This is a genomic window from Micromonospora sp. WMMD1128, assembly GCF_027497235.1.
Lineage (GTDB): Bacteria > Actinomycetota > Actinomycetes > Mycobacteriales > Micromonosporaceae > Micromonospora.
Window position 1 is genome coordinate 3,810,043 of the sequence record NZ_CP114902.1, and the last position, 54,958, is coordinate 3,865,000.

48 protein-coding genes, 1 tRNA gene, 2 rRNA genes and 1 pseudogene (2 of these 52 running past the window's edge) are annotated in these 54,958 nt (G+C 70.8%); 21 read left to right on the forward strand and 31 right to left on the reverse strand.

Annotated elements, in window-relative coordinates; genetic code table 11:
• Positions 1-1,581, reverse strand: partial view of a hypothetical protein gene (locus O7602_RS16935; protein WP_281583617.1) — the 5' portion only. 1,659 nt of this gene lie to the left of the window's left edge; only the first 1,581 of its 3,240 coding nucleotides appear in the window; it begins with the start codon at positions 1,579-1,581; its stop codon lies beyond the left edge, outside the window.
• Positions 1,582-2,467: 886 nt separating this feature from the next.
• Positions 2,468-3,712 (reverse strand): IS701 family transposase, encoded by a 1,245-nt coding sequence (locus tag O7602_RS16940; protein WP_281590346.1) that lies wholly within the window; start codon positions 3,710-3,712, stop codon positions 2,468-2,470.
• A 496-nt stretch (positions 3,713-4,208) separates the two neighbouring features.
• Here O7602_RS16940 and O7602_RS16945 point away from each other — a divergent pair, with 496 nt between their 5' ends.
• From O7602_RS16945 to O7602_RS16955, 3 genes are all read left to right on the forward strand, one after another.
• Entirely contained in the window at positions 4,209-4,793 is a 585-nt protein-coding gene (locus tag O7602_RS16945) for a hypothetical protein (RefSeq protein ID WP_281583618.1), read from the forward strand.
• A gap of 134 nt (positions 4,794-4,927) precedes the next feature.
• Entirely contained in the window at positions 4,928-5,446 is a 519-nt protein-coding gene (locus O7602_RS16950; RefSeq protein ID WP_281583619.1) for a hypothetical protein, read from the forward strand.
• A complete protein-coding gene (locus O7602_RS16955) occupies positions 5,443-6,459 on the forward strand; it encodes a hypothetical protein (RefSeq protein WP_281583620.1) in 1,017 nt (338 codons plus the stop codon). Before O7602_RS16950 ends, O7602_RS16955 begins: the two co-directional genes overlap by 4 nt.
• Positions 6,460-6,759: 300 nt before the next feature.
• On the opposite strand, the gene O7602_RS16960 is transcribed toward O7602_RS16955, so the two are convergent.
• Entirely contained in the window at positions 6,760-10,188 is a 3,429-nt protein-coding gene (locus O7602_RS16960) for a hypothetical protein (RefSeq protein WP_281583621.1), read from the reverse strand.
• A 141-nt stretch (positions 10,189-10,329) separates the two neighbouring features.
• Here O7602_RS16960 and O7602_RS16965 point away from each other — a divergent pair, with 141 nt between their 5' ends.
• The 5 genes from O7602_RS16965 (at position 10,330) to cutA (ending at position 14,841) form a co-directional block, all read left to right on the forward strand.
• Positions 10,330-11,172 (forward strand): IS5 family transposase, encoded by an 843-nt coding sequence (locus O7602_RS16965; RefSeq protein WP_281583622.1) that lies wholly within the window; start codon positions 10,330-10,332, stop codon positions 11,170-11,172.
• Positions 11,169-11,588, forward strand: a complete 420-nt coding sequence (locus O7602_RS16970) for a hypothetical protein (RefSeq protein ID WP_281583623.1) — start codon at positions 11,169-11,171, stop codon at positions 11,586-11,588. Before O7602_RS16965 ends, O7602_RS16970 begins: the two co-directional genes overlap by 4 nt.
• A gap of 46 nt (positions 11,589-11,634) precedes the next feature.
• Positions 11,635-11,940, forward strand: a complete 306-nt coding sequence (locus O7602_RS16975) for a tyrosine-type recombinase/integrase (protein WP_281590348.1) — start codon at positions 11,635-11,637, stop codon at positions 11,938-11,940.
• 745 nt (positions 11,941-12,685) lie between these two features.
• Positions 12,686-14,008 (forward strand): pentapeptide repeat-containing protein, encoded by a 1,323-nt coding sequence (locus O7602_RS16980; RefSeq protein WP_281583624.1) that lies wholly within the window; start codon positions 12,686-12,688, stop codon positions 14,006-14,008.
• A gap of 485 nt (positions 14,009-14,493) precedes the next feature.
• Positions 14,494-14,841: a divalent-cation tolerance protein CutA gene (gene cutA / locus O7602_RS30975; protein WP_348651334.1), complete on the forward strand. Its 348-nt coding sequence runs from the start codon at positions 14,494-14,496 to the stop codon at positions 14,839-14,841.
• Positions 14,842-14,844: 3 nt separating this feature from the next.
• Here the strand turns inward: cutA and O7602_RS16990 are convergent, their stop codons facing one another.
• A complete protein-coding gene (locus O7602_RS16990) occupies positions 14,845-16,149 on the reverse strand; it encodes an XRE family transcriptional regulator (RefSeq protein ID WP_281583626.1) in 1,305 nt (434 codons plus the stop codon).
• 221 nt (positions 16,150-16,370) lie between these two features.
• Here O7602_RS16990 and O7602_RS16995 point away from each other — a divergent pair, with 221 nt between their 5' ends.
• The 11 genes from O7602_RS16995 (at position 16,371) to O7602_RS17045 (ending at position 24,488) form a co-directional block, all read left to right on the forward strand.
• On the forward strand, positions 16,371-17,225 hold the full coding sequence (locus O7602_RS16995) for a hypothetical protein (protein ID WP_281583627.1): 855 nt from the start codon (positions 16,371-16,373) through the stop codon (positions 17,223-17,225).
• 94 nt (positions 17,226-17,319) lie between these two features.
• On the forward strand, positions 17,320-17,766 hold the full coding sequence (locus O7602_RS17000) for a single-stranded DNA-binding protein (protein WP_281583628.1): 447 nt from the start codon (positions 17,320-17,322) through the stop codon (positions 17,764-17,766).
• Positions 17,767-17,780: 14 nt separating this feature from the next.
• Positions 17,781-18,623, forward strand: a complete 843-nt coding sequence (locus tag O7602_RS17005; protein WP_281583629.1) for an FtsK/SpoIIIE domain-containing protein — start codon at positions 17,781-17,783, stop codon at positions 18,621-18,623.
• Entirely contained in the window at positions 18,620-18,949 is a 330-nt protein-coding gene (locus O7602_RS17010; RefSeq protein ID WP_281583630.1) for a hypothetical protein, read from the forward strand. The genes O7602_RS17005 and O7602_RS17010 overlap by 4 nt, the downstream gene beginning before the upstream one ends.
• Before the next feature lie 90 nt (positions 18,950-19,039).
• The gene (locus O7602_RS17015) at positions 19,040-19,456 is read left to right on the forward strand and encodes a hypothetical protein (protein WP_281583631.1); all 417 of its coding nucleotides are present in this window, start codon (positions 19,040-19,042) and stop codon (positions 19,454-19,456) included.
• Positions 19,453-20,133 (forward strand): hypothetical protein, encoded by a 681-nt coding sequence (locus tag O7602_RS30980; protein WP_348651285.1) that lies wholly within the window; start codon positions 19,453-19,455, stop codon positions 20,131-20,133. Before O7602_RS17015 ends, O7602_RS30980 begins: the two co-directional genes overlap by 4 nt.
• Positions 20,130-20,390 carry a hypothetical protein gene (locus tag O7602_RS17025; protein ID WP_281583632.1) on the forward strand — a complete coding sequence of 87 codons (261 nt, stop codon included), beginning with the start codon at positions 20,130-20,132 and terminating at the stop codon, positions 20,388-20,390. Before O7602_RS30980 ends, O7602_RS17025 begins: the two co-directional genes overlap by 4 nt.
• Positions 20,391-20,431: 41 nt before the next feature.
• The gene (locus tag O7602_RS17030) at positions 20,432-21,442 is read left to right on the forward strand and encodes a hypothetical protein (protein ID WP_281583633.1); all 1,011 of its coding nucleotides are present in this window, start codon (positions 20,432-20,434) and stop codon (positions 21,440-21,442) included.
• Between the two features lie 98 nt (positions 21,443-21,540).
• Complete coding sequence (locus O7602_RS17035) at positions 21,541-23,007, forward strand: replication initiator (protein ID WP_281590350.1); 1,467 nt, start codon at positions 21,541-21,543, stop codon at positions 23,005-23,007.
• A 93-nt stretch (positions 23,008-23,100) separates the two neighbouring features.
• Positions 23,101-23,289, forward strand: coding sequence for a helix-turn-helix domain-containing protein (locus O7602_RS17040; protein ID WP_116510015.1), 189 nt, complete (start codon positions 23,101-23,103; stop codon positions 23,287-23,289).
• 173 nt (positions 23,290-23,462) lie between these two features.
• Positions 23,463-24,488: a site-specific integrase gene (locus O7602_RS17045; protein WP_281590351.1), complete on the forward strand. Its 1,026-nt coding sequence runs from the start codon at positions 23,463-23,465 to the stop codon at positions 24,486-24,488.
• A gap of 26 nt (positions 24,489-24,514) precedes the next feature.
• Here O7602_RS17045 and O7602_RS17050 read toward each other — a convergent pair.
• The 9 genes from O7602_RS17050 to ald form a co-directional block, all read right to left on the reverse strand.
• Positions 24,515-24,588: transfer RNA gene (locus tag O7602_RS17050), tRNA-Pro, on the reverse strand.
• A 165-nt stretch (positions 24,589-24,753) separates the two neighbouring features.
• The gene (der, locus tag O7602_RS17055) at positions 24,754-26,136 is read right to left on the reverse strand and encodes a ribosome biogenesis GTPase Der (RefSeq protein ID WP_281590352.1); all 1,383 of its coding nucleotides are present in this window, start codon (positions 26,134-26,136) and stop codon (positions 24,754-24,756) included.
• Positions 26,137-26,218: 82 nt separating this feature from the next.
• The gene (gene cmk, locus O7602_RS17060) at positions 26,219-26,899 is read right to left on the reverse strand and encodes a (d)CMP kinase (protein ID WP_281583634.1); all 681 of its coding nucleotides are present in this window, start codon (positions 26,897-26,899) and stop codon (positions 26,219-26,221) included.
• Positions 26,900-27,074: 175 nt separating this feature from the next.
• The gene (locus O7602_RS17065; protein ID WP_281583635.1) at positions 27,075-27,845 is read right to left on the reverse strand and encodes a pseudouridine synthase; all 771 of its coding nucleotides are present in this window, start codon (positions 27,843-27,845) and stop codon (positions 27,075-27,077) included.
• Complete coding sequence (scpB, locus tag O7602_RS17070) at positions 27,832-28,812, reverse strand: SMC-Scp complex subunit ScpB (protein ID WP_281583636.1); 981 nt, start codon at positions 28,810-28,812, stop codon at positions 27,832-27,834. Before scpB ends, O7602_RS17065 begins: the two co-directional genes overlap by 14 nt.
• A gap of 4 nt (positions 28,813-28,816) precedes the next feature.
• Complete coding sequence (locus tag O7602_RS17075) at positions 28,817-29,800, reverse strand: ScpA family protein (RefSeq protein WP_281583637.1); 984 nt, start codon at positions 29,798-29,800, stop codon at positions 28,817-28,819.
• 41 nt (positions 29,801-29,841) lie between these two features.
• The gene (locus O7602_RS17080) at positions 29,842-30,765 is read right to left on the reverse strand and encodes an AAA family ATPase (protein ID WP_281583638.1); all 924 of its coding nucleotides are present in this window, start codon (positions 30,763-30,765) and stop codon (positions 29,842-29,844) included.
• Positions 30,766-31,099: 334 nt separating this feature from the next.
• Entirely contained in the window at positions 31,100-32,089 is a 990-nt protein-coding gene (locus tag O7602_RS17085) for a site-specific tyrosine recombinase XerD (protein ID WP_281590354.1), read from the reverse strand.
• Positions 32,090-32,102: 13 nt separating this feature from the next.
• Positions 32,103-33,218 (reverse strand): alanine dehydrogenase, encoded by a 1,116-nt coding sequence (gene ald / locus O7602_RS17090; RefSeq protein ID WP_281583639.1) that lies wholly within the window; start codon positions 33,216-33,218, stop codon positions 32,103-32,105.
• 170 nt (positions 33,219-33,388) lie between these two features.
• Here ald and O7602_RS17095 point away from each other — a divergent pair, with 170 nt between their 5' ends.
• Complete coding sequence (locus tag O7602_RS17095; protein WP_281583640.1) at positions 33,389-33,769, forward strand: TM2 domain-containing protein; 381 nt, start codon at positions 33,389-33,391, stop codon at positions 33,767-33,769.
• Positions 33,770-33,833: 64 nt separating this feature from the next.
• Here the strand turns inward: O7602_RS17095 and O7602_RS17100 are convergent, their stop codons facing one another.
• From O7602_RS17100 to O7602_RS17160, 13 genes are all read right to left on the reverse strand, one after another.
• A complete protein-coding gene (locus tag O7602_RS17100) occupies positions 33,834-34,439 on the reverse strand; it encodes an NUDIX hydrolase (RefSeq protein ID WP_281583641.1) in 606 nt (201 codons plus the stop codon).
• A complete protein-coding gene (locus O7602_RS17105; RefSeq protein ID WP_281583642.1) occupies positions 34,436-36,172 on the reverse strand; it encodes a CTP synthase in 1,737 nt (578 codons plus the stop codon). The genes O7602_RS17100 and O7602_RS17105 overlap by 4 nt, the downstream gene beginning before the upstream one ends.
• Positions 36,070-38,511 (reverse strand): hypothetical protein, encoded by a 2,442-nt coding sequence (locus tag O7602_RS17110; RefSeq protein WP_281583643.1) that lies wholly within the window; start codon positions 38,509-38,511, stop codon positions 36,070-36,072. Before O7602_RS17110 ends, O7602_RS17105 begins: the two co-directional genes overlap by 103 nt.
• On the reverse strand, positions 38,511-39,644 hold the full coding sequence (locus tag O7602_RS17115) for a glycosyltransferase family 4 protein (protein ID WP_281583644.1): 1,134 nt from the start codon (positions 39,642-39,644) through the stop codon (positions 38,511-38,513). Before O7602_RS17115 ends, O7602_RS17110 begins: the two co-directional genes overlap by 1 nt.
• Positions 39,641-41,338 carry a lipid II flippase MurJ gene (locus O7602_RS17120; protein ID WP_281583645.1) on the reverse strand — a complete coding sequence of 566 codons (1,698 nt, stop codon included), beginning with the start codon at positions 41,336-41,338 and terminating at the stop codon, positions 39,641-39,643. The genes O7602_RS17115 and O7602_RS17120 overlap by 4 nt, the downstream gene beginning before the upstream one ends.
• Position 41,339: 1 nt before the next feature.
• On the reverse strand, positions 41,340-42,203 hold the full coding sequence (locus O7602_RS17125) for a hypothetical protein (protein WP_281583646.1): 864 nt from the start codon (positions 42,201-42,203) through the stop codon (positions 41,340-41,342).
• Positions 42,204-42,264: 61 nt separating this feature from the next.
• A complete protein-coding gene (locus tag O7602_RS17130; protein ID WP_281583647.1) occupies positions 42,265-43,206 on the reverse strand; it encodes a copper transporter in 942 nt (313 codons plus the stop codon).
• A 27-nt stretch (positions 43,207-43,233) separates the two neighbouring features.
• Positions 43,234-44,412, reverse strand: coding sequence for a putative cytokinetic ring protein SteA (gene steA / locus O7602_RS17135; protein ID WP_281583648.1), 1,179 nt, complete (start codon positions 44,410-44,412; stop codon positions 43,234-43,236).
• A 118-nt stretch (positions 44,413-44,530) separates the two neighbouring features.
• Positions 44,531-46,288: a DNA repair protein RecN gene (recN, locus tag O7602_RS17140; RefSeq protein ID WP_281583649.1), complete on the reverse strand. Its 1,758-nt coding sequence runs from the start codon at positions 46,286-46,288 to the stop codon at positions 44,531-44,533.
• A 256-nt stretch (positions 46,289-46,544) separates the two neighbouring features.
• Positions 46,545-47,429, reverse strand: coding sequence for an NAD kinase (locus O7602_RS17145; RefSeq protein ID WP_281583650.1), 885 nt, complete (start codon positions 47,427-47,429; stop codon positions 46,545-46,547).
• Entirely contained in the window at positions 47,426-48,274 is an 849-nt protein-coding gene (locus O7602_RS17150) for a TlyA family RNA methyltransferase (RefSeq protein WP_281583651.1), read from the reverse strand. The genes O7602_RS17145 and O7602_RS17150 overlap by 4 nt, the downstream gene beginning before the upstream one ends.
• Positions 48,275-48,299: 25 nt before the next feature.
• The gene (locus tag O7602_RS17155) at positions 48,300-48,530 is read right to left on the reverse strand and encodes a hypothetical protein (RefSeq protein ID WP_281583652.1); all 231 of its coding nucleotides are present in this window, start codon (positions 48,528-48,530) and stop codon (positions 48,300-48,302) included.
• On the reverse strand, positions 48,527-49,126 hold the full coding sequence (locus O7602_RS17160) for a hypothetical protein (protein WP_281583653.1): 600 nt from the start codon (positions 49,124-49,126) through the stop codon (positions 48,527-48,529). The genes O7602_RS17155 and O7602_RS17160 overlap by 4 nt, the downstream gene beginning before the upstream one ends.
• Before the next feature lie 111 nt (positions 49,127-49,237).
• Here O7602_RS17160 and O7602_RS17165 point away from each other — a divergent pair, with 111 nt between their 5' ends.
• On the forward strand, positions 49,238-49,573 hold the full coding sequence (locus O7602_RS17165; protein ID WP_281583654.1) for an SCP2 sterol-binding domain-containing protein: 336 nt from the start codon (positions 49,238-49,240) through the stop codon (positions 49,571-49,573).
• A gap of 9 nt (positions 49,574-49,582) precedes the next feature.
• Here the strand turns inward: O7602_RS17165 and O7602_RS17170 are convergent, their stop codons facing one another.
• The 5 genes and pseudogenes from O7602_RS17170 to O7602_RS17190 all read right to left on the reverse strand — a co-directional run.
• Entirely contained in the window at positions 49,583-50,620 is a 1,038-nt protein-coding gene (locus tag O7602_RS17170; protein WP_281590356.1) for an HAD-IIA family hydrolase, read from the reverse strand.
• A 368-nt stretch (positions 50,621-50,988) separates the two neighbouring features.
• A pseudogene (locus tag O7602_RS17175) lies at positions 50,989-51,717 on the reverse strand (Replicase polyprotein 1ab); the annotation flags it as partial.
• On the reverse strand, positions 51,672-53,276 hold the full coding sequence (locus O7602_RS17180) for a hypothetical protein (RefSeq protein WP_281583655.1): 1,605 nt from the start codon (positions 53,274-53,276) through the stop codon (positions 51,672-51,674). The gene O7602_RS17180 and the pseudogene O7602_RS17175, both read right to left, overlap by 46 nt.
• A 203-nt stretch (positions 53,277-53,479) precedes the next feature.
• Positions 53,480-53,596: ribosomal RNA gene (gene rrf / locus O7602_RS17185) — 5S ribosomal RNA — on the reverse strand.
• A 75-nt stretch (positions 53,597-53,671) separates the two neighbouring features.
• Positions 53,672-54,958, reverse strand: a 23S ribosomal RNA gene (locus tag O7602_RS17190) (it continues 1,823 nt past the right edge of the window).

The window sequence follows — 54,958 nt, forward strand, 5'->3', positions numbered from 1 at the left end:
CAGCGGCTGTTGGGCGATCTCGCCATACGAAAGAATCGTATCTGCGGACGGGATGCATGACTGTCGTTCCAGATTCACCTGATCCCATATACCGAGGCAGGTCCGCACTTGCTCTGGGCGAAAGTTTTCTAACTTGATGACCAAGGACCCGATGGGAATCCGGGCAAGGTCGGCCACCAGGGTCCGTGAAGTAACGACGACCGAGACGGGGTGGCCGGAAATCCGCTCGACGCGCTGAAATTCGACTACGTTGTGCAGATAGTTTGATTCAGAATTTCCCGAGGCTTGCATAAATTCATCCAAGCCATCGATGAGCAGCACTCGGGTTGCGTCGACAGCGGACTCGCTTAGCTCAGTCCATGAGACACGTCCGTTGGTCGTTTTATCGAGAACACCTGAAACCTGTTGATGGATGGGAGCGGTCGGATCGGACACCTGACGCAGTGGCACACGCGCCACCGCGTAAGCGTCACCGCCGGATAAACGCGCTGCACAAACCTTGGTAAACATGCTCTTCCCGGCCCCTGGCAGACCTAAGACCACAAGCGGCCTTTGGTGACTACGAGGCGAGGAGAAATAGGCCGCCAGGAAGGTGTCCAGATCACTGCCCCATTCGGCGGATTCCCACCAGTTGTCGTCTGCGGGTCGACACTTTTCATCCATAACCACCGAACGAAACGCTGGTGTGAGGTAGCCCTCCTGAACCGTCGGGATTCGAAGCTGGGCCAGATCGTCGGCTGAATCGGTGACAACCAATGGCTCCAAAAGCACTGCCCGGTTTACAGCAGCATTTACTTCACGAGTCCGATTCCTAGCGCCTTCGGCGTCACGGGGGAGCGACCTTACTAATTCTTCGAGACGGCTCAAAGCCTCGCTTGAGCGCTTGACTGCGCTCTGAGTTGCATCACTCTCGCCCAACGCCGCCCAGATCCCGAACTCGGGAACCACAGCGGCGAGCGATTTATACTCCGCTTCGTAGCGCCGGACTGCCCGGCTTACAACATCACGAACTAACGGATCGGTAGCTCGCACCGAATCAATCCGATGCCAAACTTCGAAGTTCTGCAAGAAAGCGACGCAGTGCAGGGCCAGATTTTGAAAAAGCGGCTTGATCACCTCGTCGCGGTTGGCTCGAAATCCGCAGCCCGCCCACGGCAGCTCAATAGGAGCGTTCATCAGGCTCCGCTGAAGGCCATCCTTTGCGAGGTCCGGCTGAGCGTCGCCGGTGAGGCGGCGTTTGTCGTCTTCCGTGAGGCCGACCTTCTCGCACACTGGCCCGACGATCTCACGGAATGCGGCGAAAAATGCTCCGTACGCCAAAGCCGTGTGGGTTGCCGCGAGCACGTCGGAGCGGTCGGGAACACGTTTGCCCTTAAGGCGTGCGCGACCCGCTGCGGCGACCTCGCCTAGAGTCTTGATCAGCTCGTTCTTTTGATCAACCCAGCCCCAAGCCGCCAACCCAAAGGGGCCGGTGACCAGTATGCCGACGCCAAGCAAGGTGTCTAGTGCCTTGAGCCACTTGCCGTCCGGTCCGGATAAGATCTCGCGTGCACCGTCAAGTGTGTACGGGGAGCGGGCCACTCCGTCAATGATTAGGGCCTCTCAGTAGATCGTCAAGAGACGCAGGAGCCTGCTGGCCGAGCCATCCTGGTTGTCCGATGTACACCTACGGCCTCACGCCCGCGCCCGCGAAGCACGACACCTTGGGTCACCGGGGGAGCAAGCGCCGTGCTCGGCAACCGCGGCCTCGTCTAGTGCTCCAATGTCACTTGGCCTGTCTGTGCTGGTAGTGGGACCCGGCAGAGGAAGCGAGCGCTGAAGGGTCGAGATGAGGTGGGCTCGGTACCGTGACGAGGTGATGCCGAGCTGTCCCGAATGCCACGCGGCGGGCGTCCCCCTGCTCTTCGGCCTCCCGGCGCCCGAAGCCAGGAAGGCCGCAGCCGCAGGCGAGCTCGCGCTCGGCGGATGCTTCCTCCCCGAAGAAGCGGTACCGAACTGGCAGTGCCCACGGCAACACCGATGGCGCGACGCCGATGAGCGGACATGGGACACGCAATCCCTAGCCGCGCTACTCGCACACGGCTACACCGAGCGGGATGACGACACTTGAGCCGGCAACGGGAGCCGGCGCGGGCACCGGCAGGTGGGGTGCCTCGGCGCCGTTTGTGGCCGGGCGCGAGGGTATCGCGGTCGCGATTATCCCCGGTGCCGTAGGCGCGGACCGGAGCGCCGTGACTCCGGGTACTTCCCGGCAGGAGGTTCAAATCTCCCGCCGGGCCGGTGTACGTGGCGACGAATCTGTCTCGCTCCTACGCCGAGAAGGGTTTTCGATGTTAATTCGCTCTCAGTGCCAGCTCTCACATTGGATTTCGGACTGCAATATCAAGGAGCATGTCGGCCCACTTGACCCGAAGGCTTGAGCCGAAAACCCGCGAGGGCCGGCTAGTACTCCAGCCGGGGATCGTGATCACGGCTCGATGAGGGCTTGTCGGGCGTAGTGGCTGTTCATGGCTCTGGCTTGGTGGCGGCGTCGGCGGATGGACCAGAGCAGCGGGTCGCAGAGTCGGCGGGTGGGTTCGATGATCAGGACGTGGAACAGGTGGCGTAGCTCGTTGACGGTCAGGGGGATCAGCCCGACCGGCTGGTAGTGGTTGCGGTGCTTGGTGGTCGCGGCGGCGAGGAACGCGTGGGCGAGGAACGCGAGGGTGGTCCAGCGGTGCCAGGAGGTCCAGCGGCGGTGTTGGTGCTGGTCGAGGCCGAGGCTGGTCTTCGCGGCTTGGAACGATTCCTCGATCTTCCAGCGGCGGCCGGCGACCGCGACGAGAGTGCCGAGCGCGACGATCTCGGGTGACCAGCAGCGGTAGAAGGCCAGTTCACGGGTGCGGCGGCTGCGGCGGATCAGCAGCCAGTGGTGCCCGCCGTGACCGTCGGTGGCGTGGGGCAGGGCGACGAAGGACCAGTCGTAGTAGCGGTGGCCCTTCGCGCCCCTGCCGGCGGACATGCGCTGCCAGGCGGTGACGGGGAGCTCGGCGGTGAGGGCGTCGACGCGGTAGACGCCGAGGCCGGTGATCACCTGATGTGAGCAGGCCACGGCCAGGACATAGCCCAGTCGCAGCTGACGCAGCCGGGCGGCCAGTCGCGGGTCGTTGCCGTAGGCCTCGTCGCCGGCCGCCCACCGGCACGGCAACCCGCCGGTGACCGCATCCTCGATCATGCGGGTCGCCAGCTGCGGCTTGGTCGCGAAGCGCACCTGCGTAGGAACACCAGCCTCGGCGCGGCGGTCGGGGTCGTCGCACCATGACTTCGGCAGGTAGAGGGCCGTGTCGAGCATCGCGTGCCCAGCCTCGGTGGCATAGACCAAGTGCACCGCGAGCTGACAGTTCTCGATCTTCCCGGCCGTGCCCGAGTACTGCCGCTGTACCCCGACGGTGTGCCGGCCCTTCTTCAGATCACCCGTCTCGTCGATGACCAGCACGGCCTCGACATCACCGAGATGCTCACCGACGAACTCGCGGATATCGGCGCGAACCTCAGCGTCGTCCCACGTCACCCGGGTCAGCAAGTCCTGCATCCCGTCCGGGCTGGCGTCTCCGGCGTGCTCAGCAATCGTCCAGCAGTTCTTCCGCGGTAGCGGCGCCAACAACCCTCGGACGAAGTCACGCACCCGGCGACGCGGCTCGGGCCTGCGGAAACGCTGCCCGACCGTCAACATCAGCTCGTCGAACAACACCCGCCACCGCTGGGCGTCTACCCTGTATCCGGCAGCCACCGCTGCATCATGGTCAGTCCACACAACCGTCCATGATCGACGGTGGCTGCCCTCGTTCCCGCACCGCGTCAAACCGCAGTCCAGCCGAGGTCAACATCCCCGGCTGGAGTACTAACCCCTCCGGCGAGGTGGACTTTTGGCGGCTGGAGCTGACGCTCAACGAGCTGGGTAAGGCGTTCTTGGTGGTAGATACGTTCGGGACGGAGGGCCAGCGGCTGCTGACGTAGAGCCGGAGGTCTCATCGGAGCCACCTTGAGCCTATCCTGGGCATTGCCCCATGTCTGCCTACAGCATCATGGAGATGAGCCGCCATCTGAGGCTTGTCTGCTGTGCAATATGCCGGCACCCTGGGACCCACGGGTGCGCACTTACGGCGGATGACGCGACAGAGGCGATCTGCAACGATGCCACCGTCGACAGTGACGGGAGGGAGCTGCACGTGCTCGCCGCTTCGGTGTGGAACAGCTTGGAGTTCGCCAAGCTCGTCATCGGCGGCATGGTTCCGGTCGCCGTTGCCGTGCTAGCTGCTGTCTTCAGCCGCGCGTTGAGGCGTGCCGAGAACCAGCAGTGGTTCAGCCAAAAGCTGGTCGAAAAGCGCATCGAGCTGCTCACTGCAGCCCTGCCTGACCTCAACGACTTGTTCTGCTACTTCACGTGGGTGGGCAACTGGAAGGAGCTTTCGCCACCCGAGATCCTGCTACGCAAGCGGCGACTCGATCGACTCTTCCATGCCAACAGCCCATTTTTTTCAACCTCGGCAGTAGCGGCGTACGACGCGTTCATCTCCGCCCTGTTCAAGACGTTCGTGGCCCCCGGGTCCAGCGCACAGCTACGTACGGGGCTGACGTCCCAGCACGGAAGCCGGGTGAAGGCATTCACGGAGTACTGGGAGCCCACCTGGGATGCGATGTTCACACAGGAAGCCGAACGGACGTCGCCCGAGGTCATCAAGGAACGGCACCAGGCGTTGACGGCCGCGCTCGGTTCCGAGATCGGCACACAGTCGGCACCGAGGGAAGCTTAAACATGATCGTTCAATGGTGTTGCAAGGGCTTGGCGAAAATCGACAGTGGGGCCGTACAGCAGATACTTACCGACCCGACGGGTCTGCGCTGCCGAGACTGGGAGTCGCATTGGCAACGGGGTGGGGGCTTCCCCGTGGCCGCCGCCATACAGCGCCTAACCGAGGAGAACCTCGACCGCCACGTCAACAATTTCAGCAGCGTGGAGCCAACCACGGGACGCAAGTTCTGCGATGTAACGCCCTTCATCTCACTGTCAGCCGGTTGCGTCGACCGCGACGTGGCGGCCAGGACCAACATCACCCATCGCGCGCTTCGCACCGCTCTGGAGTTCGCCACCACCGACTACGCAGACCCTGCAAAGCCCGCGTGCCCCGGCTGGGTCCTCTATTGCTACGTCCTCGTTGGATCCAACCCAGCCGTCCGGATCCCGACGGTCGCGGAAGAGATCCGGGAGCTGAACCATGGCCGCGCATATTCCGGCTGGTACTGGCAGGGCGAGGTGGCGGCCAAGCTGCACATCCCCTCCGCACAGATCCTCTGCGCAGAGCGGTACGAACCTGCGCCGAGTGGCCGGCTCAGGCTCACCGATCTCCTGCTGAACCTTGACTTCTGTCACCCTGCCGCGCTGCTAGCGGAACGGAGCATGCTGTGACGCTGCCGGAGCGATTGTGGGGGGCACTGCGGCTCGACCCGTCAACGGTCGCGGCTCGAGCACGCTTCTATCGGGCATACGCTGAGTTGGAAGAGCCACCGTTCGACGTGCGCGACTTGGCTGAGTTAATGCGCGATCGCCCTCCTCCCAGAGGCTCTGGCCCGCGCGTCATCAACCTCATAGGTAAGGAGGCAGGGGCCGTCGGTCAAAGCCTGCGGGAAATCCAACGCCCCCGTGCCGGGAAGCCCTGGGTGCGGCTGGCCGAGGCCGCGGATGCCTTGAGAAACGCCGCCGTTGCTGAACTGCTTCTCGACGTACAAACGGGCCGGGGGACTTTGCTAGAGGCCAGCCGCGGCTACAGTGAGCTCGGGTTGCCATTCGGTGACTTCCTTGCCGTCGCTGCAACGGGAGACAGAGAGCGATCGATCTCGGCCGCCGAACTTCTCGGCGTCCTGCTGTCCGATTCCCAGATCACAGACACCGGACGACACGGCTCAGCAGCACTTGCAACGCCTGCGCAGCAGCGCTACCTATTGCTCACGGCGGCCCCCGACGCTACCGACCTGTGGCCGCGGCTGGCTGAGGCGCCGCAGGCGCACCAGACCGCGGCGGTCGGTGCAACATCCCAGCCCTTCTCGACCTGGTGGCGGCTCGGTGGCCTGCTCAGCCGCCTGGACGCCGACGCCGACGCCGACGGGATCAGACGCGAACTGACACGGATCATCGCCGAACTCTCCGAGGCACACGGCCGGCAACTGCAGCTCGCCGCAGCTGATGATCACCACTGGTCGACCGGACGCGCCCAGACGGACTTGATCGATCTCGACTTGGCCGGCGCAGTCGCCATATCCGCGCGGATCTTGCGGCAGCGGGAAATCCGTCCATGGCGGTTCGAGAGCGATTTCCCCAAGCTGTCGCCGCTGGCGAGCATCTCGCTCCAGATCGGCCTTCAGCTCGGCGACGACGCCCCACCATCCGATGACTACCTGGGTGCCCACACGAGCGCCTGGTGAGCCACAGCTGATCGTCGGCCACCGTCGTACGGCGACGGCCGGTCGCCGTATCGAATTGAACCACCGCGAGGCGCGGAGGTAGCGGTCGTCAGCCGTTGTCGGACGTGCTGATGGCGGTCCAGCCGCGGCAGTTTGGGTGGGTGGCGCGATGGCGGCATGCCCAGAGTCGATTCCTGAGCCTGATCGGTAGCTGTATTCATCAGTCATCACCGGTCAGGTAGGTGAACGCTTGCAGGATCTCCTCTCTCCCGCTGGCAGTTCCTTGCCAGAGGCCCGTGGCCGCTTCTGTTACCCAGCGAGCTAATCGCGGTAGGTCAGCACCACTCGCGACGTCGTAGCCTTGTCGGATTCCGACGACAAGGCGACCATCGCCATCATCATCGACATGGCGAACGCGTGTCCGTGGCCGGCGACGAGGTTGCGGTAGACGCTGGTGGCCACTGCCTCGAACGGATCGGTCACCAATCGGCGCCGCGCGATCCCCGCGCGTACACCCCGCAGCACCGCGGGCAGCCGGTCGGCGTTCATCCATGGCTCCGCCATGCACCGACTCAGAAGGACACGCAGGTTGGTACCGGCGCTGCCATCATCGGTGGTGATCCGGACCAGTCCGATCGCGGTGGCGGAGACCCAGCCTTCAACTTGGTCCGGTCCGGCGGTCGCTGCGTGAGCCAGCATGGAGAGCACGAAATCGATTACTGCGGCCGGGTCGGTCCAGGTCGCGGGCCGAGTGAGCGCGAACGCCACCCCGCGCGGTGCTCGGCCGTCCATCGCGGCGGCGAGGTCGAACGTTGCCCGATCGAATCCGAGGTCGGTGAAGTAGTTGGTAAGCAGGATAGCCTCGGCCGCCGCACGGATCTCGCGTGGAATCTGCCCTTGGATCTGCAGGTCACGGATAAGGTCGACCGTGCCGAAGGTCGCGACGCCCATGCCGGCGGCGATTAACCGCAGGCGGTGGTCGTCGCACCAGAACGGGATGTGTTCAGAAGCCGCCATGTCGAGCGACGACATCCACTCGAACTTCCGGTCGGCGTCTGGGAACGTCGTGAACCTGGTCCACGGACGGCGTGCTGCCTGGTGCAGAATCGAGCATACCGTCGTGGCCTGCTCGGCGAGCGAGTCGGCGACGGACTGCTCGATCACCGTGACGGTCGGCCGCCCAGCGTCAGGATCCCATCCCGTGGACATGGTCGAACGCAAGCCGAGGGACTCCTGCCCCCGGACCGCATCGCGGTAAGCCTCATCGGTTGCGCGAAGCTGGGCGAAACCTGAGATGAGCTGCGAACGCAGGTGCGGGTCGAGCAGCGCCAAAGTGTGAGCTGCAGTGACATCGATCACGGTCACCTTGTTCCAGGCCACTGCAGCCGCGGCCCTGCCGTGCATCTCTCCTGCCAGGGCATGGGCATTGACGAAGCCGGCGCCGCGCTTCAGCGACGCCTCTGTGTAGGAGGAATCGAAGGCGGTAGCCAGCATGCCTAATGGCAGGTTCGCCTTGTCGAGTTCCTTAATGACTTCGCCGAGTGACTCGTGACGTGCGCGAAGGTCGGGCGCGAGGGATCCGAGCGGGTCGTCCTCCGAGACCGACATCCGGCGGAACACCCTGCTTTCGGGGAAGCGTTCGGTGTAGTCGAACATGGCCGTATGCAGCGCGGCGATGTCCTCGTCGGTCGTCGAGAGCGCCTGGCGCCGCAGGCCGAAGAAAATCTGGGCGATGAAGACGCCCATCAGCTGCTCGTCGTCCGGCCACCTGGCCATGGTGGACAGTGCGCGAGGCACGAACTGTGTGCTGGTGTCGCGGCGGGCCACCAGGCCAATCCAGGTCATGGCGTCGTGGCGGTCCCGGGGGGCGACCGGATCGCCGTCGGGGGTGAGGGCGTTCCACGCACCGTCGCTATCGCCGCGCCGAACCAACGCGTGCACGAGCGCCCAGCGGGCGTTCGCGGCGTCGGGGTCGAGCGTCACCAGGTTGCGGGCCTGCTCGATCGCCAGGTCCCACGACCCCTCGTCGGTGTGGATTTCGAATATCAACGCCCGCGTATCGAACTGTCCGGCCCACTCGGCTCCGCCCATGGTCAACGCGCGTTCGGCGGCCCGTTTCGCGGCTTCCGGATCCTCGGCGGCCCGCAGATGACGCGCCGAGGTCAGCATCAGGCCGGGGTCGTTCCACCGGCATGCGGCTTCCTTGAGCACCTCGGCGGCCAGCAAGTGCTCCCCGGCCTGCCCGTACCGCTCCGCAAGCAACACCGCAAGTGCAAAGTGGTCCGTGGCGCCGGCCCGCAGAGCCTCAATCGTGCCCCCCTGCGCGCCCATGGCGCGCTGAACAACCCGGATTTCGCGCACCAACTCGGGATGTTCCTGCTCGACCCCGGCAAGATCCGGTAGCTCGCCACCGACCTGGGCCAGCCCTCGAACCGCCACCAGAAAGTCGGCCCTGGACTCCGCGGCGGCCAGCGCGGACTGCCACGCCGCAGCGGCGACCGCGTTTTCGGCGGTGCCGGTCAGCTCCACGGCCTCGATTTCCGCGACAACGAATGGGATGCCCAGTTCGACGGCCAACGCCCGGGCCCGGCCGTACTCGCCGGTGCCGGCAAGCAGTTCTGCCTGCTCTCGCCGCAGCCGGGGGTCAGTGACCTCCTGCGGCCAGGCGTCACCGTCCGGCTGCTGCTCGATGAGCGTCCGCGCCTGCGCCACCTTGCCGCCGAGCACGTACGCCTTGACCGCGACCAGGATCGCCGCGACGCTGTCGCCGTGCCACGACCGACGGACGTTACGGGCCTTGATCGCCAGCGCGGCAGCCCGTTCGGTGTCGGCCAGCCTGTTCACGGTCTCCCCGTACCGCGCCCGGTACAGCAGCAACTCAGCGGCGTACAGCGCTGATCCGCTCGCGCCCTCGATGTCAGCAGCGGCGAGCGCGAACTTCACTCCCCGGTTGATGTCGTCGGCTCGAGCGTAAAGCCGCGCCAGCAGTTGCAGCCGCAACGCCTCATCGGCGTGCGACGATGTCTTCCACGCGGACAAGACATCGATGGCCTGATCCCAGTCCTCGCGGTGGACAAACAGCAGCCCTTGCGCAAGCGTGTGTTCCCAGGCTGCACCGACGAGGATCTCGTTGACGTCAGCGGAGGCGTCCTCCGGCAGGCACATCGCCTGCCGGGCCTTCCAATAGCCGGCCGGGTACGCTCCACCCTCCACGGCCATCCCGAACAGGCGGGCTGCCGTCGGATTCTGGCTGTAGTCCGAGGCGAGTTCAGCCAGCCAGCAGATTACCTCCACGGGTGCATCAGCGAACCAGTCCGGGGGCTGCTCGCACCACTGCCGCAGGACGGCGCCGCGGTCATCGGCCGTGACGATGACCTGTACCAGCTTCTCCACGTCTGGCCAGAACTCGCGGATCTCGATCGCCCGATCGCGGCACCACGGCTGGAGCATGGTGACCTGGTCGCCGAACACGTTGGTGGCCGACATCCGGCTCAGGATAGAGCGGGTGTTGTCCTCCACCACAGCACGGGTAGACGCTGCCGCGGCACGGGTGTGTTCTGCCTGCCACTCGCCGGCGATGGCGGACGCGGTGGCCGGGTCGTGTGCGCGTACGAAAGCGGCCAGAACAAGAACGAGGACCTGCTCGGCGTCGGATCGCCGCTGGTCGCCGCTGTCGCCCAGCAGAGCGGCCAGACGGTCGAGGATCTCGTCGGCCACCTCGGCGCCACCCCGGGCCAGCTGGCTCTGCACCTCCGGCAACACCATCCACTTGTGCAGCTCGCGAGTCTTCAGAGGGTGGTTCGGTAGCTTTCGTCCATTGTGGGTTCGGCCCGGCATGTGAAGGTGAGCCGTGGTCGTAACCGGTGACGTGGTGGCCGCGTTGGGCTGATCATGGGTGAGCGTGCGGCGTATCCGAGTGACCTGACCGATGAGCAGTGGGCGGTGGTCGGGCCGTTCCTGCAGGCGTGGAAGGACCGGCACCCGTCGGTGTCGGGGCATCAGGGCCGTTACGAGTTGCGGGAGATCGTGAACGCGATCTTCTACCAGAACCGGACCGGGTGCCAGTGGGCGTACCTGCCGCACGACCTGCCGCCGAAGTCGGCCACCTACTACTACTTCGCCCTGTGGCGTGATGACGGCACCGACCAGGTGATTCACGATCTGCTGCGCTGCCAGGCACGGGAGAAGGCCGGCCGCCGGGAGGATCCGACCGCGGTGGTGCTGGACACTCAGTCGATTCGGGCGGCCAACCACGTCCCGGCCGCCACGACCGGCAAGGACGCCGCGAAGAAGGTGCCGGGCCGTAAGCGGGGCCTCGCGGTCGACGCCCTCGGGTTGATCATCGCGGTGGTGGTCACCGCCGCGTCGGTCACCGACAACGCGATCGGCGTGAAGCTGCTGGACAACGTCCTCGCGCACACGCCGACGGTGACCAAGGCATGGGTCGACGCCGGGTTCAAAGACGACGTGCAGATCCACGGCGCGGTCCGAGGTGTCGACGTGGAGCAGGTCCTGCGGTCCGACACGACCGCCGGGTTCGTGCCGATCAAGCGGCGGTGGGTGGTCGAGCAGACCAACGGCACGCTGATGCTGCACCGCCGCCTGGTCCGCGAGTACGAAAGCCGACCCGCCTCCGCGGTGTCCCACACCTGGTGGGCCTCGACAGCGAACCTCATCCGCCGGCTGACCGGCACCGCCACCACGTCCTGGCGCGACCCAGGCCACCAGCGGTGACCCAGCCGTCGCTGCTGACCCTGCTCACTGAACGCGAAACCGCCGCCGGCCTCGCCGTCGAACGGCTCCGCGCCCAGATCGCCTCCCTCGACGAGCAGCTCACCGCCGCCGAGACCGAGGTGGCCGAACTCGCCATCACCCGCAAGACGCTGCTGAGCCTGGGCGGCCCACTCGACGCGGTCGCACCTGCTGACCCGACCATCGCCAGCCCCGCCTACCAGCAGATCCTCGCCGTGTTCCACGCCGGGACCGCACCGATGCGCGCCAAGGACATCTGCAAAGCGCTGGGCGCCGGGACCACCGCGAAGGACACCGAGAATCTCCGCGCCAAGCTCAAACGCCTCGTCGCCCGCCAGATCCTCACCGAACCCGACGCCGGACTGTTCACCCTGGCTCCACCGACGACGTCCGCGTAACCCCACCAACCAGGGCCGCTAACGAACCACCAAGTCCGCATCGGACATAGCCTCCCGAACCACCCTCTCACCCAACAATGTTCGCCGTCAGTGGCGCCAGGCACGCGCCGAAGCCGACCTCGACTGGGTCACCCCGCACACCTTCCGAAAGACCGTCGCCACCCTGATCAAGGAGGAGACCAACACCAAGAGCGCGGCGGCGCAGCTCGGGCACTCCAGCGAGGAGGTCACGGACACCTACTACATCGCCAAGCCGGTACAAGCCCCGGACGTGTCCGGCATCCTCGAACGGCTCGGCAGCCACCCGAGCAGCCAAGGATCACCATCAAAAGAGAACGATGCACATCAGTGACGAACTTGGTTGCCGCACCACGTAAACGGGGGGTTTTCGGGGGGCGGTTCAAATCTCCATAGAAGAAAGTCAAAGCCCTGACCAGCATTTCCGCTGGTCAGGGCTTTTTCTTTGGTCGGGACGGCCGGATTCGAACCGACGACCCCTTGACCCCCAGGACGTCGCGGTAGGCGTTGGCGCACGTCAGCAACGGCGCGCCCGTCGGCACGTCGTCGGCGGTTGCGCTGTCCGTGTCCGTCCGGGTTGGACGTGTGGTCCCCCGCTGGTCCCCGGTGCCGCTGTTGGTTTCCGTAGCGCTCCAACGCATTCAACCGTTGGGTGTGGTCGTCCGCAGCACCTGCGGGTGCCGGCTTCCCGTCGCGCAGGCTTCGCCCTGCCGGGCCGGGCCTGCCCGGTCCAGGTGGAGCGCCCCACCGGACGTACGACCTGGACCGGGCAGGCCCGGTCTGGCTGCCTGTGGTGTGCGGCGGGTGGCACCGGATCGGCCGGGCATCCCAGAGCGGCCCGGGTCCAAGGGCGGGTAGCCCTTGCCGCCGGAGGCGCGCTCCGGGTCGTAGGGCCGGAGGCCCTACCCGCCGGAGGCAACGAGTCGATTCGCGAGCATCTGTGCTGGACCGTAGGCACCAGACTGTCCTACGTGCGAGCGAAGCGGAAGCGGTGGATGGCCGGATGGCGGAAGCATGCACTGCGAAGGATGGATCAGCCGCTACGAGCGATGCGCTGGTGGCCCGTGACGCTAGCGGCGGTGGCGTTGGTGCTGGGTGGCGGCATTGCGGCGATGTGGCTGCTGGGTGTGTGGTCGCGGACGCCAACGAGCGTCGCTGACCCAGAGCGGTTGCGCTTGGACCGGATCAAGGTGGCATTGACCGTGGCAGCCGGGATGGCTGCTGGTGTGACGTTGCTTATGACGCTTCGACGGCAGGCGTGGAGCGAGCACGCCCAGCAATTCACGCAGGCCGACGCTGTGGAGCAGCGCATAACGTCGCTGTATGTAGCGGCTGCAGAGCAGCTCGGCAGCGACAAGGCAGCAGTCCGGCTGGCGGGGTTGTACGCGTTGGAGCGATTGGGCCAAGATAACTCGAAGCTGCGCCAGACAGTTGTAGAGGTACTTTGTGCGTATCTGCGCATGCCGTACAGGCTCCCGACCGAGGTGTTGCGATCGAACACTAGCGTTTTATCGCAGATTTTCGCTCCGGACGAGCAGACACCGAAGGTGGAAGAGCAGCAGTCGAGGCGCGAGGAACTTCAAGTACGACTGACGGCACAACGACTGATCGCCAACCACTTATGCAGGCACGCTGGTCCAGATAGTTCAGAGCCAGCCGCATACTGGCGCGGGGCCGCCGGCGAAAAAATGAGCCTCGACCTGATAGGTGCCGCACTTCTCGACATTAACTTCTCCGACCTAAAGGTGGATCGGCTCGACTTATCTGGGGCTCATTTTTACGGAAATGCAAACTTGGCCGGAATGCAGGTTCAAGGAGATGCAAACTTTGCAGGGGCGCATTTCTTCGGAAAATTGAGAATGATTGGGGCAGAGTTCAGGGACGACGCCCACCTGAAGGGAGTTCAGTTCTACGAAGACGCGAACCTTAGCGCGACGCTTTTCCACGGCGCGGCAGACTTCAGCGGAGCACACTTCCATGGGGCAGCGGAGCTTGCCATGGCACAATTTCTGGGAACAGCGGTCTTCAGCAGCACACACTTCCATGGACATGTGGACCTAAAAGCGGCAAAATTTTGCAGATATGCAATTCTTTTGGCGACCCAATTCGACGGACCTGCAGAGCTGGATGCAGCGCACTTTTACATGCATGTGGACTTAGGCGAAGCAAAGCTTTGTAACGCGTTCAATCTAACAGGAACTCAATTCGAATATTTTCCGAATATGCTTGACGCGCGGGCTACCCCGTCTGCTCAGCTCCCCCTAGGGTGGGCGCTCGACACTCACATAGGTGCGGCATCCGACTTGCGGCCGGTCGTTCCAGATCCCAGCGTTGCGGCCTTAAACGATGGCCAGGGTTGGTCGGCACGTGATAGCGGCGAGGCTGGCAGCGAAACCGGCTAGCGCGAATAGTGCCGGAAGCCCCGTAGACCGACTGAAGCTCTACGGGGCGTCGCCGTGCCCGCTGGGGTTGCGCGCAGCCGGGGTCGCCGCGCCGGGAGCGAAGCGGCAAGGCGCGGTGTGCCCCGAGCGGCGCGCAGCGGCCCGCAGGGCCGCCTTGAAGACGTATGGAAACTTCTCACGGGGCCGTACCGGCGACACCGTACCGGCGACAAGCCTCCGAGGAGCTAGGGGGTACGTAGGTGCGCTGAACGTCTAGCGCGGGCAGAATGACGGGCGTGACGAGCCCTGATCCAGACGCGGAGTGGTGGACGACGTCGGAGGTCGCCGAGTACCTCGGCGTCCAGGTCGGCACCGTTAGTTCCTACCGGAACCGCGGGCAGATGCCAGAGCCTGACAAGACGTTCGGCCGGACCCACCTGTGGCGCCCGCGAACGATCACGTCATGGCATGAAGGTCGCCCCCGGCCCGGGAGTCGCGCCGCTGACGTGAGCAACGGCCAGCCTTGGACCGTCCTCCAAGTCTCGACGGCGGTGGAGACGCGGGAGGCGGCCGTCGAGCTGGCGCGCCTCGTCGTTGAGGCGAGACTCGCGGCCGGCGCGCAGATCGTCGGGCCGGTCATCTCGGCCTTCTGGCACCAGGGCGAGTTCGGCACGGGCGAGGAGTGGCAGCTTCTCCTGAAGACGCATGCCCAGCGCTTCGAGGACCTGCGGGCATTTCTCCAGGACAACCACCCTTGGCAGAACCCCGAGATCGCGGCGGTGCCGGTCGTGATGAGTTCGGACGAGTACGCCGCCTGGGTCAGCAAGACGCTCCTGCTCGACGTGGAGCCGTAGCGGCTACGCCCTGGCGCGCTCCAGCACCTCTCGCACTCCCGGCACGGCGGCATGGTCGCTGAGCCGTTGTAGGACCGGGTTGAGTCGTTGGCGTGGTCGCACGGAGGCGACGCCTTCGGAGAGGTCGAGCACGCGGCCGGCGACCCGGGCGGCTTCCTCCGGCTCCCCTGCCGTGGCATATGCGTCCGCCAGCCAGCACGAGTACAGGGCCTTGTCTCGGGCGTGGGCGTCGTCGAAGCCTGCTAGTACGTCCTCCAGGAGCGGAACCGCGCGCAGCGGCCGGCCAAGCTCTGCCCAGCATCGGCCGGTCATGATGGTCACCTCCTGGTCGTCAACCCACGTCGACCAATCGGGTTCCTCGGTCGCGTTGCGACGCTCCAAGGCGGCGCGCGCCGTTGCCAGTGCCGCGTCAGTCTCACGGGCGTTGCCGACGACAGCATGCGCCCACGCTCGACGCTCGTGCAGCAGAGCGGTGACGGTGGCCGGGGAGTCGTCGCCGGCTGCGGCGCAAGACGCCTCCGCGATCGCCACCGCTTCGCGGGGGTCGCCGCCAACTGTCTGATACGCCAGGAACGCCAGAGCGTTTCCGGCCAGGTGAGGCGCGTGCGCTTGATTCGCGATCCCGTGGCTTTCGCCGTATAGCCGCTTCGACAGGTCCAGGTTCCCCGCGTCGAATGCAGCCCATCCAGCTTGCTGCGCCTGTTCCGCAAGAATTGCGAGCAGTCTCTGCTGGACCGTCTCGGTGTAGGTGCCGCCCGCCACGAGTTTCTTGGTCATCTCGTATTCGGATAGATACAGGCGAACGGTGTCGCCTCCTCCGAGGACGTCATCGAGGCGACGGAGCCTCGCAGTCCGACGCGCGAGAACCTTCGGCAGCTCCTCGCCGAGACGTCGGCCGGAGGAGAGGTCAGCGACGTCAACGGCACCGAGCAGGGTGCCGGCACCGACGGCAGACACGCGCAGGAAGTCACGTCGATTCACGGTCTCACCTCGGGCATCTAGGGCCACCGCCTGGCCGGCCTCCCAGCCTCGGGGAGCCAAGCCCAGCATATGCCCCGGAATTTGCATCGCATCTGCAATTAGGCTGATCTTTTCGTATGTTGCGATGCTGCCCTGCCCACGGGCAAGCGCGCCGACCCTTTCGGGCTTTATTGAGCAGGACTCCGCAATTCGCGAATAGCTGATTCCCGCCCATTTCCGAGCCAGCATGAACACTGTTCCGAAGTCATGGCGCGCGAGTGCGGCACGCATGTCCTCGCGCTCCAGGACATGGCGCGGAATAGCTATCCCGCTGACTCGCTGCGACATGCACGCCTCCACCCCGTCGGTAGCTCCTCATCCACATCCGTAAGTGGCCTACCCATCATGGGTACCCCCGCCGGAGGGTCGAAAGAGCACTCCCCAGCCTCGCACTCTTACACCCAGGGATCAACACAGCGCGATGCGTCACTACTTGCCTTGTACCTGCTGAGTCAGTACGCTCGAGTGAGTACTGAGTCGCACCGCTACCCAAACACGGGAGGTTGGGCATGGCGAGGTCAGGGATGTTCGGTGAGCGCCCGGTGGGCGCGGTGACGCTGGTGGAGACGCCGGTGTCGCGGTCGTACGCGCAGAAGGCTCGGGTGGCATTCCTCGTCGTGGCGGCGTCTGTCGCCCTGGTGGTGGCCGCCACCTCGTCGGTGGCGCTGCCGCTGCCGCTGGCGGTGGTGGTCGGGCTGTTGTCCGGCGGGGTGTGCGGCCTGGTGGTCGCGTGCCTGGTTCGGATGTGGCCGGCGCTGCGGGTGCTGTGGTGGTGGGCGTTCGAGATCGTCGCCGCGGTCACCGTGTTCGTGAGCATGGCGTACCTGTCTCGGGCAACGCATCCGGCGGTGCCGCTGGTGCTCCTGGCCGTGGTGCTGGGCGTGGTCTTCGGCGTCGGTCGACTTCGTCGGCGGGTGTCGGCGTGGGTGTGGTGCGTGGTGGTGCGGCACCGGCTGCGGCTCTGCTTCACGGAGTTCATCCGGTCCGCGTCGCGGCTACACCCGGGCCGGTTGCCGCTGATCCTGTGGGCGCGGCCGACGCCGGCCGGGGAGCGGGTGTGGGTGTGGCTGCGGCCGGGCCTGGACCTGACGGACCTGGACGGCAAGGCGGACAAACTCGCGGTGGCCTGCTGGGCGGGTGAGGCGCGGATGGTCCGCGCGTCGGCCCGGCACGCCGCGTTGGTGCGGGTCGACATCACCCGCCGTGACCCGCTGACCGGCCTGGTGGCGTCGCCGCTGTCGGCCTGGGTGGCGTGGATGCGCGACGACGACGCCCCGGTGTCGCCGGCTGTGCCGCCGGTGGGCTTGGACCTGCTGGACGTGCCGGAGCCCGTGCCGCCGCAGCAGCGCAACCCGCGCCGCTGAAACCAAAAACCGCTCGCACAACTTGTGCGGGATCAACACAGGTGCGCCGCGTCTCATGGCTCACCGCAGAGAACCGATCCAGGGAGGATCTGCAATGGCAAACGACACGACCGTGACGGTGGTCGGCAACCTGACCGCCGACCCGGAGCTGCGGTTCACCCCGGCCGGGGTGGCGCTGGTGAAGTTCACCGTGGCGTCCACGCCTCGGGTGTTCGATCGGGCGTCGGGTGAGTACCGCGATGGTGACCCGCTGTTCCTGACCTGCACCGCGTGGCGGGACCTGGCCGAGCACATCGCCGAGTCCCTCGCCAAGGGCACCCGCGTGGTGGTGGCCGGGCGGCTGCGGCTGTCGCGGTGGGAGAACGAGCAGGGCGAGAAGCGCTCCGCGTACGGCCTGGACGTCGACGAGGTCGGCCCGTCGCTGCGGTTCGCGACGGCGACGGTGAAGAAGATGGCCCGCACCCGCAACGGGGACGGGTTCACTCCGGAGACGCCGGCGGATGACCCGTGGTCGACCGCCGCGCCGGCGTCGGTGGCCTGAGCGGGGATGCGCTGATGTCGACGCTGACCGTTCCCGCCGTACCGGGTGGCATGCCCGCCGACCCGCCCGTGTCGATCTTCGACCCGGTGCATGTCGGGGTGGACGAGTTCGGCCACCCGGTGCGGGTCCCGCTGATCTACCGCAACCTGTTGATCGGTGGAGAACCGGGCGGCGGCAAGTCGACCCTGCTCAACCTGATCGTGGCGCACGCCGCTCTGTCGCTCGACTGCCGGCTGTGCCTGCTCGACGGCAAGCAGGTTGAGTTGGGCCAGTGGAAGAGCTGCGCTGACGTGTTCGTCGGCCCGGACATCATGCATGCCCTGGCCACGCTGCGTCGGATGCAGATCGTGATGGACAACCGGTACGCCTACCTGGAAGTGGCGGGCCGCCGGAAGACCCAACGCGATGACGTGTTCAGCCCGATCCTCGTCGCCGTCGATGAGATCGCCTACTTTTCGGCCACCGTCGGGGACAAGAAGACCCGGGAGGACTTCGCGGGTCTGCTGCGCGACCTGGTGGCTCGGGGCCGGGCGGTCGGCATCATCGTCGTCGCGGCGACGCAGCGACCCTCGTCCGACATCATCCCGACGAGCCTGCGGGATCTGTTCGCCTGGCGGTGCGCATTCCGGTGCACCACCAACGCGTCCTCGGACATCGTCCTGGGGCACGGGTGGGCGGAACGCGGCTGGTCTGCCAACACGCTCAGCCCGACCAATCCCGGCGTGGGCCTGCTCATCGCCGAGGGCGGCACCCCGCAACTGATCAAAGCCGCGTACCTGGATGACGCGGCCTGCGCCCGCATCGCGACGCACGCCGCCCGCCTGCGGGCCGGCCTTCGTCGGGAGCGTGCGGCATGAGCATCCGTATCCGACCCCGGCCGGCCACGTCGCCAACCTGGCCTGCCTCCGACGACCACCTGCCGCACCCGGACTGGTGTGCCCGAGGGCACGCCTGCGGTCTGGGCGAGCACCGGGCACAGCCGGTCACGCTCCGGGTTCCCGGTCGCGGCGTGGTGGTCCTGACCCGGGTGTTGGCGGCCGACGGCAGCCAGCACGCCGAGATCCGTACCCGCATCAGCCTCGCGGCCGGCGACACCAACGCCCGGTCGCACCTGATGCGGATCGTCACCGAGTTCGACGCGGCCCTGCGGCGGATGGTCCGCCCTCAGCGCCGAACGCCATAGAAACGGGCCGGCAGCACCGGGATCAGCCCTAGGAAAGCAACCCGGACGCCGCCGACCCGCCCCATCAACAGCCCGGAAGGAGCTGCCGTCATGCACGCTACCCAAAACACGGTCGCCGAGCAGGTGACCACCCCGGCCCGCACGCTGCGGGACGCCGCCCTGTACCTGTCCCGCCACGGCTGGACGCAGGGCGCCTACTACGACGCCACGTCGGGGTCGTTCACTCCCCCGGCTTGTCTGGTCGGCGCGGTCGGCATGGTCTGCTACGGCGGCCCGGTCGACGCCCCGGCCCAGATGTTCGACGCCCCGGAGTTCGCTGACTTCAACGCCGCGTTGACCTACCTCGACTGGTACCTGGCCCTCCGGTTCGCCGACAGCCAGTACTACGAGCGGCTCGACAACGCCTACGACTTCAACGACTCCAAGGGCCAGACCGCCGACGCGGTCATCGCCGTTCTCAACGCGGCGGCTGCCGCGTGGGACCGCACCAACGGTGGTGCGGCATGAGCAAGAACACCGTCAAGCCTGGCTTGACGCGCACCCGCACCAAGCGCGCCAAGCAGTCGGTGGAAACCACCGAGTTCGACGCGTTCGTGCGCCGCATCCTGCGGGCGTACGCCCGTCGGGTCGCGGCCGGGGACATCGAGGCGCTGCGGTCACTCGCGGCGCTGTCCACCGACGTGGACGCCCTGACCCGGCTCGCTGTCACCGGTCTGCGCCAGCCTCCGTACCGGTACTCCTGGGCGGAGATCGCCGACCGGCTGGGCGTATCCCGGCAGGCGGTGCAGATGCGCTACGGCGACCGCGCCGACCGGATCGCCCTGGACGAGCGCCTCATCCGCGCCGGCCTCGGCGTCACGGTGGCGACTCTCGCTCAGGTGTTCGCCGATCACCACCCCGGTAGCCCGGCCGCTTCGGTGTGTCCGGGCTGCGGCTTCCGCTACCCCGACGGGGTGACGGACTGCCCGACCAACGCCACGGTTCGTCCACTGCTCTACCGGCGGCGTGGCGAGGACAAGCAGGCGCTCACCGTACTGACGCCTGACCAGCTCGCCGACCTGCACAACCCGAAGGCCGCCCGAAGCAACCGGACGGCCACCCGCAGGGCGGCCCAACCCACGCCCCCGGCCCCTCGTCAGGAGCCGACCCTGTTCGGCCTCGGCGACGGGAGGGCTTCGGCGTGAACACCGCATCCAACCCGCCCGGCACCGGTCAGTGGATCGGAGCCAGCTACGCCCTCGGGCGGCCGGTCAGCACCGGTGAGCCGTACCCGCACCTCTGCGGCGTCACGGTGACCGGCTCGATGACCGGTGTGACGGTACGGCTGTGGGAGCGCGACTGTGCGGCCTGCGCCGCTCAGCGCGCCACCGCAGCCCACCCCGGGCAGCCGGGTGGCCGGCCGCGTCTCGTTCTGCTCTCCGGAACGGGGGCACGCCGGTGACCCGCATCAACACTGCACCCGTCAACGCCGGGGAGCCCCGGTTGGCGTCGATCGCCTCGTGGGCGGTGCTGGTCGCGTCGTTCGGCCTGTCCGCCTCCACCTGGATCGCGCTGGCCGAACTCGCCGGCTTCACCGCTCACATCACGATCCCCGGCACCTCGGTCAGCCTCGCCCTGGCCTGGCTGATGCCCATCGCGGTCGACGGCTATGTGGTCGTCGCCCTGGTGCTGTGGATGGCTCCCGTGCCCGCACGGGTCGCCGCGTTCGCCAAGAAGAACACCTACGGTGCGGCCGGCATCGGCATCGCTGCCCAGTCGGCGTACCACCTGCTCCAGACCAACGCCAACACCGATGAAACCTGGCGCGTGGCCATGGCCGCGATCGTCGGCGCACTGCCGCCGGCTGTCGCCGGCCTGGCCGTGCACATGCGCGCCCTGATCCGCCGGGAAAGCGGCCGAACCCTGACCGCCGCCACCGGCACCGCACCGACGTTCCCGGCACCCGCCGAGACGCCAACTCCGACCATGACCGTTCCCGCCGTCCCGGCACCGACGCCCGGCCGGCCCGAGCTGCCCATTGTCCCCATCATCGACACGGCCGAGCCGGCACCGACGCCGGTCCAGCCCGAGATCCCGACCCCGGCCCAGCTCGCCAACCGGATCACCGCACCGCGACCGGCCCCGACCCCGGAGCCGGCGACGCCCCGGCCCGATGCGGCTGCCCGCCCCGCCCGTCCCCGTCCGAGCAAGCCCGATGTCACCCCGGCACCGACGTTGGCACCGTCCACCACTGACATTCCTGTCACCGAGTCTGACGCTGCCCAACTTCCGCTGCCGATCGTGGCCCCGGACCTGCTCGCCCGAGCGACCCGCGTCGCGAAGCAGTACCGCATCGAGCACGGCACGCCGATCACCCCGGGCCAACTGGCCGTCCGCCTCAAGGTGACCTCCGAGGAGGCCACGCAAGCCCTCGCGGTCCTGGACCTCGGCCCCGACACCGACAACCGACCCGTCCGATCCGCCAACGGACGCCCCGTGAAGGCGACCCGTTGACCGTCTCGACGCTGACCGTCGTACCCGAAGCTTCTGCTTCGGGTACGGCCCCGTGCGCCGAGCCGCCCGCACCGCCCTGGTACGCCACGTCCTCCGACATCCGGCTGCAAGCCGCCGCCCGGCTCACCCAACCGGACCTGCCCGGCTGGCTGCGCCACGTCCGCCCGGCCGCCGGCTGCACCCGCCCGGTCCGCCTGGCCGGCACCATGGCCACGGTCGAGGCCGCTACCGGCCGTCTCCTGTCGGAGCGGTCAACGGCCGACATGCCCGACGGCGTCATCTACAAGCCGTGCGGCAACCGCCGTGCCTCGGTGTGCCCGACCTGCTCCAAGCTCTACCAGCGCGACGCCTACCAGGTGGTCCGCGCCGGCCTCGTCGGCGGCAAGGGCGTGCCCGAGCAGGTAGCCCACCACCCGGCGGTGTTCCCGACCTTCACCGCCCCGTCCTTCGGCGAGGTGCACACCCGCTACGTCAAGCGGCACACCTGCACCCGTCGCGCCGCCTGCGACTGCCGGCCCGAGCCCTGCCACGCCCGACGGGACGTGACCGTCTGCCCGCACGGGGTGCGGCTGGTCTGCTTCGCCCGCCACGAGGACACCGACGCCCGGTTGGGCACGCCGCTGTGCCTGGACTGCTACGACCACGACGCGCAGGCGGTTTGGAACCTCTCGGCCGGGGAGCTGTGGCGGCGCACCACCATCGCGGTCAACCGGTACATGCACCGCCTCGCCAGCGCACGCGGCATACCCGACATCCCTGTCACGTCGCCGCGTACCGGCAAGACCCGGTGGGTGTCCCCGGTACGGCTGTCGTTCGGCAAAGCCGCCGAAATGCAGCGGCGCGGCGTCGTGCACTTCCACGCCATCATCCGGCTCGACGGCCGCGACGGCGACGACCCCGACGCGATCGTGCCAGCACCGCCGCAGCTCGACGCCGCCGACCTGGTGGCCGCCGTCGACCACGCCGCCGCCACCGTCGTCTTCACCACCGCCGACCACCCCGCCCACCCGGGCGGCTGGCGCATCGGCTGGGGCGAGCAGGTGCTCACCAAGGTAATCACCGTGGCCGGCCGGGGTGAGGTGACCGACGCGCAGGTGGCGGCGTACCTGGCCAAGTACGCCACCAAGTCGACCGAGGTCACAGGCCACGCCTCCAACCGGCTCACCACCGACAGCATCGACATCTACGCCGACCCGGCCGGCAACCACACCGAACGCCTGATCGACGCCTGTTGGATGCTCGGCCGTCCCCGCGACTGGCGGCGGCTGCGGCGCTGGGCGCACATGCTCGGCTTCGGCGGTCACTTCCTCACCAAGTCGCGCCGCTACTCGGTGACCTTCGCTCTGCTGCGCAACCAACGCGTGGTGTTCCGCCGCGCCCAGAGCAGCGGCCCGCAGGAAGCCGCTGCCGACACCGAGCCGACCACGCTGGTGGTCAACTTCCTGCAATTCGTGGGCGCCGGGTGGCACACGACCGCCGACGCGCTGCTCGCCAACGCGTCCGCCGCGATGGCCCGAGAGCACCAGGATTCCGCGCGCGAGTACCTACAGACCCTCGTCGCCTGACGCGCGATTCAGCGTCAAGCCCGCCTTGACAGTAGAACCGACAACATTGGGGATCCGATGAGTACCGATGCACTGGCAGCACCGGGCGTCCTGATGACCACAGAGGAACTTGCCCGGCTCGTGAAGGTCGACCCGTCCACCGTGCGTCGGTGGCGCACCGCCGACCCCGTCCAGGGGCCGGCGTTCATCCGGCTGTCCGCCCGGGTCGTCAAGTACGACCCGGAGGACGTGCGGGCGTGGCTGGGCCGGCACCGCACCGATCCCGAGGAATCGGCTCGGTGACCACTCCCCTGCTCCCGATCGGCGTCGCCGTCTCCACCGACGTCGAGCACCGACCCGGCCGGCCGAACCCGTACCGTGCCCGGGTCCGGTGGGTCGATCCGGCTTCGGGACGACGCCGCTCCAAGTCGCAGGCGTTCGCGGACGCCGAGCAGGCGCAGACCTGGCTCGGCACCATGCAGCGCGCGGCGAGGGGCGGCGTCGACCCCGACGCGGCATCGATGCGGCTGGCGCAGTACGGCGAGAGCGTGATGCGCCTGGCGCTGCGCGGCCTGGAGGGCAAGACGCTCGACCCGTACCTGGCGGGCTGGCGTCGCCGGGTCGTGCCGACGCTCGGTCACCTGCCGGTGCGGCTGATCACCAATGGTGCGGTGGACCGGGCCGCGCACGGCTGGATCGCTGAGGGCTGCGGCCGGTCGACGGTGAAGAACAGCCTCGCCGTCCTGGTGCGGATCCTGGAGCAGGCGGTGCGGGACGGCCTGATCGACCGCAATCCGGCGCGGCTGACCGGGTGGCAGCGGGAGTACCAGCGGGCCGAGGACGAGTTGGACAACCCGCGTTCGCTGGCGCTGCCGGACTGGACGGCGCTGGCCACTCTGGCGGCGGCGCTGGTCGAGCGCTCGCACGGCCGGTACCCGGGCTGGGGTGAGGTGGTGATGTTCGCGGCCGGCACGGCGGCCCGCATCGGCGAGGTGTCCGGCGTGCGCAAAGGCGACATCGACCGGGACACGTGGCTGTGGACGGTGCGCCGGCAGACCACCACCGGACCCGGCGGCCTGGTCGACAAGGGCACCAAGGGCAAGCGGGCACGGCAGGTGCCCATCATCGGCGAACTGCGGCCGATGGTGGCCGCAAAGCTCGACCGGATCACCGAGGATGACGGCCGGCTCTTCGTCGGCCCTCGCGGCGGCCGGATCAGCACGGCGGTGCTGCGCGACGCGACGCACTGGGACGAGGTGGTCAGCTCGCTGGGCTTCGAGTACCTGCGGCGGCACGACCTGCGGCACACCGGGCTGACCTGGATGGCGGATGCCGGCGTGCCGGTGCACGTCCTACGGAAGATCGCCGGTCACGGCTCGCTGATGACGACTCAGCGGTATCTGCATCCGGATCGTCAGTCGATCCGGGCCGCCGGTGAGGCGCTGTCTTCGCATCTCACCGGCCTGAGGTCCCCAAATGGTCCCCAGCGGGGCATCGCATGATCACGCGAAATGCCCTTCCACCTGCGTCGGGACGGCCGGATTCGAACCGACGACCCCTTGACCCCCAGTCAAGTGCGCTACCAAACTGCGCCACGTCCCGATGCCCCCGCGTGAAGTTCCCCGCGGCAGCCGATACAGCTTAGCGCAAGATCCTCGCGTGACTCGCACAGGGCCCTCCGCATCGCGCGAGGCCCGCGCCACTCCCCCTAGAGCGTCCTAGGAAGGAAGCCGCCGAACATGGCCCGGCGGCTTCCGCCCGGATGACTCAGCCGTGGGCCTTGCCACGACCGCCGGGGCCGAGCTTCTTCCGCGGCCGGACCGAGATGTCGATCGGGCTGCCCTCGAAGCCGAACTCCTCGCGCAGCTTGCGCTCCACGAACCGCTGGTAGCCGGCGTCCAGCGGACCGGTGGTGAACAGCACGAACCGCGGCGGCGCCACCCCGGCCTGGGTGGCGAACAGGATCCGCGGGGCGCGTCCGCCGCGTACCGGGTGCGGGGTGGCCTGGACCAGCGCGGTGAGCCACTGGTTGAGCTGCGCGGTGGGGATTCGGGTCTCCCAGCTCGCGAGCGCCTTGCGCAACGCCGGAGCCAGCTTGTCGACGGCCCGGCCGGTCTGCGCGGACAGGTTCAGCCGGATCGCCCAGGGGATGCGCCGCAGCTCCCGGTCGATCTCCTTGTCCAGGTAGTAGCGGCGGTCGGCGTCCACCAGGTCCCACTTGTTGAACGCGATGACCAGGGCCCGGCCGGCCTCCACCACCATGGTGAGGATCCGCTGGTCCTGCTCGCTGATCACCTCGCTGGAGTCCAGCAGCACCACCGCCACCTCGGCCGCCTCGATCGCCGAGGCGGTACGCAGGCTGGCGTAGTATTCGGTGCCGCTGGCCCGTCCGACCCGCTTGCGCAGGCCGGCGGTGTCCACCAGCTGCCAGGTCTCGCCGCCGATCTCGACCAGGCTGTCCACCGGGTCGACAGTGGTGCCGGCGACCGAGTCGACCACCGCCCGGTCCTCGCCGGAGAAGCGGTTGAGCAGGCTGGACTTGCCGACGTTGGGGCGGCCGACCAGGGCCACCCGGCGCGGGCCGCGCGGGCGGTTCTCCACGATCTTCGGCGCCTCGGGAAGCGCGGCCATGATGGCGTCGAGCAGGTCGCCGGAGCCGCGGCCGTGCAGCGCCGACACCGGGAACGGCTCACCGAGACCGAGCGACCACAGTGACGTCGCCTCCATCTCGATGGTGGTGTTGTCGGCCTTGTTGGCCACCAGGATCACCGGTTTGGCGCTGCGACGCAGCATCTTCACCGCGGCCTCGTCCACGTCGGTCGAACCGACCATGGCGTCCACCACGAACAGCACCACGTCGGCGGTGACCACGGCCGTCTCGGCCTGGGCGGCGATGGCCGCGGCCCGGTCCCGGGCGTCGGGCTCCCAACCGCCGGTGTCCACCACGGTGAACGCCCGGCCGTTCCACTGCGCGTCGTAGGGCACCCGGTCCCGGGTGACGCCGGGAACGTCCTCGACGACCGCCTGGCGACGACCGATGAGGCGGTTGACGAGTGTGGACTTGCCCACGTTGGGGCGGCCGACCACGGCCACCACGGGCTGCGGACCGGTCGGCTCCTCGGCGTCGGCCTCCGGCTCGCGCAGCTCCACCCAACCACCGAAGTCGTCGTCGCTCACGCCGGGCCACCCTTCGTCGGAGCCGGCAACGCCAGCGGCGCCCACGGAACCCCGCTCACGCGACACCCCGCTCGGTGAGAAGGTCACGCAGGCGGGCGACGACCTCGTCGATGCCCAACTCGGTGGTGTCCAGCACCACGGCGTCCGGGGTCTGCTGCAACGGGTTGACCTTGCGGGTCGAGTCGAGCCGGTCTCGCCGCGCCAGGTCGGCGGCGGTCGCCGTGACGTCGGCCGCGTCCTCGGCGCTGCGCCGCCGGGCGCGGGCCGCCTCGGAGGCGGTCAGGTAGACCTTCAGGTCGGCGTCGGGGGCCACCACGGCGCCGATGTCGCGGCCTTCCACCACGATCCGGCCCGCCTCGGCGATCAGCCGCCGCTGCCGGTCGACGAGCAGCTCACGGATCGCGCCGACGGCGGCGACCGCGGAGACCGCGCCGGTCACCTCGGCGCCACGGATGTCGGTGGACACGTCGGTGCCGTCGACGGTCACCGCGTACCCCCGGGGGTCGGTGCCGATGCGCAGGTCGGCCTCGCCGGCGACCTTGGCCACCGACTCGGTGTCGGTCAGCTCCACCCCGGAGCGCAGGACCGCCCAGGTCAGCGCCCGGTACATGGCACCGGTGTCGAGGTAGCGGGCGTCGAGGCTCACCGCCAGCCGCCGCGACACGGTGGACTTCCCCGAACCGGACGGCCCGTCCACCGCGACCACGCAGCGCCCGGCCGGTACGTTTTCCTCCACCGTTGTCCTCCTCAGCCCGTACCTCGCGGGTCGCCGGTGTGTCCGGCGCCGTTGAGCGGATGTGTGTCGTCGTCAATCATGCCCGCGCCGCGCGGGCGTACCGCCGGGGGCGCGTGCGCGCCGGCCCGCGGACCGCGTCGAAGCCTACCGGGAGCCGTTCCCCGATCGTCTCCGGTCAGTCACCCACGGCCTTGAACAGGGCGGCGACCTCCGCGTTGGTCAGCCGCCGGGTGCGCCCGGCGCGCAGGTCGCCCAGCCGGATCGGACCGATCGAGGTACGCACCAGACGGCTCACCGGGTGCCCCACCTCGTCGAACATCCGCCGGACGATGTGCTTGCGCCCTTCGTGCAGGGTGACCTCCACCTGGGCGGTCTTACCGAGTGTGTCCACCACCTTGAACGCCTCGGCCCGGACCGGCCCGTCCTCCAGCTCGACGCCGGCGGCCAGGCGCTTGCCGAGGTTGCGCGGGATCGGCCCGGAGACCTCGCACAGGTAGGTCTTCGGCACCCCGAAGGAGGGGTGCATGAGCCGGTGCGCGAGCGTCCCGTCGTTGGTGAGCAGCAGCAGGCCCTCGCTGTCCGCGTCGAGCCGCCCGACGTGGTAGACGCGCTGCTCGACCCGGTTGCCGAGGAAGTCGGACAGCGCGGCGCGTCCCTTTTCGTCCGCCATGGTGGAGACCACCCCGCGTGGCTTGTTCATGGCCAGGTAGACCAGCCGGGTGTCGACCTGGAGCCGCTCCCCGTCGACGTGGATGACGTCCTGGGCGGGGTCGGCCCGGTCGCCGAGCTGCGCGACCCGGCCGTTGACCGTGACCCGCCGCCGGAAGATCAGGTCCTCACAGGCGCGCCGCGAGCCCACTCCCGCGGCGGCGAGGACCTTCTGGAGGCGCTCGGCGCCCTCGTACACGGGGGCGTCGGTCTTCGGGGCACGGTCATCGCGTGGCATCGGCAAGCTCTTCTACGTCGTCGGGAAGGAACGGGGCCAGGGGCGGCAGGTCGTCCACCGAGTTGAGCCCCAGCTTCTCCAGGAACATGATGGTGGTCCGGTAGAGGAAGGCGCCGCTGTCCGCCTCGGTGCCGCACTCCTCGACCAGGCCGCGACCCACCAGGGTACGGAGCACCCCGTCGCAGTTGACACCCCGGATGGCCGAGATGCGCGAACGGGTCACCGGCTGCCGGTAGGCGACCACGGCGAGGGTCTCCAGCGCGGCCTGGGTCAGCCGGACCGACTGCCCGTCGAGCACGAACCGCTCGACGTAGGTGGCGTATTCCGGCCGGGTGTAGAGACGCCAGCCACCCGCGGCCCGGCGCAGCTCGAAGCCGTGCCCGGCGGCGGTGTAGCCGGCGGCGATGTCGTCGAGCATCGCGCCCACCCGTTCCGGGGCCTGCTCCAGCACCTCCGCCAGGACCAGTTCGCTGACCGGCTGGTCCACCACCAGCAGGATCGCTTCCAGGGCTCCGCGCAGCTCCGCGTCGTCCAACACCGGCGCGGGCGCGGGTTCCGGCGCCGCCCGCCGCCGACCCCGCTTCGGAGGTACGCCGGGAGCGCCCCCCGCCTCACCGCCCGCCCCGTCAACGCCCGCCCCACCGCCGCTCGGCGCACCGCCGCCCTCGTCGTCGCCGACCGACGTCTCCCCCGAGATCTTGGTACGGTCCGTCCCCTGGAGGGGCGGAACCGTACCAGGATCTCCACTCGCCTCGTCCACAGACGCGATCTTGGAAGGAAACGGCCCCGCTGGGGGCCCATGGCTTCCAAGATCTGCCGCGGGGTGGAGATCCTGGGGCTCGGGACGGTCGGATTGTGGCGGGTCCTCGTCGGCGGGGGCGGGGGTTGCCGGGGTGGGGCGTTCCCACGGGGGGATCCAGGCGGCGGCCTGGTCCGCCAGCGAGTCGCGGCGTTCCTCGTCGCTCATCAGATCACTCCTGCGTCGGTGCGGTCGTGTCCGCCGCTTCGCGGCGTGAGTCAGCGTCCGCGTCAACGGCGCCTGCGGGCGTGGTGGTCGGGTCCGGGGTGCCGGCGTACTCGTCGACGGTCAGCTCGGCGTCGCCGTCGGCCGGGCCGGTCCAGCGGACCGTCAGCTCCTCCAACGCTTGTTCCTGCACGAACGCGACGAGCCCCTGCCGGTACAGCTCCAGCAGCGCCAGGAACCGGGCCACCACCTCGAGCGTCATCTCGCAGTCGACGCAGAGCTGCGAGAAGGTGGCGACCCCGGCGCGACGCAGCCGGTCGGCGATGACGCCGGCGTGCTCCCGGACGCTGACCCGGACCATGTGCACGTGCGCGATGGACACCTCGGGCACCGGTTTCGGACTCATCGCCTTCAACGCGAGCTTGAGCAGCCGCTGCGGGCCGATGCCGAGCACCAGGTCGGGCAGCGCCTCGGCGTACCGGGGTTCGAGGGTGACCGCGCGCGGGTAACGCCGGCCGCCGACCGCCTCGAGTTCGGCGATGTGCGCCGCCGCCTCCTTGTACGCCTTGTACTGCAGCAGCCGGGCGAAGAGCAGGTCCCGCGCCTCCAGCAGCGCCAGGTCCGCCTCGTCCTCGACGTCGGCCGAGGGCAGCAGCCGGGCCGCCTTGAGGTCGAGCAGGGTGGCGGCGACCAGCAGGAACTCGCTTGTCTCGTCCAGGTCCCACTGGTCGCCCATGGCCCGCAGGTAGGCGATGAACTCGTCGGTGACCCGGTGCAGGGCGACCTCGGTGACGTCCAGCTTGTGCTTGCTGATCAGCTGGAGCAGCAGGTCGAAGGGGCCGGTGAAGTTGTCCAGCCGGACGGTGAAACCGCTTGTCTCCTCCACCGGAGCCGGGTCGACCGTGAGCACCTCGGCAGCGGCCGGCTCGGCAGCGGCCGGCCCAACGGCGACGGGGTCGCCGTGCGGCGGGTCGAGGGGCGGTGCGGTCACCGGGAAACCGTAGTCGACGCGGCGGGCGGCTGGCGTGGGCCCTACCGGTCCGACTGGGCGGCGATCACCTCTCGGGCGAGCTGCCGGTAGTTGCGCGCGCCGGAGGACGCCGGGTCGAGCGTGGTGATGGGCGCGCCGGCGACGGTCGACTCGGGGAACTTCACGGTCTTGGTGATGACGGTCTGGTAGACCTTGTCGCCGAACGCCTCGACCACGCGCTGGAGCACCTGACGGCAGTGGGTGGTGCGGCTGTCGTACATGGTGGCGAGGATGCCTTCGAGCTCCAGGTCGAAGTTGAGCCGCTCGCGCACCTTGTCGATGGTGTCCAGCAGCAGCGCCACGCCGCGCAGGCTGAAGAACTCGCACTCCAGCGGGATGAGCACGCCGTGGGCGACGGTCAGCGCGTTGATCGCCAGCAGGCCGAGCGAGGGCTGGCAGTCGATCAGGATGAAGTCGTATTCCTTGCGGATGGTGCGCAACACCCGGGCCAGGGCCATCTCCCGGGCGACCTCGTTGACGAGCTGGATCTCGGCGGCGGAGAGGTCGATGTTGGCCGGCAGCAGGTGCAGCCCGGCCACGTCGGTCTTGATCAGGACGTCCTCGGCGGTGACGTCGTCCTGCATGAGCAGGTTGTAGACCGACAGGTCGAGGTTGTGCGGGTTGACGCCCAGGCCGACGGAGAGGGCGCCCTGCGGGTCGAAGTCGACGAGGAGCACCTTGCGGCCGTATTCGGCGAGCGCGGCGCCCAGGTTGATGGTGGTCGTGGTCTTGCCGACGCCACCCTTCTGGTTGGCCATCGCGATGATCCGCGCCGGGCCGTGCCGGTCGGTCGGCATCGGCTCGGGGATCGGCTTGCGCATCGTGTACGCGGCCGGGTCGGCGGGGCCGAGGTCGGCGCCGAGCGTCGCCTGCTGTTCACGGAGCTCCGACGTCCAGGTCTCGGCACGGTCACCGTTTCCTGCCATGTCCTCGTTGCCCCCTCCCGACGACCACCCGGCGTCGGAGCCGTCCGACGTCCCTCGCGGCGCCGCTGCGCACCTCCGGTCCGTCGCACCTGGAGGCCCGCGCCGATGCCGACTGTACGCCACCGGCCAGCAGCAGGTTCGGTAGCGGGTCGGCGTGTCGGCGGCCCGTCGGTGGCTCGGTCCGCGACCGGCCGGGTCGGCGACCCCGACCACTCACCCGAGCCACCTTTCGTTCGCGACTGCGGGGCTCGCAACCCCGGCTCACTCCTCGCGCTCACCGAGCCACCTTTCGTTCGCGACTGCGGGGCCCGCAACCCCGGCTCACTCCTCGCGCTCACCCCAGAGCGCGCGGGTGGGCGGTGGCGTACACCTCGCGCAGCCGTTCCACCGTGACCAACGTGTAGACCTGGGTGGTGGTCACCGACGCGTGGCCGAGCAGTTCCTGCACGACGCGCACGTCCGCGCCACCGTCGAGCAGGTGGGTGGCGTAGGAGTGGCGCAGGGTGTGCGGAGAGACCGCGTCGGGCCCGTCGACCGGCAGGCCGGCGCGGGCGGCGGCGGCGCGCAGCACGCCCCAGGCGCCCTGCCGGGTGAGCGGCCCGCCGCGGGCGTTGACGAACAGCGCCGGGGTGCCCCGGCCGGCGGCGACGAGCGCCGGGCGGCCCCGGACCAGCCAGGCGCGCGTCGCGTCGGCGGCGTACCCGCCGACCGGGACGAGGCGGGCCTTGCCGCCCTTGCCGCGCAGCAGCACGACGCCGGCGTCCAGGTCGACGTCGTCGACGGCCGCGCCGACCGCCTCGGAGATGCGCGCGCCGGTGCCGTACAGGAACTCCAGCAGCGCCCGGTCGCGCAGCGCGCGGGGCGCCGCGTCGCCGGTGGCCCCGGCCGGTCCGGCGGTTTCCAGCAGCCGCCGGACGTCGTCGACGGGCAGCGCCCGGGGCAGCCGCCGCGGTGGCGTGGGCGGGCGCACGTCGCGGCCGGGGTCGGCGCCGGTCAGTCCCTCGCGCAGCGCGAAGCGGTGCAGGCCGCGTACCGCGCTGGCGGCCCTCGCGGTGGAGGAGACGGCGAGTGGCGGGTGGTCGTCGTCGCCGGCGCGCAGCCGGGCCAGGTGGGCCTCGACCTCGCGGGTGCCGGCGGCGGCCAGGTCGGTCACCCCGGCGGCGGCCAGGGTGGTCAGGTAGCGGTCCAGGTCCCGGCGGTACGACGCGAGCGTGTTCCCGGACAGTCCACGCTCGACGGTGAGGTGGTCCAGGTAGCCGCGGACCGCGCGACGCAGGGCCGGCGCGGCTTGCGCGCCGGCCCGGTCCGTCGCGGGTCCGGTCAGCTCGGCACCTCGCTCAGCTCAGCACCTCGGCCAGCGGCAGCACGTCCATGCCGTGCGCCTCGGCGACCGGGCCGTAGACCACCCGGCCGTCGTGGGTGTTCAAGCCCAGCGCGAGCGCCGGGTCGGCGCGCAGCGCGGCCCGCCAGCCCTGGTTGGCCAGTTCGAGGGCGTACGGCAGGGTGACGTTCGTGAGCGCGTAGGTGCTGGTGTTCGGCACCGCGCCGGGCATGTTCGCCACGCAGTAGAAGATCGAGTCGTGCACCTTGTAGACCGGTTCGTCGTGCGTGGTGGGGCGCGAGTCCTCGAAGCAGCCGCCCTGGTCGATGGCGATGTCGACGAGCACGCTGCCCGGCTTCATCCGGGACACCAGCTCGTTGGAGATCAGCTTCGGGGCCTTCGCGCCGGGCACCAGCACCGCGCCGATGACCAGGTCCGCGTCGAGCACGGCCCGTTCGATCTCGTACGCGTTGGAGGCGACGGTCTGGAGGTGGCCGCGGTAGATCGCGTCGGCGGAGCGCAGCCGGGCCACGTTCTTGTCCAGCAGCAGCACCTCGGACTGCAGGCCCAGGGCGATGGCGGCGGCGTTCAGGCCGGACACGCCGGCGCCGATCACCACGGTCTTGGCCGCGTACACGCCGGAGACGCCGCCGGGCAGCACACCCCGGCCGCCGCCGGTGCGCATCATGTGGAACGCGCCGACCTGCGGGGCGAGCCGGCCGGCCACCTCGGACATCGGGGCGAGCAGCGGCAGCGACCGGTCGGGCAGCTCGACCGTCTCGTACGCGATGCCGGTGACCTTCCTGTCGACGAGCGCGTCGGTGCACTCGCGGGAGGCGGCGAGGTGCAGGTAGGTGAAGAGCACCTGCCCCGCGCGCATCCGGTGGTGCTCCTCGGCGATCGGCTCCTTGACCTTGAGGACCAGCTCGGCGGTGTCCCAGACCTCGTCGGCGGTGGCCAGGATCTTCGCGCCGGCGGCGGCGAACTCGTCGTCGGTGATGCTGGAGCCGACCCCGGCGCCCGCCTCGACACAGACCTCGTGGCCGTGGCGGGTGAACTCGTGGACGCCCGCCGGTGTGATCGCCACCCGGTACTCGTGGTTCTTGACCTCGCGGGGGATTCCGACCTTCACGATGCAGACACCTTCCTCGGGGGCGGCTCACCCCGGCAGCGCGGCGCCCCGACGGCTCCGTTGCCGACGCGGTCCACCGGTCCCGCCGGCGGCAGTCTAGGCGCGCGGGCCGCCCGGGAACGCCGACACTGTGACATCCGGTGCCCGGTGGTGCTGACGGTGTGTCAGGCATGGACCGGGCTGGGCGGTGGAGCGGCCCTCAGCCGACAGGACAGACTTCGGTGGACATCTTCCCACCGGGTGGGCGGCGAGGCGGACAGGACGACAGTGGATCACTATGGTGTCCGCTCATGACCACTCCTTACCAGCAGTACCCGCAGTACCCGCAGGGCGTCTCGGACAAGAGCAAGGTTGTCGCGGGCATCCTCCAGATCCTGCTCGGCGGCTTCGGTATCGGCCGGTTCTACATGGGCGACACCAAGACCGGCGTGATCCAGCTCGTCGTCACGCTCGTGACCTGTGGCTTCGGCGCGATCTGGGGCCTCGTCGACGGCATCCTGATCCTGGTCAACGGCGGCGTCGACGGACAGGGCCGCCCGCTGCGCGACTGAGCGGCGGGCACGGAGAGGGGCCGCGCGGCACACGCCGCGCGGCCCCTTCGTCGTCGGTTCCCGATCAGCGGGGCAGCGGCGCCTCGGGCCGGCGCAGCTCGGCGAAGCCGGTTTCCCGGGCCCGGGCGGCGGCGAGCAGCCCGGCCACGCAGGAGGCGTTGGTGATCTCACCGGCCAGGACCATCCGGACCGCCTCGTCCAGGTCGACCCGGACGACCTGGAGGTCGGCTTCCTCCTCGTGCCGGTCGTGCCGCTGCCCGGCCGGCACGTCGGCGAGGTCGCGGGCCAGGAAGACCCGGACCACCTCGTCGGTGAAGCCGGGCGAGCTGTGCAGGTCGACGAGCACGTCGACGCGGCCCGCGGTCAGATCGGCCTCCTCGGCCAACTCCCGCGCCGCCGCGGCGGCCAGGTCCTCCCCGCGCACGTCCATCAGCCCGGCCGGCAACTCCCACAGGTGCCGGCCGACCGGGTGCCGGTACTGCCGGATCAGCACCACCTGACCGGCGTCGTCGAGCGCCACCACGGCCACCGCGCCGACGTGCCGCACGTAGTCGCGGGCCGCGGTGCCGCCGCCGGGCATGGTCACGTCGTCGCTGACCACGGAGAAGATCCGGCCGGACCAGACGTCGCGGCGCGCGGTCACCTCGTACCGGTGCGCCACGCCGCTCACTTCGCGGTCGCCTTCGCCGCGCGGCCGGGCTTGCTCGCGGCGGCCTCCGCCGCGCCGTCCAGGTCCACCGGGAGCTGGTCGGCCTCGGAGTACGCGACCGCGGCGGCCACGAACGCCGCGAACAGCGGGTGCGGGCGGGTCGGGCGGCTCTTCAGCTCCGGGTGCGCCTGGGTGGCCACGAAGAACGGGTGCAGGTTGCGGTCCAGCTCGACGAACTCGACGAGCCGGCCGTCCGGCGAGGTGCCGGAGACGATCAGGCCGGCCTTGGTGAGCTGGTCGCGGTAGGCGTTGTTCACCTCGTACCGGTGCCGGTGCCGCTCGCTGACCTCGGTGCTGCCGTACGCCTGCGCGACGATCGAGCCTTCGGCCAGCGTGGCCGGGTACGCGCCGAGCCGCATGGTGCCGCCCAGGTCGCCGCGCCCGGCCACGATGTCCTCCTGGTCGGCCATGGTGGCGATGACCGGGTGCACGGCCTCCTCGTCGAACTCCAGCGAGTTGGCCCCGTCGAGGCCGGCCAGGTCGCGGGCCACCTCGATGGTCATGCACTGGAGGCCGAGGCAGAGTCCGAGCAGCGGGATGCCGTTCTCCCGGGCGTACCGGGCGGTGCCCACCTTGCCCTCGATGCCGCGCACCCCGAACCCGCCGGGGATCACGATGCCGTCGACGCCGGCCAGGGCGGCGGCCGCGCCGGCCGGGGTGACGCAGTCGTCGCTCGGCACCCACCGCAGCTGCACCCGCGCCCGGTGGCCGAACCCGGCCGCCCGGATCGCCTCGCTCACCGACAGGTAGGCGTCGGGCAGGTCGACGTACTTGCCGACCAGGGCGACGGTGACGGTGTGGCGCGGCTGGTGCACCCGCTCCAGCAGGTCGTCCCAGCTGGTCCAGTCGACGTCGCGGAAGGACAGGCCGAGCCGGCGCACCACGTACGCGTCCAGGCCCTCGCGGTGCAGCACCTTCGGGATGTCGTAGATGCTCGGCGCGTCCGGGGCGGCGGTGACCGCCTCCCGGTCGACGTCGCAGTAGAGCGACAGCTTCTCCTTGACCTTGTCCGGGATCTCCCGGTCGCAGCGCAGCACCAGCGCGTCGGGCTGGATGCCGATGCTGCGCAGCTGCGCCACCGAGTGCTGGGTCGGTTTGGTCTTCAGCTCGCCGGAGGGCGCCAGGTAGGGCACCAGCGACACGTGCAGGTAGAAGCAGTTGTCCCGGCCCAGGTCGTGGCGGATCTGGCGGATCGACTCCAGGAACGGCAGCGACTCGATGTCGCCGACGGTGCCACCGACCTCGGTGATCACCACGTCGGGCACCTGGCCGTCGGCGTCGGGGTCGGCCATGCCGAGGATCCGGGCCTTGATCTCGTTGGTGATGTGCGGGATGACCTGGACGGTGTCCCCCAGGTATTCGCCGCGCCGCTCCTTGGCGATCACCGCCGAGTAGATCTGCCCGGTGGTGACGTTGGCCTTGCCGGAGAGGTCACGGTCGAGGAACCGCTCGTAGTGGCCGACGTCGAGGTCGGTCTCGGCCCCGTCCTCGGTGATGAAGACCTCACCGTGCTGGAACGGGTTCATCGTGCCGGGATCGACGTTCAGGTAGGGGTCGAGCTTCTGCATCACCACGCGCAGCCCGCGCGCGCTCAGCAGGTTGCCGAGGCTGGAGGCGGTGAGGCCCTTGCCCAGCGAGGAGGCGACCCCCCCGGTGACGAAAATGTGCCTGGTCGTCCGTGCTGAAGGGGCCAAGGCCTGCTCCCGTGTCGTCCGTAGCGGTCGTGCGAACCGCCGTGCCGATCAGCCAAGTGATCACGCGATCCACGGGACTCCACGGTAACACCTTTCGGACCGTGAGCCGGCGTCGCACCCGCTGTCGGCGCACGTGGGGCCCCCTCCGCCCGCGCCGCGGGGCCGCCGGACGGGTCCGCGCCACCGGGACCGGAGCCGTCCGGCGGCGCGGCGCCTCCCTCTCCCCCGGGCGGTCCGCTGTCGGGGAGGGTGCGGTCGGTGGAGTGGTCGAGCACCCGCAGCGCGGCCAGGGCCGCCATCGGCACCACGAGCGCGCCCGCCGCCCCGGCCACGTCCAGCGCCGAACCGCCCAGCACGCCGCCCAGCCCGGCGGCGACCCCGGTGCCGGCCATCGCCGCCCGGATCGCCGGGTAGATGCCGAACAGCCGCAACAGCCCACCCCACGGCTGGAGCAGGGCCAGCCAGACCAGCGCGGCCCCGGCCACGGCCAGCACGGTGAGCGGGCTGTTCACGAACGTCTCGAAGTTGGCGGTGCTGGACCGGTGCACGGTGAGCCCGCCGGTGCCGTCGCCGAGCGCGGCCAGGAACCGGCCGAGGCTTCCCCGCTCGGCCGCCGGCCGACCCAGGTCCACCAGGGCGAAGCCGATGGTGACCGCCAGCCCGGCCATGGTGGCCCAGGCGAGCCGGCTGACGGTCAACCAGCCGCCGGTGCAGATCGCCGCCGCCACGCTCACGCCGGCGGTGAGCGCGATCGCGCCGATCGAGTCGGCACCCAGGTACGGGCTGCCCACGATCACCACGGCGGTGCCGCCCACCGTCACCATGACGGTCGGCCGCCAGCCCCGGCGTACCCGCTGGGCCAGCCAGCCGCCGGTCAGCAGCGAGCCGGCGATGAACACGCCCAGCCCCACGGTGCCCAGGCCGGCGTACCGCCCGCCCTCGAGCGCGGAGTAACCGACCACGCCGTTGAGTTGCAGCCGGGAACCGGTGAGCACGTCCACGCCGACCACCAGGGTGGCCAGCCCGGCGACCGCGCCGAGCGGCCCGAGCGTGCGGTCGTGCCCGGGGGCGAACCGGACCGCGGCCGTGCCACCGACGACGAGCAGGACGGTCACCGAGGCGAACCACCAGCCGGCGTGCTGCCCGCGCCACCAGGGCACGGCGTCGGCGAGCAGCGCCGCCGGCACGGCCAGCGCGGCGGCGACCAGCAGCAGCTCCACCACCGCCACCACCCGCCGGGACACCGGCGCGGGCCCGTGCGGTCCGGCGAGCCGGCGGGCCCGGCGCAGCAGCGGCAGCACCGCCACCGCGAGCGCCATCTGGGCGGCGGCCAGCAGCGTGAAGAACCAGCCGGCGACGGTGCGTTGGGCGGCGGCCTCCCGATCGGCGTCGGCCGGCGCGCCGATCGCGGTCCGCAGGTCGTCCGGCCGGTCGTCGACGGTCACCGCGGGCCGGCCGAGGAAGAGCCGCTCCGGCATCGGTCGGCCGAGCGCGGCGAGCGCGGTCGGCGCCAGGTCGACAAGTTGCAGGTAGCCGGCCCGGGCGGTGCTCGGCGAGGTCAGCCAACCACCGTCCCAGCCGGGGCCGTCCGCGACCGCGACGTGCAGGCGCGCCGGCGAGTCGGTGTCGGAGACACCGGCGACGAGCACCAGCGAGTGCGGCGGCCGGGCGGCCAGCACCCGGGCGAGCCGGGCGTCGGCCTGGCGCGCCTGCGCGGCCCGCACGGCCGGGTCGTCGTCGTCGACGGTGCCCACGTCGACGATGCTCAGCACGCAGGAGCCGAGCAGCGCCGCGGGGTCGTCGGGCAGCGCCGCCTCGTACCTGTCGACCCGGCCGAACGGGCGGGCGGCGGCCACCGCGGCGCCCGGGCCGACCGCCACCGAGCAGCGCACCGACTCGGCCAGCGCACCGGGCGTGGCGCCCCAGGCCAGCTTGTTCTGGTTGTGCGCGACGACGGCCGGCTGGTCGGGCAGGTTGGCGCCGATCCCGTCGGGTCGCTCGACGGTCACCGGGCCCGCCGGGCAGCCACCGCCGGGGCGGGTGCCGTGCCAGGCGGCGAAGTTCCCGGCGCCGAGGGTCAACCAGCCGTCGACCGGGCAGGTCGGGCGGTGCGCGGAGCGCACCGAGAGGGAACCGATCGCGCCCCGCTCGGCCATCCGCCACAACGTCGGGGTGTTCTCCGGGTCCACGTCGTCCCACCGCAGGCCGGCGGCGCCGACCAGGACCACGTAGTCGGCGCTGCGCTGGGCGTCGCCGTCGTCCGGGCGGGCGGCCAGCGCGGTGATGCCCAGCGCCACCACGACCAGGGTCAGCAGCACCGGAGCCAATCTGCGCAGCATCAGCGGTTCCCCGCTGAGTGCTGCGGCGTCAGCTCGGCGTACAGGTCGGCGAGGGCGGCCACGGTGTCCGCCTCGGTGGGCCAGCTCGCGGCCCGCTCCGCGCCCCGGCGGCCCAGCTCGGCGCGGCGGGCGTCGTCGTCGAGCAGCCCGCGCACCGCCGCGTCCACGGCGTCCACGTCGCCCGCCGGGACCAGCACCGCGGCGTCGCCGACCAGCTCCGGCAGGCCGCCGACCGCGGTCGCGACCAGGGGTACGCCGGCGCGCAGCGCCTCCTGCGCGAAGAGCTGGCGGGCCTCCCAGTCGCTGGTGACCACCGCCAGGTCCGCGCCGGCCAGCAGGTCCGCCACGTCGGTACGGTGCCCGAGCAGGGTCACCGGCGCGCGGGCGGCCGAGATCCGCGCGGCGAGCGGCAGGTAGGCGGGCCCGCTGCCGGCGATCACCACCACCGGCGCGGGTGTCCGGGTACGCCAGCGGGCGGCGGCGTCGATCAGCACGTCGTACCGCTTCTGCGGGTGCAGCCGGCCCACCGACAGGATCAGCGGGCGGTCGCCGGTGACGTCGAACTCGGCCCGCACCGCGGCGCGTCGGCGACGCGGCGCGGGCAGCGTCGGCGCGGCGACCGGCGCCGGCCGGGCGTCGGCGGCACCAAGCGCGGCGGCCCGCTCGACCAGGTCGGCGGAGGCGCCCAGGGCGACCCGGGCGGACCGGGCGACGACGCGTTCGACGAGCCGGGACAGCGTGCCGCGCAGCCCGCCGGCGAGGACGGCGTTGTGCCAGGTGACCACCAGCGGGACGGTCGGGCGGGCGAGCGCGGCGACCAGGCCGGCGCGCAGCCCGTGCGCGTGCACCACGTCGACGGGTGTCTCCGCCAGCGCCCGGCGCAGCGCGGTGACCGCGCGGGCGTCGGCGGGGGTGGGGTTGGCGGGGATCTCCACCGGCGTGAACCGGGCGCCGGCCCCGGTGAAGTCGAACTGGTCCTGGACCGCGGTCGGACCGCACACCAGCACGGACCCACCGGCCTCGGTGAGCCCGCGGGCGACGGAGCGGACGTGCTGACCCACTCCGCCGGTGCTGGAGGCGAGCACCAGGGCGACCGAACCGGGCCAGCGCGGTGCCGGCGAGGCGTCCGTCATGAGGAAACGATCTCCTTTCCGTCGCCCCGCTCGCCGGGGTGCTGGTCCGCCGGTGGGCCGTCGGCGCCGGCGGCCGGTCGCCGGCGCCGCAGCCGGCGGGCCACGGCCGCGAGCAGCGGCCGGAGGTCGCGGGCGTCGGTCAGCCAGGCGACGGCGAGGAACAGGACACCGACCACGACCCCGGACAGCATGCCCTGTACGAGGGCCTGGATCGTCGTCGGGGTCCCGTCGGTCAGCCCGCCGAGAACCCGGGCGGTGGCCGCTCCCCCCGCTGCGGCGACCGCGGCGGCCAGCAGCCCGGCCGCACCGGCCCGACCGACCCCGGCGAGCGCCTCCCGTCCGGCGGCCCGCCGGACGGCGGCGACCAGCAGCGCGCCGAGCAGCAGCATGCCTGCGGAGGTCGCGAGCGCCACCGCGAGCACCCGGTCGGCAAGCGGCAGCACCTGGCCGAACAGCACCGCGAGGGCGGGCACGCTGAGCCAGCCCAACGCGGTCGCGACGCTTGCCGAGCGGGTGTCGCCACGCGCGTAGAGCGCCCGGGTCAGGATCGCGAACAGGCCGTAGCCGAGCAGACCGGGCGCGAACCCGGCGATCCCGGCCGCGGCGGTGCCCGCGTCGACCGGGTCGGGGAAGAAGAAATGCCCGAGCGGGATCGCGGCACCGGCCAGCGCGGCGGCGCCGAGCAGGCTGAACAGCACCAGCTGACGCACCGCCGGGGCCAGGGTGTCGCGGAAGGCGCGCTCGTCGCCGGTCGCCCGCGCCGCCACGAGCGTCGGGTACGCGGCGATCGCGAGCGGCACCGCCAGCACCGACCAGGGCAGGAAGTAGACCGTCTGGGCCAGGTTGTAGACGCCGACGTCGGCGGTCCGGCCGTAGGTGACCTGGTTGAGCGCGACGACCAGGGCGATCTGCTGGGCGGCCACGGTGACCACGCCGGCGACCACCAGCCCACCGACGCGCGCCCGCGCGTCGGCCGGGAACCGGTAGCCCGGCCGGGGCCGCAGTCGCAGCCGGCGCAGCGGGATCAGCAGCGACAGCGAGAGCACCACCACGCCGAGCGTGGTGCCGCCGGAGAGCAGCAGCTCGCCGCCGCGACCGGCCTCGTCGATGGTGGCCAGCCGCCCCTGCACCGCGGTGAAGCCGAGGTAGACCGCGATGACGGTGACGCTCGACAGCAGCGGCGCGAGCACCGGCCACGCGAACCGCCGGTGCGCCTGGAGGACGCCGGTGAGCACGATCCCCACGCCGTAGAGCGGCAACTGCGGGGCGAACACCCGCAGCATCCGCGCCCCGGACGCCTGCCGGACCTCGCCGAGACCGTGCCCGAGCAGGCCCATCAGCGGGTCGGCGAACACCGCCACCAGCACCGCCAGCGGGATCAGCAGGCTCAGCGTCCAGGTCAGCAGCGCGCCGGTGGTGGCGGCCACCGCCCGCCGGTCACCCGCCTCGACGGCCCCGGCCAGCAGCGGTACGACGAGACTCGCGAGCGCCCCACCGGCGACGATCTCGAAGATGAAGTTCGGGACGTAGTTCGCCACCAGGTAGGCGCCGCCGAGGTCGGTGGTGGACAGCGTCCAGGTGAACACGGCGGTGCGACCGAAGCCGGCGAGGCGGCTGACCACGGTGAGGACGGCGATGAGGGCGGCCGCCCCGGCGACGCGGCCGGCGGCGGCGAGGGGTGCCGGTTTCGTCACGTCAATCGGCGAGCCGGCCCAGCTCGTCGAGGTGCCGCAGTCCGGGGGTGCGCTGGATGACCTGGGTGAAGCTGACCTTCTCGCTGGCCGCGGTGAGCGCGGCGAGCACGGCCAGCGTACCGGCCCGCCCGAGCGGCCCGGTACGCGCCGCGAGGCCCACCCCGAGCAGCGCGCCGAGCGCGTTGGCGCCGCTGTCGCCGAGCATCACCCGCTCGTCCAGGTCGTCGCCGACGAGCCCGGCCGCCGCGCCGACCGCGCCCGCCGCGATGCCCCCGTACGGGCCGGTGGACAGCGGCGCGCCGAGCAGCAGGCCGGACTTCAGTGCCCGACCGGGCCGCAGGTCCAGCAGGTTGACCAGGTTGGCGGTGCCGGCCACCACCCCGGCGCCGAGCAGCACGTCGAGCCCACGGCCGAACGCGCCGGCACGCTGCCGGCGCGGGTGCGCGGCGACCCGGGCGTCGGCGGCGAGCAGCGCCGCGGCCCCCAGCCCGGCCGCGCCCACCCCGGCGATCTTGACCAGGCCGGCGGTGACCCGACCCTCGCGGAGCGCGGCGAGGTGCCCGGCGAAGCCCTTGGCGGCCTTCTGTTCCGGGCGCGCGCCGACCACGTCGTCGTAGAGCCCGACCGCGCCCGCGCCGACGCCGGCCAGCAGCGCGGCGGCGCCGGCCGGGGCGCTGCCGGCGCCGAGCGCCCCGGCGGTCGCGGCGCCCACGGCCAGCGCGGGGCCGGCGGCCAGGGTCACGGTGCGGCCCCGGTAGTTGGTGCGCTCCAACGCCGGCGCGCTGGGCGACTCGCGTACCTCCCGCAGCACGTAGCGGGCGGTCAGCACGCCCGCGCCCACGGCCAGCAGCCGACCCAGTCTCACGCGACCCCTCCTGATCCGGACTCTCGACGCGACGCGGCACGGACCTTCCGGCCCGGCGCGGTCACTGGGGCAGTTTAGGCAGCAGTGAGGCGGCGTTGTCGCCCACGCCGTACTGGCCGGCCTTCTTCCCGCTGAGCTGCTCGGCGAGGGCGAGGCTGGTGACGAGCTGCCCCTGCACGGTGTTGGCGTTGTCGACGGTGGAGATGGTCTGCGACAGCACCGGGTCGCCGCGGACCACGGCCACCAGGTTGCCGCCGCTGGAGCCCATGCCGGCGACCACGAGCGCGCCCGCCCGGTCGAACTGCTCGGCGATCTTCACCACCGACTCGTCCTTCTTCGCCGAGTCCTTGTCCACGTACGGCTGACCGGTGACGAGCACCACCGCCTCGGCGGCGCCGGAGATCTTGTCCTCCGGGGTGAGATAGCCGGCGGTGGCGTACTGCTGGAGCACGCTGCGCCGGTCGGCCTCGCTGACCGGCGCGCTGCCGGCGGGCCGGTCCACCAGGACGGCCGCCAGCAACGCGCTGGAGGTCTCCACGCCGTGCCCGTTGCCGGGCAGGTTGGAGGCCGGGGCGCTGTTCGGGCGCGCGGCGGTGACCGCCAGCTCCAGCAGGTTGTTGTTGCTGTCCGGGTTGATGAACTTGTCCTGCACGTCGATGCGGCCGGTGACGTCGGCCCCGGCGGTCCGGAGCATCTTCAGCACGCCCTCGGCCTGGTCCCGGCCGTTGGGCAGAGTGAGCACCAGCACCCGCCGGTCGGTCAGCTTGCCCGGCAGGACGACCTGCGCCATCTGGGCGGCGAAGTCCTCCTCGCTCTCCAGTTGTTTCTGCATGTCGTTGACCGACTGGCGCATCAGGGAGTTGTCCTTGCGCAGGCCGTTGACGTTTTCCCGGAGCGCGTCGGCGACCGGGCCGTTGAGGGCGGCCGTGCCGACCACCAGGCCGATCGCCAGCGCGAGGAAGACCGCGGTCAGGGACACCACGTGGTAGCGGAAGTTGATCACGCTTGCAGCCTCTTGATCGTCGGGGAGCTAGAAGAGCTGGCCGAGTTGGAACACGAAATTGTCCCACCATTCGGAGACCACGCCCAAATACGCCTTGCCGACGGTGGAGACCGCCACCGCGGAGGCCATCGCGGCCACCGCCGAGAGGACCAGCAGCAGCACCGAGGAGCCGGAGATGCTCTGCCGGTAGAGGCGGCTGACGCCCTTGGCGTCGACAAGCTTGCCGCCCACCTTCAACCGGGTGAGAAACGTCGACGCCATGCCGCCCCGGCCCTTGTCGAGGAACTCCACCAGGGTGGCGTGGGTGCCGACGGCCACCAGCAACGAGGCGCCCTTCTCGTCGGCCAGCAGCATGGCCAGGTCCTCGCTGGTGGCCGCCGCCGGGAAGGTGATCGCGGGCACGCCCAGGCCGTTGACCCGGGCCAGGCCCGGGGCCCGCCCGTCCGGGTAGGCGTGCACGATCACCTCCGCGCCGCAGCGCAGCACGTCGTCGGTGACCGAGTCCATGTCCCCGATGATCATGTCGGGGGTGTAGCCGGCCTCCACCAGCGCGTCGGCCCCGCCGTCGACGCCGATCAGCACTGGCTTGAACTCCCGGATGTACGGGCGCAGCACGTCCAGGTCGGCCTTGTAGTCGTAGCCGCGGACCACGATCAGGCAGTGCCGGCCCCGCATCTGGGTCTGGATGTCCGGCACGCCGACGCCGTCGAGCAGCAGGTCGCGTTCCTGCCGGAGGTAGTCCATCGTGTTGGCGGCGAACGCCTCCAACTGCACCGAGAGGCCCTCCCGGGCATCGGCCATCGACTTGGCCACCGTCTCGGCGTCCTGCAACGCGCCGTGCGCCACCGGCTCCGTGCCGGCGAAGACCGTGTTGCCCTCGATGCGCACCAGGTCACCCTCGCGGACCTGCTCGAAGACGCCTTCGCCGAGATCGTCCAGCAGCGGGATGCCGGCCGCGACCAGCACCTCGGGACCCAGGTTGGGATAGCGCCCGGACACCGACGGCTTGGCGTTGAGCACCGCGGCCACACCCACCGCGACGAGCGAGTCGGCCGCCACCCGGTCCAGGTCCACGTGGTCGATGACCGCGATGTCACCCGGACGCAGGCGGCCCACCAGCCGTTTCGTCCGGCGGTCGAGGCGCGCGGTGCCGAGGATCGAGCCCGGTTCCGCGTTGCGGGTCCGGCGCAGTGTGGGTAGACGCATCGTGACCATCCTGGCATGTGTGGCAGGTTCTGCTGTCGCGACATGCCTGAGCAGGGCCGCCTACCCAGGGAAGCACACCGGAGCGCGCCCCGGTGTGCTTGCGCTCACAATCGGGGCATCACGGGCGTCTTTCCTTGGCCGCCACGGCCAAGAGCTCCTCAGCATGGGCGATACCCAGATCGGAGTCCGGCAAACCGGCGAGCATCCGGGCCAGCTCCCGGGACCGCTCGGTGTCCTCCACCACCCGCACCCCGCTCGTGGTCACCGCGCCCCCGGTGTCCTTCGCCACCACCAGGTGCCGGTCCGCGAACGCGGCGACCTGCGGCAGGTGGGTGACCACGAGCACCTGGTGGCTGCGGGCCAGCCGGGCCAACCGCCGGCCGATCTCCACCGCGGCCTGGCCGCCGACGCCGGCGTCGACCTCGTCGAACACGAGCGTGGGCGGACCGCCGGACCCGGCGAAGACCACCTCGATCGCGAGCATCACCCGGGACAGCTCACCGCCGGACGCGCCCCGCTGCAACGGCAACGCGGGCGCGCCCGGATGGGCCAGCAGACGCAGCTCGACCTCGTCGGCGCCGTCCGCGCCCACCCCGACCTCGACCCCGTTGACCGGCAGGCTCGGCTCGGCCCGCCCGGCCGCCCGGGGCAGCACCGCCACCTCGATCCGGGCGTGCGGCATGGCCAGCCCGGCCAACTCGACGGTGACCTGCTCGGCGAAGCGGACGGCGGCCTCCTGCCGGGAGGTGGACACCCGGCCGGCCAGGTCGGCGACCTCACCGGCGAGCCGGGCCGCCTCGCGGTCCAACTCGTCCAGCAACTCGTCGGAGTTGTCCAGATCGGACAGCCGGGTGCGGGCCCGCTCGGCCCACGCCACCACGCCGTCCACGTCGTCGGCGTACTTGCGGGTGAGCGCGCGCAGCGCGGCCCGCCGCTCGTAGATCGTCTGGAGGCGGGCCGGGTCGGCGTCCAGCGCGGTCAGATAGGTGGACAGCTCGGCGGCCACATCGGTGACGAGCGTGGCGGCCTCCTCCAGCCGCGCCGCCAGGTCGGCGAGCGCCGGATCGGTGCCGGCCTGCGCCTCGAGCGTGCGCCGGGCGGTGCCGAGCAACACGGTCGCGTCGGGCGTGTCGTCGGTCGCCTCCACGCCGCCGGCCACGCACTGCTGCGCCACCTGGGCCGCGGTGCGCAGCCCCTCGGCGTGCTCCAGCCGCTGCGCCTCCGCCTTCAGCTCGTCGTCCTCCCCCGGCTGCGGGTCGACCCGGGTGATCTCGTCGAGGCCGAGCCGCAGCAGGTCGGCCTCCTGGTTGCGCTCGCGGGCGTTGCGCCGCCGGTCGGCCAGGTCGTCCACCACCGTCCGCCACCGCCCGTACGTCTCGCGCAGCGCGTCGAGCAGCTTCTCGTGCTCCGGGCCGGCGAACCGGTCGAGCGCGCCCCGCTGCTCGGCCGGCCGCAACAGGCGCAACTGGTCGGACTGGCCGTGCACGGCAAGCACCTGCTCGCCGACCTCGCCGAGCGTCGCCACCGGCATGCCGCGCCCGCCCAGGTGCGCCCGGGACCGACCCTCGACCGTGACGGTGCGGCTGAGCAGCAGCGAACCGTCCTCGTCGGGCTCGCCACCGGCGTCGATGATGCGGGCGTGCACCGCTTCGGCCACCCGGCCGCGCAGCCGCAGCCGCCCCTCCACCACCGCCCGGCCCGGCTGGGCCCGCACCCGGCCGGCGTCGGCCCGGCCGCCGAAGAGCAGGCCGAGGCCGGTCACCACCATGGTCTTGCCGGCGCCGGTCTCGCCGGTGATGACATTCATCCCCCCGGCCAGCGGCAGCGTGGTGTCCTCGATGACGCCCAGTCCGGTGATGCGCAGCTCTTCCAGCACAGCACCCGACAGTAGCCCCGCCGGGTGACAGTTGACCAGCCGGCACGGTGCGGGTGCGGGCGGGGTGCCGGATGGTGTGTCCGGCACCCCGACCGTCGCGAGCCCGACCACCCCCTGATCGGGCCGCGACCGCCGGGCCGCGCACCCGGGGGAGCGGTGGGCCTCACCACCGCTCCCCCGGGCTCACCTCAGCACGGCCCGCGTGGCCCCACCGTATCGCGCGCGCCGGCCGAGCCGGACGGTCCTGATCGGCCGGTCAGCGGCGGCTGCCGCGCCAGCCCTGCACGGGTAGGTCGAACTTGGCCACCAGCCGGTCGGTGAACGGGCGCGCCCGCAGCCGGACGATCCGCACCGGCAACGCGCCCCGGCGCACCGTGACCCGGGCGCCCGGCGGCAGGTCGTAGACCCGCCGGCCGTCGCAGCACAGCACCGCGAGCGTGGTGAACGGGTCGACGGTGATGACGAACGTGGAGGTCGGCGCCGTGACCAGCGGCCGGCTGAACAGCGCGTGCGCGCTGATCGGCACCAGCAACAGCGCCTCCACCTCCGGCCAGACCACCGGCCCCCCGCCGGAGAAGGCGTACGCGGTGGAGCCCGTCGGGGTCGCGCAGACCACCCCGTCGCAGCCGTACCGGGACAGCGGCCGGCCATCCACGTCGACGAGCAGCTCCAGCATCTGGGCGCGTTCGCCCTTCTCCACACTGATCTCGTTGAGCGCCCACGACTCGATGGTCGGCCCGCCGTCGAACTCGGCGGTCACGTCGAGGGTGAGGCGTTCGTCCACGGTGTAGTTGCGCCCGATCACGTCGCGCACCGCGGTGTCCAGGTCGTTGATCTCCGCCTCGGCCAGGAAGCCGACCTTGCCCAGGTTGATACCGAGCAGCGGCGCCTTGGCCGGGCGGGCCAGCTCGGCGGCGCGCAGGAACGTGCCGTCCCCGCCGAGCGCGAAGACGATCTCGGCGCCCTCGGCCGCCTCCGGGCCGGTCACCGGCACCACGCCGGGCAGGTCGAGGTCGTCGGCCTCCTCGGCCACCACCCGCACCTCGAAGCCGTTCGAGATCAGGTCGGCGGCCACCGCCCGGGCGTGCTCGGTGCTGCGTCGACGACCGGTGTGCGTCACCAGCAGCGCGGTGCGACTCACCCGGACACCTCCTCGGTCGTGGCCGCCGTCGCGGCGGCACCCTGCGGACCCGCGGCCACCACCGCGCGTACCCGGTCGGGCTCGGCGGCCGGCGCACCCCGGCGCAACCATACGAAGAACTCGACGTTGCCGCTCGGCCCCGGCAACGGGCTGGCCGCCACGTCGGCCAGGCCGAGGCCGAGGCCCGCGGCGGCGGCGGCCACGTCGAGCACCGCCTCGGCGCGCAGCGCCGGGTCGCGCACCACACCACCGGCGCCGACCCGCTCCTTGCCCACCTCGAACTGCGGCTTGACCATCAGCGCCAGGTCGCCGTCGGCTGCGGTGCAGCCGGCCAGCGCGGGCAGCACCAGGCGCAGCGAGATGAACGACAGGTCGGCCACCGTCAGGTCGACCGGGCCGCCGATCGCCTCCGGCGTGAGGGTACGCACATTGGTGCGCTCGAAGACCCGGACCCGTCCGTCGTTGCGCAGCGGCCAGGCGAGCTGCCCGTACCCGACGTCGACGGCCACCACCTCGGCCGCGCCGGCGCGCAGCAGCACGTCGGTGAAACCGCCGGTGGAGGCGCCCGCGTCCAGGCACCTCCGGTCGGTCACGGCCAGCCCGCCCGGCCCGAACGCGGCGAGCGCGCCGGCCAGCTTGTGGCCGCCCCGGGAGACGTAGTCGGTGGTCGGGTCGGCGCCGGTCACCAGCAGCGGGTCGGCCGGGTCGACCATGGCCGCCGGTTTGCCGGCGACCACTCCGCGCACCCGGACGCGACCGTCGGCCACCAGCGCGGCGGCCTGCTCCCGGGAGCGGGCCAGGCCCCGCCGGACGAGTTCGGCGTCCAGCCGGATACGACGAGCCATCAGTGTGTCCGTTCTCCGCCTCTGCTCACGCCTGGTCGATGGTGGCGAGGGTCTCGCGCAGCGTCTCGTACGCCGCCTCGTACTGGGCGATCTGGTCGGCCGGGGCGAGCGCCTCGGCGTTGGCCATGCCCCGCACCGCGGCGTCCACCGCCGGATGTCGCGCCTCGCCGACCTCCTCGACCGGCGCGGAGCGTACCCCCGGGGGTGGCCCGGGACGCGGCCCCGGCGGCGGCCCGGGCCGGTAGGGCGCGCTCACGAGCCGGCCGTCCGGGGACCGGCGGCCTTCCGCGCCGCCCGGGGCGCGGCCGGTGTCCCGCCGGCCGGCGTGCGCGCCACCGTCGCCGGGGGCTTGCGCGCGACCGTCTTCTTGGCCACCGCCTTCTTCGCCACCGCCTTCGACGGCGACGCCTTCGACGGCGACGCGGCGTCCGACGGCGACGCGGCGTCCGGACCGGCGGCGGACGACGTGGTCGGCCCGGCGACGGACGGCCCGGTGGTCGGCTCGGTGGTCGGCTCGGGCCCGGAGGCGGGCGTCGCCGACTCGGGGATCGCCCGCGCCTCGCGCAGTTGCCGCTCCAGGTCGTGCACCCGACGGGTCAGCTCGGCGACCTCGTCCGCGGTGGCCAGGCCGACCGCGCCCAACGCCCGGTCGACCTCGAAGCGGACCAACTTGGTCAACGCCTCCCGGTTGGCCAGGCCGGTGGCGACCAGCTCCTCGGCGAGCGACTGGAGCGCGACGGCGGTGGCGCCACTCTGACCGACGGCACGCTTCACCACGCCCTGCGCCTTCTTCCGGGGCGCCTCCGTCAGGCCCATGGCCAGCTCGAGGTAGGCGCGCCACGCGTCCTGCATGCCTGAGTCCTTCCGCGGGGCGAGGTGTGCAGGTGCCACGCTACCGGGCGCCTGGGACACACCGTTGCGGTACGGTGCCCGCAACGGTGTGGCTCGTGGTGAGGAGACGATGTGGCCAGCGTGGACGACTGCCGGCAGGCGTTGCAGGACCTGGTCGACCGGCTGGACCGGCACGTCGAGGCGCAGGGGCGCATCGACCTCGACCGCACCCTGGCCTGCCGGATCACCGACCTGGACACCGCCTTCCACGGACGGCTCGAAGGCGGCCGGCTGGTCGGCCTGACCGACGGCGACGACCCCAAGGCCAAGATCGCGCTGAGCGCCGGCAGCGACGACCTGGTCGCCCTGGTGCACGGCAAGCTCGACATCATGTCCGCGGTGGCCGCCCGACGGGTCTCCGTCAAGGCGAACCCGTTCGACCTGATGAAGCTCCGCAAACTGCTCTGAGGCGTCCGCTCAGCCGTCGAGGCCGAGCGCGGTGAGCGCCTCCGCCGCCGCCGGGGACCCGGCCCGCACCCGCGGGCCGGCCGGCGTCGACCAGGCCACCGCGCAGAGCGCCGCGAGCGCGTCCAGCGTCCGTCCCGCGCCGTCGAGCACCAGCTCACCGCCGGCCTCCGTCACCGACCAGCCGCCGGTCTCCGCACCGCCCGGCACCGCCACCACGGCCTCCGGATCGAACAGCCCGGTCAAATCGATTGAGACGTACGCCGGCCGGCGCGGCTCGGGCGCGGCCAGCAACTCGGCCGCGTCGCTGACACCGGTGAGCACCAGCAGGCTGTCCAACCCGGCCCGGCGGGCACCCTCGATGTCGGTGTCCAACCGGTCACCCACGACCAATGCGCGCCCGGCGCCGGCGCGACGGGCGGCGGTGGCGAACAGCGCCGGCTCCGGCTTGCCCACCACCACGTCGGGGTCCCGGTCGAGCGCGGTACGCAGCACCGCCACCAACGAGCCGTTGCCCGGCAGCGGCCCACGCGGGCTCGGCAGCGTACGGTCGGTGTTCGTGGCGTACCAGGGCGCGCCGGCCCGCACCGCCAGCGACGCCTCGGCCAGGTCGGCCCAACCGACCTGCGGCCCGTAGCCCTGGGCCACCGCGGCGGGCTCCTCCTCAGCCGTCGACACCGGCCGCAGGCCCACCGCGCGCAACTCCGCCCGCAACGCCTCCGCGCCGACCACGAGCACCGGCGCGCCGGCCGGCAGCCGGTCGGCGAGCAGCTCGGCGGTGGCGCCCGCCGAGGTGAGCACCTCCGCCGGCTCGGCCGGCACGCCCATGCCGGTGAGCAGGTCGGCCACCTCGCTGGAGCGGCGGGAGGCGTTGTTCGTGGCGTACGCGACCGCCCGTCCCTCGTCGCGCAGCCGGCCGACCGCCTCGACCGCACCGGGAATGGGCCGGTCGATCAGGTAGATGACCCCGTCCAGGTCGAAAACGACCAGAGTGTACGCGTCGACAAGCCGCCCACCTGCCCGGTCGCGATCGGATCGGGCCGAGATCATGTCCGAGCCGGTTTCCCCGGCCTGCCCGGTCACCGGCGACCCGCCGCCTCGTCCCCGTCGGCTCCGTTGTCACGGGCCTGGTTGTCACGGGCCTGGGTGTCGTCAGCCTTTGCGTCGCCGGCGTCAGCGGGCGCCGGTCGGTCCCGCGTCGGGTCGGTCGATGCGGCGGTGATGGCGAGCGAGCCGGCCCCGGTGTCGGTCAACTCGTCGTCGCCGAGTTCTCCGGCGTCGCGGTCCCGGTACCCGGCCTGGGCCGCGTCACCGGCGCCCCCGACGGCACCCGCCGTGTCAGCGCGGTCGGCAGCGCCCGCCGTGTCAGCGCGGTCGGCGCCCTGCGGGAGGTCACCATCACGATCCGAGTCCTCGTCGTCGAGGTCGTCGTCCTCATCGTCGCCGTCGAGGTCGCCGTCCTCATCGTCGTCGAGGTCGCCGTCGGTGTCGGTGTCGCCTTCGGCCGAGGAGTGCGGGCCGTCCACCTCAGCGTCCGGCTCATCGTCCTCGTCGTCGCCCTCGATGACCACACCGTCGAGCTCCAGCAGCCGTTCGGCCGCGTCGGTCTCGCCCTCGGAGTCGATGTCGGCGGCCCGAGAGAACCACTCCCGCGCCTCCTCGCGCCGGCCCACCGCGAGCAGCCCGTCCGCGTACGCGTAGCGCAGCCTCGCCGCCCACGGCTCGGACGACTCGGCGGTCAGCTCGCGCACCTGGAGCATCGCCACGGCCGCGTCCTTCTGCCCGAGGTCGCCCCGCGCGCCGGCGGCCACGATCAGCAACTCGATGGCGACAGCCTGGTCGAGCTTCTCCCGGTCCGCGCCGCGGAACAAGTCGATCGCCCGTTCCGGCCGGCCCAGGGCCCGCTCGCAGTCGGCCAGGACTGCCAGGTGGATCTGCAGGCCGGTCATCCGGTGGAAAGTCCGGAGTTCGGCGATGGCCGTCTGCCACTCCCCCGCGTGGTACGCGGCCAACCCGACCGCTTCCCGTACCGCAGCGATCCGGGAGGCGAGCCGGCGGGCCGCCATGGCGTGCGCCAGCGCCAGCGCGGGATCGTCGTCGATCAGCAGACCGGTCGCGACGAGGTGTCGGGCGACGGTATCCGCCACCGGCTTCGCGAGCGAGAGCAACTCGGCCCGGACGGGCGAGTCGAGGTCGCTCGCGACCACCTCGTCCGGCAGTTCCGGCGCCTCGCCGGTACGCCCCTCGCCGCGCTCGTCCCGACGCTCACGCTGCGGACCATAACTGCCCGAGCGGTGCTCGTCCCGATCCGGCCGGTCGCCGTAACCACGGCGTTCCCCGCCCCGCTCGGCACGCCCACCCCGGTAGCCACCCTCGCGGTCATCCCGACGGAAACCACCCTCGCGACGGTCACCACCGGCGTAGCCCTCGCGACGGTCACCACCACGCGAGCCCGCGCCACGGTCGCCGCCGGAGCGGTTGTCCCGGCCGTAGCCACCCTCACGACGATCGCCGCCACGGAAACCACCGTCGCGGTCGCCACCACGGAACCCGCCCTGACGGTCGCCACCACGGAACCCGCCCTCGCGCCGGTCAGCACCAGGGGCGCCACCGGGCCGGCTGTAGCCACCCTCGCGACGGTCACCGCCGGGCTGGTTGTCCCGGCGGTAACCGCCCTCAGGGCGCTCACCGCCACGGAAGCCGCCTTCACGGCGCTCACCACCACGGAAGCCACCCTCACGGCGCTCACCACCACGGAAACCGCCCTCACGGCGCTCACCACCACGGAATCCACCGTCGCGCCGGTCACCGCCAGGCGCGCCACCCGAGCGACTGTCCCGGCTGTAACCACCGTCGCGACGCTCACCACCACGGAAACCGCCTTCACGGCGCTCTCCACCGCGGAAGCCGCCCTCACGGTCGCCACCACGGAAACCTTCACGACGGTCGCCGCCACGGAAACCGCCCTCGCGCCGGTCACCGCCAGGCGCGCCACCGGAGCGACTGTCCCGGCTGTAACCGCCCTCACGGTCACCACCACGGAAGCCACCCTCACGACGGTCGCCGCCACGGAAACCACCCTCGCGACGGTCACCACCGGAGCGGTTGTCCCGGCTGTAGCCACCCTCACGACGATCGCCGCCACGGAAACCACCGTCGCGGTCACCACCACGGAAGCCACCCTCGCGACGGTCACCACCGGAGCGGTTGTCCCGGCCGTAACCACCCTCACGACGGTCACCACCACGGAAGCCACCATCGCGGTCACCGCCGGGGCGGCTGTCCCGGCCGTAGCCACCCTCACGACGATCGCCGCCACGGAAACCACCGTCGCGGTCGCCACCACGGAAACCGCCCTCACGGCGGTCACCACCGGAGCGGTTCTCCCGCCCGTAACCACCCTCACGACGATCGCCGCCACGGAAACCACCGTCGCGGTCGCCACCACGGAAACCGCCCTCACGGCGGTCACCACCGGAGCGGTTGTCCCGGCCGTAACCACCCTCACGACGGTCACCACCGGAGCGGTTCTCCCGGCTGTAGCCACCCTCACGACGATCGCCGCCACGGAAGCCGCCCTCGCGGTCGCCACCACGGAAACCACCCTCGCGCCGGTCACCGCCCGGCGCACCACCGGAGCGACCGTCCCGGCCGTAGCCACCCTCACGCCGGTCGCCGCCTCGCCCGCCACCGGCGCGGTCGTCACGGCCGCCCCGGTACGAGGGCCGATCGTCGCGGCGGGCGTCGCCGCGCCCCTGCCCACGATCGGCGCGATCCTCGTAGCGACGGGGGCGGTCCCCGCCCTGCGGTCCAGAGCTCACAGGTGCATCCTTCCTGATGGCGTTTCCGCCAGAACGCTAACGCAGTCGAGGGCCGACCCTGGTAGGGGCGGCCCTCGACTGAAAATTTGTCCGGCGGTGTCCTACTCTCCCACACCCTCCCGAGTGCAGTACCATCGGCGCTGGAGGGCTTAGCTTCCGGGTTCGGAATGTTGCCGGGCGTTTCCCCTCCGCCATGACCGCCGTAACTCTATGAACATGTCAACCAACCCCTGGCGGGTGGTGTTTGTTCAGAGTTGCACAGTGGACGCGTAGCAGCTTGGTAGTCAAGTCCTCGGCCTATTAGTACCGGTCAACTGAACCCGTTACCGGGCTTACATTTCCGGCCTATCAACCCAGTCGTCTAGCTGGGGGCCTTACCCCACAAAGTGGGTGGGATACCTCATCTTGAAGCGAGCTTCCCGCTTAGATGCTTTCAGCGGTTATCCCTTCCGAACGTAGCTAACCAGCCGTGCCCCTGGCGGGACAACTGGCACACCAGAGGTTCGTCCGTCCCGGTCCTCTCGTACTAGGGACAGCCCTTCTCAAGTATCCTACGCGCACGGCGGATAGGGACCGAACTGTCTCACGACGTTCTAAACCCAGCTCGCGTACCGCTTTAATGGGCGAACAGCCCAACCCTTGGGACCTGCTACAGCCCCAGGATGCGACGAGCCGACATCGAGGTGCCAAACCATCCCGTCGATATGGACTCTTGGGGAAGATCAGCCTGTTATCCCCGGGGTACCTTTTATCCGTTGAGCGACACCGCTTCCACATGCCAGTGCCGGATCACTAGTCCCGACTTTCGTCCCTGCTCGACCTGTCAGTCTCACAGTCAAGCTCCCTTGTGCACTTGCACTCAACACCTGATTGCCAACCAGGCTGAGGGAACCTTTGGGCGCCTCCGTTACCCTTTAGGAGGCAACCGCCCCAGTTAAACTACCCACCAGACACTGTCCCTGAACCGGATAACGGTCCGAAGTTAGATACCCAAATCAACCAGAGTGGTATTTCAAGATTGCCTCCACCTATACTGGCGTATAGACTTCACCGGCTCCCACCTATCCTACACAAGCTAATTCAGATACCAATGTCAAGCTATAGTAAAGGTCCCGGGGTCTTTCCGTCCTGCCGCGCGTAACGAGCATCTTTACTCGTAATGCAATTTCGCCGGGCCTGTGGTTGAGACAGTGGGGAAGTCGTTACGCCATTCGTGCAGGTCGGAACTTACCCGACAAGGAATTTCGCTACCTTAGGATGGTTATAGTTACCACCGCCGTTTACTGGCGCTTAAGTTCTCCGCTTCGCCCCGAAGAGCTAACAGGTCCCCTTAACGTTCCAGCACCGGGCAGGCGTCAGTCCATATACATCGAATTACTTCTTCGCATGGACCTGTGTTTTTAGTAAACAGTCGCTTCCCCCTGCTCTCTGCGGCCATACAACGCTCCACCCGCGCGGGGCTTCACGTCTCCGGCCCCCCTTCTCCCTAAGTTACGGGGGCAATTTGCCGAGTTCCTTAACCACAGTTCGCCCGATCGCCTCGGTATTCTCTACCTGACCACCTGTG

What these genes read in the sequence shown, in the direction of transcription:
- O7602_RS16940 (WP_281590346.1), bottom strand. Translation starts at nt 3,712, where the DNA reads ATGTTGACGGTCGGGCAGCGTTTCCGCAGGCCCGAGCCGCGTCGCCGG.
- O7602_RS16965 (WP_281583622.1), top strand. Translation starts at nt 10,330, where the DNA reads ATGGGTGAGCGTGCGGCGTATCCGAGTGACCTGACCGATGAGCAGTGG.
- O7602_RS16990 (WP_281583626.1), bottom strand. Translation starts at nt 16,149, where the DNA reads ATGTCGCAGCGAGTCAGCGGGATAGCTATTCCGCGCCATGTCCTGGAG.
- O7602_RS16995 (WP_281583627.1), top strand. Translation starts at nt 16,371, where the DNA reads ATGGCGAGGTCAGGGATGTTCGGTGAGCGCCCGGTGGGCGCGGTGACG.
- O7602_RS17000 (WP_281583628.1), top strand. Translation starts at nt 17,320, where the DNA reads ATGGCAAACGACACGACCGTGACGGTGGTCGGCAACCTGACCGCCGAC.
- O7602_RS17005 (WP_281583629.1), top strand. Translation starts at nt 17,781, where the DNA reads ATGTCGACGCTGACCGTTCCCGCCGTACCGGGTGGCATGCCCGCCGAC.
- O7602_RS17010 (WP_281583630.1), top strand. Translation starts at nt 18,620, where the DNA reads ATGAGCATCCGTATCCGACCCCGGCCGGCCACGTCGCCAACCTGGCCT.
- O7602_RS17015 (WP_281583631.1), top strand. Translation starts at nt 19,040, where the DNA reads ATGCACGCTACCCAAAACACGGTCGCCGAGCAGGTGACCACCCCGGCC.
- O7602_RS30980 (WP_348651285.1), top strand. Translation starts at nt 19,453, where the DNA reads ATGAGCAAGAACACCGTCAAGCCTGGCTTGACGCGCACCCGCACCAAG.
- O7602_RS17040 (WP_116510015.1), top strand. Translation starts at nt 23,101, where the DNA reads ATGACCACAGAGGAACTTGCCCGGCTCGTGAAGGTCGACCCGTCCACC.
- O7602_RS17045 (WP_281590351.1), top strand. Translation starts at nt 23,463, where the DNA reads ATGCAGCGCGCGGCGAGGGGCGGCGTCGACCCCGACGCGGCATCGATG.
- O7602_RS17065 (WP_281583635.1), bottom strand. Translation starts at nt 27,845, where the DNA reads ATGCCACGCGATGACCGTGCCCCGAAGACCGACGCCCCCGTGTACGAG.
- scpB (WP_281583636.1), bottom strand. Translation starts at nt 28,812, where the DNA reads ATGAGCGACGAGGAACGCCGCGACTCGCTGGCGGACCAGGCCGCCGCC.
- O7602_RS17080 (WP_281583638.1), bottom strand. Translation starts at nt 30,765, where the DNA reads ATGGCAGGAAACGGTGACCGTGCCGAGACCTGGACGTCGGAGCTCCGT.
- O7602_RS17095 (WP_281583640.1), top strand. Translation starts at nt 33,389, where the DNA reads ATGGACCGGGCTGGGCGGTGGAGCGGCCCTCAGCCGACAGGACAGACT.
- O7602_RS17110 (WP_281583643.1), bottom strand. Translation starts at nt 38,511, where the DNA reads ATGCTGCGCAGATTGGCTCCGGTGCTGCTGACCCTGGTCGTGGTGGCG.
- O7602_RS17115 (WP_281583644.1), bottom strand. Translation starts at nt 39,644, where the DNA reads ATGACGGACGCCTCGCCGGCACCGCGCTGGCCCGGTTCGGTCGCCCTG.
- steA (WP_281583648.1), bottom strand. Translation starts at nt 44,412, where the DNA reads ATGCGTCTACCCACACTGCGCCGGACCCGCAACGCGGAACCGGGCTCG.
- O7602_RS17150 (WP_281583651.1), bottom strand. Translation starts at nt 48,274, where the DNA reads ATGGCTCGTCGTATCCGGCTGGACGCCGAACTCGTCCGGCGGGGCCTG.
- O7602_RS17160 (WP_281583653.1), bottom strand. Translation starts at nt 49,126, where the DNA reads ATGCAGGACGCGTGGCGCGCCTACCTCGAGCTGGCCATGGGCCTGACG.
- O7602_RS17170 (WP_281590356.1), bottom strand. Translation starts at nt 50,620, where the DNA reads ATGATCTCGGCCCGATCCGATCGCGACCGGGCAGGTGGGCGGCTTGTC.